This window comes from Comamonas sp. CMM02 (assembly GCF_014851485.1).
Classification (GTDB): Bacteria; Pseudomonadota; Gammaproteobacteria; order Burkholderiales; family Burkholderiaceae_C; genus Comamonas; species Comamonas avium.
On sequence record NZ_JACUZW010000001.1, the window covers coordinates 457,044 to 514,714 of the forward strand.

At 53.1% G+C, this 57,671-nt stretch carries 53 protein-coding genes (1 of these 53 only partly in view); 48 read left to right on the plus strand and 5 right to left on the minus strand.

What is annotated here, in order from left to right:
• Positions 1-48 precede the first annotated feature (48 nt).
• From IB213_RS02060 to IB213_RS02075, 4 genes are all read left to right on the plus strand, one after another.
• On the plus strand, positions 49-624 hold the full coding sequence (locus tag IB213_RS02060) for an HAD-IIIA family hydrolase (protein ID WP_192405238.1): 576 nt from the start codon (positions 49-51) through the stop codon (positions 622-624).
• A 55-nt stretch (positions 625-679) separates the two neighbouring features.
• Positions 680-1,453 (plus strand): 1-acyl-sn-glycerol-3-phosphate acyltransferase, encoded by a 774-nt coding sequence (locus IB213_RS02065; protein ID WP_192405239.1) that lies wholly within the window; start codon positions 680-682, stop codon positions 1,451-1,453.
• The gene (locus tag IB213_RS02070) at positions 1,450-2,208 is read left to right on the plus strand and encodes a M48 family metallopeptidase (protein ID WP_192405240.1); all 759 of its coding nucleotides are present in this window, start codon (positions 1,450-1,452) and stop codon (positions 2,206-2,208) included. The genes IB213_RS02065 and IB213_RS02070 overlap by 4 nt, the downstream gene beginning before the upstream one ends.
• Positions 2,209-2,376: 168 nt before the next feature.
• Entirely contained in the window at positions 2,377-2,796 is a 420-nt protein-coding gene (locus IB213_RS02075; RefSeq protein WP_191722698.1) for a rhodanese-like domain-containing protein, read from the plus strand.
• 57 nt (positions 2,797-2,853) lie between these two features.
• Here the strand turns inward: IB213_RS02075 and galE are convergent, their stop codons facing one another.
• The gene (galE, locus tag IB213_RS02080; RefSeq protein ID WP_192405241.1) at positions 2,854-3,873 is read right to left on the minus strand and encodes a UDP-glucose 4-epimerase GalE; all 1,020 of its coding nucleotides are present in this window, start codon (positions 3,871-3,873) and stop codon (positions 2,854-2,856) included.
• A 92-nt stretch (positions 3,874-3,965) separates the two neighbouring features.
• The gene (lysM, locus tag IB213_RS02085; RefSeq protein WP_191722700.1) at positions 3,966-4,436 is read right to left on the minus strand and encodes a peptidoglycan-binding protein LysM; all 471 of its coding nucleotides are present in this window, start codon (positions 4,434-4,436) and stop codon (positions 3,966-3,968) included.
• Between the two features lie 179 nt (positions 4,437-4,615).
• Here lysM and IB213_RS02090 point away from each other — a divergent pair, with 179 nt between their 5' ends.
• The 5 genes from IB213_RS02090 to rfbC all read left to right on the plus strand — a co-directional run bounded on the left by IB213_RS02090 (position 4,616) and on the right by rfbC (position 8,927).
• Entirely contained in the window at positions 4,616-5,389 is a 774-nt protein-coding gene (locus IB213_RS02090) for a type III pantothenate kinase (RefSeq protein ID WP_191722701.1), read from the plus strand.
• A 70-nt stretch (positions 5,390-5,459) separates the two neighbouring features.
• Positions 5,460-6,530 carry a dTDP-glucose 4,6-dehydratase gene (gene rfbB, locus IB213_RS02095; RefSeq protein WP_192405242.1) on the plus strand — a complete coding sequence of 357 codons (1,071 nt, stop codon included), beginning with the start codon at positions 5,460-5,462 and terminating at the stop codon, positions 6,528-6,530.
• Complete coding sequence (gene rfbD, locus IB213_RS02100) at positions 6,527-7,423, plus strand: dTDP-4-dehydrorhamnose reductase (protein ID WP_192405243.1); 897 nt, start codon at positions 6,527-6,529, stop codon at positions 7,421-7,423. The genes rfbB and rfbD overlap by 4 nt, the downstream gene beginning before the upstream one ends.
• 65 nt (positions 7,424-7,488) lie before the next feature.
• Positions 7,489-8,376, plus strand: coding sequence for a glucose-1-phosphate thymidylyltransferase RfbA (gene rfbA, locus IB213_RS02105; RefSeq protein WP_191722704.1), 888 nt, complete (start codon positions 7,489-7,491; stop codon positions 8,374-8,376).
• On the plus strand, positions 8,373-8,927 hold the full coding sequence (rfbC, locus tag IB213_RS02110) for a dTDP-4-dehydrorhamnose 3,5-epimerase (RefSeq protein ID WP_192405244.1): 555 nt from the start codon (positions 8,373-8,375) through the stop codon (positions 8,925-8,927). Before rfbA ends, rfbC begins: the two co-directional genes overlap by 4 nt.
• Positions 8,928-9,002: 75 nt before the next feature.
• Here rfbC and IB213_RS02115 read toward each other — a convergent pair whose 3' ends face one another.
• Both IB213_RS02115 and IB213_RS02120 read right to left on the minus strand, forming a co-directional pair.
• Complete coding sequence (locus tag IB213_RS02115; RefSeq protein ID WP_192405610.1) at positions 9,003-10,097, minus strand: zinc ribbon domain-containing protein; 1,095 nt, start codon at positions 10,095-10,097, stop codon at positions 9,003-9,005.
• Between the two features lie 189 nt (positions 10,098-10,286).
• Positions 10,287-11,414 carry an SPFH and helix-turn-helix domain-containing protein gene (locus IB213_RS02120; RefSeq protein ID WP_191722706.1) on the minus strand — a complete coding sequence of 376 codons (1,128 nt, stop codon included), beginning with the start codon at positions 11,412-11,414 and terminating at the stop codon, positions 10,287-10,289.
• Between IB213_RS02120 and IB213_RS02125 the strand changes: the two genes are divergently transcribed.
• From IB213_RS02125 to IB213_RS02310, 38 genes are all read left to right on the plus strand, one after another.
• A complete protein-coding gene (locus IB213_RS02125) occupies positions 11,413-11,562 on the plus strand; it encodes a hypothetical protein (protein WP_191722707.1) in 150 nt (49 codons plus the stop codon). The genes IB213_RS02120 and IB213_RS02125 overlap by 2 nt on opposite strands.
• A 227-nt stretch (positions 11,563-11,789) precedes the next feature.
• A complete protein-coding gene (glyQ, locus tag IB213_RS02130) occupies positions 11,790-12,728 on the plus strand; it encodes a glycine--tRNA ligase subunit alpha (protein WP_191722708.1) in 939 nt (312 codons plus the stop codon).
• Positions 12,729-12,801: 73 nt separating this feature from the next.
• On the plus strand, positions 12,802-14,916 hold the full coding sequence (gene glyS / locus IB213_RS02135) for a glycine--tRNA ligase subunit beta (protein ID WP_192405245.1): 2,115 nt from the start codon (positions 12,802-12,804) through the stop codon (positions 14,914-14,916).
• Positions 14,917-14,982: 66 nt separating this feature from the next.
• Positions 14,983-16,278, plus strand: a complete 1,296-nt coding sequence (locus IB213_RS02140) for a nucleotide sugar dehydrogenase (RefSeq protein WP_192405246.1) — start codon at positions 14,983-14,985, stop codon at positions 16,276-16,278.
• Between the two features lie 11 nt (positions 16,279-16,289).
• Entirely contained in the window at positions 16,290-17,342 is a 1,053-nt protein-coding gene (locus tag IB213_RS02145) for a Gfo/Idh/MocA family protein (RefSeq protein ID WP_192405247.1), read from the plus strand.
• Positions 17,343-17,345: 3 nt separating this feature from the next.
• Positions 17,346-17,927, plus strand: coding sequence for a UDP-2-acetamido-3-amino-2,3-dideoxy-D-glucuronate N-acetyltransferase (gene wbpD, locus IB213_RS02150; protein ID WP_191722712.1), 582 nt, complete (start codon positions 17,346-17,348; stop codon positions 17,925-17,927).
• Between the two features lie 7 nt (positions 17,928-17,934).
• Positions 17,935-19,038, plus strand: a complete 1,104-nt coding sequence (locus tag IB213_RS02155; RefSeq protein WP_192405248.1) for a DegT/DnrJ/EryC1/StrS aminotransferase family protein — start codon at positions 17,935-17,937, stop codon at positions 19,036-19,038.
• A 24-nt stretch (positions 19,039-19,062) separates the two neighbouring features.
• Positions 19,063-20,913 carry an acyltransferase family protein gene (locus IB213_RS02160; RefSeq protein WP_192405249.1) on the plus strand — a complete coding sequence of 617 codons (1,851 nt, stop codon included), beginning with the start codon at positions 19,063-19,065 and terminating at the stop codon, positions 20,911-20,913.
• A 5-nt stretch (positions 20,914-20,918) separates the two neighbouring features.
• The gene (locus tag IB213_RS02165) at positions 20,919-22,175 is read left to right on the plus strand and encodes a lipopolysaccharide biosynthesis protein (RefSeq protein ID WP_192405250.1); all 1,257 of its coding nucleotides are present in this window, start codon (positions 20,919-20,921) and stop codon (positions 22,173-22,175) included.
• Position 22,176: 1 nt separating this feature from the next.
• Positions 22,177-23,136, plus strand: a complete 960-nt coding sequence (locus IB213_RS02170) for a methionyl-tRNA formyltransferase (RefSeq protein ID WP_192405251.1) — start codon at positions 22,177-22,179, stop codon at positions 23,134-23,136.
• Between the two features lie 17 nt (positions 23,137-23,153).
• Positions 23,154-24,119, plus strand: a complete 966-nt coding sequence (locus tag IB213_RS02175) for a GNAT family N-acetyltransferase (RefSeq protein WP_192405252.1) — start codon at positions 23,154-23,156, stop codon at positions 24,117-24,119.
• Between the two features lie 28 nt (positions 24,120-24,147).
• The gene (gene asnB / locus IB213_RS02180) at positions 24,148-26,055 is read left to right on the plus strand and encodes an asparagine synthase (glutamine-hydrolyzing) (RefSeq protein WP_192405253.1); all 1,908 of its coding nucleotides are present in this window, start codon (positions 24,148-24,150) and stop codon (positions 26,053-26,055) included.
• Between the two features lie 2 nt (positions 26,056-26,057).
• Complete coding sequence (locus IB213_RS02185) at positions 26,058-27,425, plus strand: polysaccharide deacetylase family protein (RefSeq protein WP_192405254.1); 1,368 nt, start codon at positions 26,058-26,060, stop codon at positions 27,423-27,425.
• Positions 27,422-28,786 carry a hypothetical protein gene (locus tag IB213_RS02190; protein WP_192405255.1) on the plus strand — a complete coding sequence of 455 codons (1,365 nt, stop codon included), beginning with the start codon at positions 27,422-27,424 and terminating at the stop codon, positions 28,784-28,786. Before IB213_RS02185 ends, IB213_RS02190 begins: the two co-directional genes overlap by 4 nt.
• The gene (locus IB213_RS02195) at positions 28,761-29,957 is read left to right on the plus strand and encodes a glycosyltransferase (RefSeq protein ID WP_225560923.1); all 1,197 of its coding nucleotides are present in this window, start codon (positions 28,761-28,763) and stop codon (positions 29,955-29,957) included. Before IB213_RS02190 ends, IB213_RS02195 begins: the two co-directional genes overlap by 26 nt.
• Positions 29,954-30,568, plus strand: coding sequence for an imidazole glycerol phosphate synthase subunit HisH (hisH, locus tag IB213_RS02200; RefSeq protein ID WP_192405256.1), 615 nt, complete (start codon positions 29,954-29,956; stop codon positions 30,566-30,568). Before IB213_RS02195 ends, hisH begins: the two co-directional genes overlap by 4 nt.
• Positions 30,565-31,326: an AglZ/HisF2 family acetamidino modification protein gene (locus IB213_RS02205; RefSeq protein ID WP_192405257.1), complete on the plus strand. Its 762-nt coding sequence runs from the start codon at positions 30,565-30,567 to the stop codon at positions 31,324-31,326. The genes hisH and IB213_RS02205 overlap by 4 nt, the downstream gene beginning before the upstream one ends.
• Before the next feature lie 8 nt (positions 31,327-31,334).
• Positions 31,335-32,471: an N-acetyl sugar amidotransferase gene (locus IB213_RS02210; RefSeq protein WP_192405258.1), complete on the plus strand. Its 1,137-nt coding sequence runs from the start codon at positions 31,335-31,337 to the stop codon at positions 32,469-32,471.
• Complete coding sequence (locus IB213_RS02215) at positions 32,468-33,580, plus strand: glycosyltransferase family 4 protein (RefSeq protein ID WP_370551138.1); 1,113 nt, start codon at positions 32,468-32,470, stop codon at positions 33,578-33,580. The genes IB213_RS02210 and IB213_RS02215 overlap by 4 nt, the downstream gene beginning before the upstream one ends.
• A 315-nt stretch (positions 33,581-33,895) precedes the next feature.
• Positions 33,896-35,143 (plus strand): glycosyltransferase family 4 protein, encoded by a 1,248-nt coding sequence (locus IB213_RS02220; protein WP_192405259.1) that lies wholly within the window; start codon positions 33,896-33,898, stop codon positions 35,141-35,143.
• Complete coding sequence (locus IB213_RS02225; protein ID WP_192405260.1) at positions 35,140-35,778, plus strand: sugar transferase; 639 nt, start codon at positions 35,140-35,142, stop codon at positions 35,776-35,778. The genes IB213_RS02220 and IB213_RS02225 overlap by 4 nt, the downstream gene beginning before the upstream one ends.
• A gap of 216 nt (positions 35,779-35,994) precedes the next feature.
• A complete protein-coding gene (locus IB213_RS02230; RefSeq protein WP_192405261.1) occupies positions 35,995-36,654 on the plus strand; it encodes an acetyltransferase in 660 nt (219 codons plus the stop codon).
• Between the two features lie 50 nt (positions 36,655-36,704).
• On the plus strand, positions 36,705-37,880 hold the full coding sequence (locus tag IB213_RS02235) for a DegT/DnrJ/EryC1/StrS aminotransferase family protein (RefSeq protein ID WP_192405262.1): 1,176 nt from the start codon (positions 36,705-36,707) through the stop codon (positions 37,878-37,880).
• Positions 37,871-39,832, plus strand: a complete 1,962-nt coding sequence (locus IB213_RS02240; RefSeq protein ID WP_192405263.1) for a nucleoside-diphosphate sugar epimerase/dehydratase — start codon at positions 37,871-37,873, stop codon at positions 39,830-39,832. Before IB213_RS02235 ends, IB213_RS02240 begins: the two co-directional genes overlap by 10 nt.
• Before the next feature lie 141 nt (positions 39,833-39,973).
• Positions 39,974-40,867 (plus strand): acetylglutamate kinase, encoded by an 894-nt coding sequence (gene argB, locus IB213_RS02245; protein ID WP_191722729.1) that lies wholly within the window; start codon positions 39,974-39,976, stop codon positions 40,865-40,867.
• A 201-nt stretch (positions 40,868-41,068) separates the two neighbouring features.
• Positions 41,069-41,791 (plus strand): response regulator transcription factor, encoded by a 723-nt coding sequence (locus IB213_RS02250; RefSeq protein WP_192405264.1) that lies wholly within the window; start codon positions 41,069-41,071, stop codon positions 41,789-41,791.
• A 98-nt stretch (positions 41,792-41,889) separates the two neighbouring features.
• Positions 41,890-42,963: an ATP-binding protein gene (locus IB213_RS02255; protein WP_191722731.1), complete on the plus strand. Its 1,074-nt coding sequence runs from the start codon at positions 41,890-41,892 to the stop codon at positions 42,961-42,963.
• Between the two features lie 90 nt (positions 42,964-43,053).
• Positions 43,054-43,743, plus strand: a complete 690-nt coding sequence (gene slmA / locus IB213_RS02260; RefSeq protein WP_191722732.1) for a nucleoid occlusion factor SlmA — start codon at positions 43,054-43,056, stop codon at positions 43,741-43,743.
• Between the two features lie 187 nt (positions 43,744-43,930).
• The gene (locus IB213_RS02265; protein ID WP_192405265.1) at positions 43,931-44,623 is read left to right on the plus strand and encodes a TetR/AcrR family transcriptional regulator; all 693 of its coding nucleotides are present in this window, start codon (positions 43,931-43,933) and stop codon (positions 44,621-44,623) included.
• A gap of 47 nt (positions 44,624-44,670) precedes the next feature.
• Positions 44,671-46,467: an acyl-CoA dehydrogenase C-terminal domain-containing protein gene (locus IB213_RS02270; protein WP_191722734.1), complete on the plus strand. Its 1,797-nt coding sequence runs from the start codon at positions 44,671-44,673 to the stop codon at positions 46,465-46,467.
• A gap of 57 nt (positions 46,468-46,524) precedes the next feature.
• A complete protein-coding gene (locus tag IB213_RS02275) occupies positions 46,525-46,959 on the plus strand; it encodes a DUF2147 domain-containing protein (protein WP_191722735.1) in 435 nt (144 codons plus the stop codon).
• Positions 46,960-47,046: 87 nt separating this feature from the next.
• Entirely contained in the window at positions 47,047-49,449 is a 2,403-nt protein-coding gene (locus tag IB213_RS02280) for a 3-hydroxyacyl-CoA dehydrogenase/enoyl-CoA hydratase family protein (RefSeq protein ID WP_192405266.1), read from the plus strand.
• Positions 49,450-49,621: 172 nt separating this feature from the next.
• Positions 49,622-50,815: an acetyl-CoA C-acyltransferase gene (locus IB213_RS02285; RefSeq protein WP_192405267.1), complete on the plus strand. Its 1,194-nt coding sequence runs from the start codon at positions 49,622-49,624 to the stop codon at positions 50,813-50,815.
• A gap of 3 nt (positions 50,816-50,818) precedes the next feature.
• Positions 50,819-51,847, plus strand: coding sequence for a serine aminopeptidase domain-containing protein (locus tag IB213_RS02290; protein ID WP_192405268.1), 1,029 nt, complete (start codon positions 50,819-50,821; stop codon positions 51,845-51,847).
• A gap of 1 nt (position 51,848) precedes the next feature.
• Positions 51,849-52,709, plus strand: a complete 861-nt coding sequence (locus IB213_RS02295; protein ID WP_225560924.1) for an acyl-CoA thioesterase II — start codon at positions 51,849-51,851, stop codon at positions 52,707-52,709.
• Positions 52,710-52,798: 89 nt separating this feature from the next.
• Positions 52,799-53,590, plus strand: a complete 792-nt coding sequence (locus IB213_RS02300; RefSeq protein WP_191722739.1) for an enoyl-CoA hydratase — start codon at positions 52,799-52,801, stop codon at positions 53,588-53,590.
• Between the two features lie 467 nt (positions 53,591-54,057).
• Positions 54,058-54,546, plus strand: a complete 489-nt coding sequence (locus IB213_RS02305) for a thioesterase family protein (protein WP_370551139.1) — start codon at positions 54,058-54,060, stop codon at positions 54,544-54,546.
• A gap of 171 nt (positions 54,547-54,717) precedes the next feature.
• A complete protein-coding gene (locus tag IB213_RS02310) occupies positions 54,718-55,311 on the plus strand; it encodes a polymer-forming cytoskeletal protein (protein ID WP_192405269.1) in 594 nt (197 codons plus the stop codon).
• 76 nt (positions 55,312-55,387) lie between these two features.
• Here the strand turns inward: IB213_RS02310 and IB213_RS02315 are convergent, their stop codons facing one another.
• Positions 55,388-55,822, minus strand: a complete 435-nt coding sequence (locus IB213_RS02315; protein ID WP_191722742.1) for an acyl-CoA thioesterase — start codon at positions 55,820-55,822, stop codon at positions 55,388-55,390.
• A 42-nt stretch (positions 55,823-55,864) separates the two neighbouring features.
• On the opposite strand from IB213_RS02315, the gene IB213_RS02320 reads away from it, so the two are divergent.
• On the plus strand, positions 55,865-57,671 hold the 5' portion of the coding sequence (locus tag IB213_RS02320; RefSeq protein ID WP_192405270.1) for an ABC transporter ATP-binding protein/permease. It continues 8 nt past the right edge of the window; only the first 1,807 of its 1,815 coding nucleotides appear in the window; its start codon is at positions 55,865-55,867; its stop codon lies off the right edge, out of view.

Sequence of the window (57,671 nt, forward strand, 5' to 3'; positions counted from 1 at the left end):
CGCCGCTCTTATCATTTGCACTTTGCTTACGCTGACTGCCTGACGTTTATGAAACTTGCCATTTTGGACTGCATCGGAACCCTCAACGTGGAGGGAGAAGACTCCATCGTGGCGTTCAAAGACTGGCGGCCTCAAGAGGGGGCGCTTGAGGCGGTTGCACAGCTCAATCGCGGTGGCTGGTATGTCACGCTGGCCACCAACCAGCCGGGTCTGGGGCGTGGCAGCTTTGATGTGACCGAACTGAATGTGCTGCACCAGCGCATGCTGCGTGAGCTAGCGGCCGTTGGTGCCCGGATTGAGGCGGTTTTTTTCTGCCCGCATACGCCTGACGAACATTGTGCGTGCCGCAAGCCAGCCCCAGGGTTGCTGCAGCAGATTGCCACCCGCTATGGCGCAGAGCCGCATGAGGTGTGGGTGATCGGGCAAGAAAGCAAGCACCTGCAAGCCGGCGAGGCAATGGGGGCCAACTTGGTATGGCTGCAATTGGGTGAGCAGGCACCTGCCACGCCGCTCAAGCAGGACGTACCCCAGTTTGCCAGCTGGAAGCTGCTGGCCGATGCCCTGGCCCCAGATGTGCAAACTACGGTACTTTCTTCACCACCTTCACCCTTGACCGGCAACTGATTGCCCAAGGCGGCTTTCATTGTGTGGACACCGTTCCATTTTTAGGATTGCCTTCATGTCGCTTCTTCGCTCTGTGATCCACATGCTGTGGATGGGCATTACTGTTATCCCGTACACCTTGCTGATTTTATTGGTCCGTGTGTGCGGTGGTTCACCCGCACTGCGCTGGACCATTGCGCGCGCCTGGCTCACGCTGAGTGTGGACAGTGCTGGCTGGTTCTGCGGTATCAAGTACCGCGTGCAAGGCATGGAAAATCTGCCAACTGGCGCTGAGCAGGGGGTGGTGCTGCTGTGCAAGCACCAGTCCACGTACGAGACATTTTTGATGCCTGCCATCATGCCCCGCTCTCTGGCCTATGTGTTCAAGAAAGAGCTGCTCAACATTCCATTCTTCGGCTGGTCGATCGGCAGTCTGGACATGATTCACATCGACCGCAAGCAAGGCTCGCGTGCCTTTCACAAGATGGTCGAGCAGGGCAAGCGTTTGCTGGCCCAAGGCATCTGGGTCATCATGTTTCCCGAAGGAACCCGCGTAGAGCGGGGGCAAGTGGGCGAATACAAAACGGGCGCCACCCGTCTGGCCATCATGACGGGCGCACCAGTGGTGCCGATTGCGGTGACGTCTGCCAAATGCTGGCCACGCAAATCGTTCATCAAAAAGCCCGGTGTGGTCGATGTCTCTGTAGGCCCGATGATTCAAAGTGCGGGACGCAAGCACGATGAGCTCATGCAAGAAGTGCAGGACTGGATTGAGGCTGAAATGCGCCGTCTGGATCCTGAGGCATACCCCGCTGTGCCTGCTATCAGTACTGGCAGCACACAAGCTTGAACGCTCCTGTCCTGGCTTATGCCCATCCCCAAGCCACGCACACCGCCCCTTTGGGCCATGCCAGCGTGGCTTATTTGTTGGTACGCAGCAGCCGCCGCAGTATTGGCCTGGAAGTCGGTGACAGTGGGCTGACGGTGCGTGCGCCCTTGCGCGTCAGCATGGCCAATATTGAATCGGTGCTACAAGGCAAGGCGCAGTGGGTGCTCAGCAAGCTGGGCGAGCGGCACACCAGAACCCAGCTAACACCGCGCATTGAGTGGCAGCACGGGGCATTGTTGCCGTACCTTGGCGGCACTTTGCAGTTGAACCTGCATCCTGCCGCCCCGCGCGGCGGCGAGTTGCTGGCCGTGGGGGAGTACCGCTGGGTGCTGCATTTGGCGCTGCCTGTGGATGCACCTGCTGCCAGCATTCGCGCTTTGGTCAATGCATGGTGGCTGCGCCATGCCCGTACGCTGTTTACTGAGCGATTGCAGCGCTTTGCACCCGCAGTGGGTGTGCAGTGGCAAAGCCTGCGGCTGTCCAATGCCCGTACGCGCTGGGGCAGTGCCAAGGAAGATGGCAGCATTATGCTGAACTGGCGGCTGTTGCACTTTCGCATGCCTGTGCTGGATTACGTGGTGGTTCATGAGCTGGCGCATTTGCGTGTAATGGACCACAGCCCCCGGTTTTGGACGGTAGTGGGTGCCACGTGCCCTGACTATGCGCGCTTGCGTGCCGAGTTGCGCCAGCATCCAGCGCCAGATTGGGTTCTGTAAAAAATAAGAGCTCCCTTCGTTTGGTACACAAGGTTTTCAATGCTGAAAGTATCTGAAATGCTTGCTTTTAAAGCGCTAATAGCTATATTTTTAATAACGGCATTGGATATTGCCTAAGGTCTGTGAGAAACTTTCTGCCAGTTTTTTGAATGCAAGGAAGCGCGTGCCATGACAACACAGCCAACTCTACAAGTGACGCCTGCCACAGCGTATGCCGGTGACATTCCCGCTCCGCTGGCTTGGCAGTGGGTGCAAAGCGGCCTGGCCGTACTGGTTGACGTGCGCACCAATGCAGAGCGTGCCTGGGTCGGTCAGGTACCCGGTGCTGTTCCCATCGAGTGGAAACAATGGCCAGGAATGGCCAGCAACCCAGACTTTGACGAGCAACTTCAAGCGGCTGTGCCTGAGGGTGGCAAAGTGGTGCTGCTTTGTCGCAGCGGCGTGCGATCGGTGGCCGCGGCTACACGCGCTGCGCAGTTGGGTATTGAGGCATACAACATCCTTGAAGGCTTTGAAGGCGATGTCGACGCCAATGGCCACCGAGGAAATATCGGCGGGTGGCGCAGACAGGGGCTGCCTTGGCGCTAGGGGCTGGCTTGGAGCTATGAAAAAGCGCCTTGGTGTTCATACACCAAGGCGCTTTTTTTAGCTCAGGTAGCCATTGGGGTTTTGACTCTGCCAGCGCCAAGCATCTGCGCACATGGTGGCCAGATCGTATTGGGCTTGCCAGCCCAGTGTTTGCTGCGCCGCATGGGGCGCGGCATAGTAACTGGCAAGATCGCCAGGGCGTCGGTCTGCCAGAACGTAAGGGATGGTTTTTTTGCACGCAGCTTCAAACGCATGAATGACATCCAGCACGCTGTGGCCCTGGCCGGTTCCCAGATTCAGGGTCAGTAACTCCGGACTTTGCTGGGACTGCAGCTTCTCTAACGCTTTTACATGGCCGCGTGCCAAGTCCATGACGTGAATGTAGTCGCGCACACCCGTGCCATCAGGCGTTGGGTAATCGCTGCCAAAGACCTGTACCGCATCGCGGCGGCCTACTGCCACCTGGGCAATGTAGGGCAGTAGATTGTTCGGAATACCTGCTGGATCTTCACCAATCCATCCGCTGCTATGGGCACCGATAGGGTTGAAATAACGCAAGACAGCCAGACTCCAGCTTGAATCTGAATGGTAGAGGTCAGACAGAATTTCTTCCACCATCAGCTTGCTGCGTCCATAAGGGTTCATGGCCGAAGTGGGGTGCGCCTCGTCATACGGTAAATACTGAGGAACACCGTAAACGGTAGCTGATGAGCTGAAAACCAGTTTGCGCAGGCCGGTGGCCTGCATGGCACGCAGCAGTACCAGCGTGCCGTTGACGTTGTTGTCGAAGTAGTCCACGGGGTGGGCAACAGACTCGCCCACCGCTTTTTTCCCTGCGAGATGCACAACACTGTCGATACTGTGCTCTCTGATAGCGGCTTCCAAAGTGCTCTGCTCTCGAACATCACCTTGGACAGTTTTGATTTTTTGACCTGTGATTTTCTCGACGCGCCGGACTGCTTCGGGGTGGCTGTTGCTGAAATTGTCGTAAATCACTACTTCATGACCATTTTGAAGAAGTTCTACGGCTGTGTGTGTACCAATGTAGCCAGCGCCGCCAGTGAGCAGAGTTTTCATGAGTGTGTGCTTGCGAGGAAATGGCGTGAATTTTAATGAATGCCTAAAGAAAAAGCGCCCTCAAGGAGCGCTTTGACGATGGAGCATTTAACTTACAGTGCCGGAATACGCAGTTTCTGGCCAGGGTAAATTTTGTCAGGATGGCTCAGCATGGGCTTGTTGGCCTCAAAGATCGTTGGGTACTTGTTGGCATCGCCATAGTATTTCTTGGCGATCGCCGACAGCGTGTCACCGCGTACAACGTCGTGGTACTGCGCCTCTGGCTCAGGGTTGGTGACGGTCATTTGGTTGTCCACTGACGTGACATTGGCCACATTCCCGCAGCACAGCGTAATTTTTTCTTTGACCGCTTGTGTGGGGGCCTCGCCCGCGACCGTGACCTTGCCCTGATTGCCGTCGTAGCTGACCTTCAGATTGCTCACTCCCAGCTTTTGCACATTGATATAAGTCTCAATGGCAGCAGCAGCTTTGCTGTTGAGGTCCTCTGGAGCGGTGGCCGCTTGTGCGTCCTTGCCGCCAAACAGTTTTTCGCCAGCTTCTTTGATAAAACTAAACAGGCCCATACGTTCACTCCTGAAAAAGTTGAAAGGCAGCAAACAATGTAACGGCAAACCCGTTTACACAAGGACAGACACATCCTACGTCTGAATTCTTGACAATTTGCGCTGAAATGCTGCATTCGTCAGTGAATCGTTTCACAAAGCACACGAGCGCCGTCTGAAAATTCTTGATAATGCCGCCCATGACTTTTCTGGCCATCGATATCGGCAACACGCGCCTGAAGTGGGCGATGTATGACGCACCACGTCCTGGAGCAGCTTTGCTGGCCCATGGCGCTGAGTTCCTGGAGCACATTGAGCGTTTAGCGGAAGGCCCCTGGAGCAAGTTGCCCGCGCCTACGCACATGCTGGGCTGCGTTGTGGCAGGTGAAACAGCACGGCGGCGCGTGCACGATCAGATGGAGTTGATGCTGGGCTGGGAGCTGGAGCCCAAATGGGTGGTGCCATCGGTGCAGGAAGCGGGGGTGACGAATGGTTATGAGCACCCGCTGCGTCTGGGCGCTGACCGCTGGGTTGCCATGATTGGTGCGCGCAACCATATCCTTGAGCGCGGTATTGAACGCCCATTGATTGTGGTGATGGTGGGCACAGCAGTGACGGTCGATGCGCTGGACGCACGAGGCAACTTTCTGGGGGGCTTGATTTTGCCGGGCCACGGCATCATGCTGCGGGCCCTGGAAAGTGGAACGGCGGGGCTGCATGTTCCAACGGGGTCGGTCACGCCGTTCCCCCAAAATACCAGCGATGCCTTGACCAGTGGCGGCACCTACGCCATCGCAGGGGCTGTAGAGCGCACATACCAGCACCTGTACCTGCATTGCAGCATGGAGCCAGCTTGTGTGATGGCCGGTGGTGCGGGCTGGAAGATGGTGCCCAGCATGACGCGCCCCTTCGAACTGGTCGACAACCTGATCTTTGAAGGCTTGCTGGTGATGGCACAACAGCGCTGGGGGTGATAGTCAGCCTGCGGGCATAAGGGCTGGTGTCACGATAATGCGTGCTCACTCCTGAATTACTCCAAGTACCATGATTCTTGTCACCGGTGGCGCAGGCTTCATTGGCGCAAACTTTGTTCTCGACTGGCTGGCTGTCACGAATGAGCCAGTACTCAATGTCGACAAGCTGACCTATGCGGGCAATCTGCAAAGCTTGGCCAGCCTGCATGGCGATGCGCGTCACATCTTTGTGCAGGCTGATATTGCCGATGGCAAGACAATGGCGCAGTTGCTGGCCCAGCACCAACCGCGTGCCATCATCAACTTCGCGGCAGAAAGCCATGTGGACCGCTCCATTCATGGGCCAGAAGACTTTATTCAGACCAACGTGGTGGGTACTTTTCGCTTGCTGGAAGCGGCGCGTGCCTACTGGAGTGATTTAGAGGGTGCCGCCAAAAGCAGTTTCCGGTTTCTGCACGTCTCCACCGATGAGGTCTTTGGAACACTGGCACCCCACGATCCGGCTTTTACCGAAACACACAGCTACGCGCCCAACAGCCCGTACTCCGCGTCAAAAGCGGCATCTGACCATTTGGTGCGTGCCTGGCACCATACCTATGGTTTGCCGGTGTTGACCACCAATTGCAGCAATAACTACGGTCCGCTGCACTTTCCTGAAAAGCTGATCCCGCTGATGATTGTGAATGCCTTGGCGGGCAAGCCACTGCCTATTTATGGCGATGGAATGCAGGTGCGCGACTGGCTGTATGTGCGTGACCATTGCAGCGCGATCCGCCATGTGCTGGATGCGGGCAAGCTTGGTGAAACCTACAACGTGGGTGGCTGGAATGAAAAAACCAATCTAGACATCGTCACAGCCGTGTGTGCACTGCTCGATGAGTTGCGCCCTCGTGCATATCGCAAGTCGTATGCAGAGCAAATGACCTTTGTGACAGACCGCCCTGGCCATGACCGGCGTTACGCCATGGATGCTCGCAAGCTTGAACGTGAGCTGGGCTGGAAGCCTGCTGAGACGTTTGAAACCGGTATTCGCAAAACTGTCCAGTGGTATCTGGACAACCCACAGTGGGTCGCCAGCGTGCAGTCTGGTAGCTACCGCGACTGGGTGCAAAAGCACTACAGCCTAGAGGGCAGCGCATGAAGATTTTGCTGTTCGGAAGTACCGGGCAGGTTGGCTGGGAGCTTCAACGCAGCCTGGCCCCTTTGGGCGAAGTGATCGCATTGCAGCACCGAACGCCCTCTGACGGCCTGTGCGGTGATGTGAGTGACTTGCTAGGGCTGGCGCAGACCATCCGTACCGTACGCCCGGATGTGATTGTGAATGCTGCGGCGCACACAGCAGTGGACAAGGCAGAGGGAGAGCAGGCGCTGGCATTGCGCCTGAATGCTCAGGCCCCTGAGGTCATGGCTCTGCAGGCGCATTCTCTGGGTGCCTTACTGGTGCACTACAGCACCGACTATGTGTTTGATGGCAGTGGCTGCAATGCACACAAAGAGGGCGATACCACAGGGCCGCTGTCGGTCTATGGCCGAACCAAGCTTGAAGGCGAGCAGCGCATTGAGGCGACAGGGTGCCGCCACCTGATTTTTCGTACCAGCTGGGTGTATGGCTCGCGTGGAAGAAACTTTGCCAAGACAATGCTTCGTCTGGCGCAAGAAAATGACGAGTTCAGCGTCATCAGCGATCAGTGGGGAGCGCCAACAGGTGCTGATCTGATTGCGGATGTCACTGCCCATGCCCTACGCCATGTCCAAGCGCACGACCACGATCTGGGCCTGTACCACCTGGTTGCAGGTGGTACAACCACATGGCATGCCTATGCCAGCCACGTCATTGCACAGGCGAGAATTTTGCGCCCCGATCTGCCCTGGAAGGTGCAACATGTAGCTGCGGTGCCCACCACTGCCTTTCCTGCGGCTGCCCAGCGGCCATTGAATTCACGCCTTAGCACTGTCAAGTTGCAGGCTGCCATGCGGCTGCATCTGCCTGTCTGGCAGCAAGGTGTAGACCGCATGTTGCGCGAGATCTTGTGAGTTCAAGTAAAAGCAGGCTAAATTATTGACTGGCAAGCACTCGATGCTATTAATTTGTGAACATTATGACTGCACAGCGCAAAGGCATTATTTTGGCGGGTGGCTCCGGCACACGTCTGCACCCGGCCACGCTAGCCATCAGCAAGCAGCTACTGCCCGTCTATGACAAGCCCATGATCTACTACCCGCTGAGTACTTTGATGCTGGCGGGTATCCGAGACATTTTGATTATCAGTACGCCGCAAGATACGCCGCGTTTTGCGCAACTGCTGGGTGATGGCAGTGAATGGGGATTGAGCCTTCATTACGAGGTACAGCACAGCCCTGATGGATTGGCACAGGCATTTTTGATTGGCGAGAAGTTTCTCAACGGTGCACCCAGTGCCCTGGTGTTGGGCGACAACATCTTCTATGGCCATGATTTCCAGCGCTTACTCAAAGAAGCCAGTGACCAGACATCCGGTGCGACGGTGTTTGCCTATCATGTTCAAGATCCTTCTCGCTATGGCGTTGCTCAATTCGATGATCACGGCAAAGTGCTGTCTGTAGAAGAAAAACCGGAAAATCCAAAATCCAATTTTGCGATTACAGGGCTGTATTTCTACGATGCACAAGTCGTAGAAATGGCCAAGGGCCTCCAGCCATCGCTGCGTGGTGAATTGGAGATCACCGACCTGAACAGGTTGTACCTCGAAAAAAATCAGTTGAATGTGCAGCTCATGCGTCGTGGGTATGCGTGGCTGGATACCGGAACACACGAGAGTTTGCTTGAGGCCGGGCAGTTCATCGCCACGCTGGAGCAAAGGCAGGGGCTGAAAGTGTCTTGCCCAGAGGAAATTGCATTTCGCTCAGGGTGGATTGACGCAGCACAAATAGAAAAACTGGCCCAGCCGCTGCTTAAAAATGGCTATGGAAAATATTTAATGCAATTTATTAAAGGGCCTAAGTTTTGAGAAAAATACCCACAGTTTTTTCTGAACTGATGTTGCTCGAGCCCAAAGTCTGGATGGACGCTCGTGGGTCTTTTCAAGAAGCCTTTAATCAGCGTGTTTATGCTGATTTTTTAGGCGATGATGTCCTTTTCTTGCAAGACAATTTAAGTCACAGTCAGCGAGGTGTTTTAAGAGGCTTGCATTACCAGGTGGCTCCTTGTGCACAGGGAAAATTGATCTATGTGATTCAAGGTGAGATTTGGGATGTCGTGGTGGATATTCGAAAGAGTTCTCCAAATTTTGGAAAATGGACGAGCCATCAACTCTCGGCAAAAAATGCCCAACAGCTTTGGATACCTCCTGGATTTGCCCATGGGTTTCTTGTGCTGAGTGCGACTGCAGATGTCATGTACAAAACCACGGCGTACTACGCGCCCCAGTCTGACCGGGGCATAGCGTGGAACGATGCGGACATCGGTATCCAGTGGCCTGATTTGGGCGTGGATTTTCTGTTGTCTGACAAAGACCAGAAACAGCCTGCTTTCAAAGATGCGCAAGTCTTTGCGGCCTGAACGCAAAACCACGCGGCATTCAATTAAGAACGGCAGCCATGGGCTGCCGTTTTGCCGGCTGCATTGGGTGCGTGTTCAATCAACTGTTTGTACCCAGGTCATCACCGTGAGCAATACCAGCACCGCACATAGCACAGCAAAGAAAATCTTCACCCAGCTGTACGGCCGCTCACCGGCAATCTGTGCGGTATAGCCATTGGCGATGATCTGGTAGTTTTTGCTGCCATAGGTGTAGCCCACCACCCAGATGGGCACCAGCACGTGTTTGAAGGTGCGGCCTGCATACTGCCGCTGCACGCGAAGATTGCGGTGGGTATCGCCGGGCACCTGGTGTGCGCACATGGCTTGCACCTGGTGGCCCATGTCCTGTTCATTGAGTGTGGCGGCTTTGTGCAAATCCACCTGGTAGCGCTCAACCGTCCAGCCCCGGACAAACTCCGGGGTGTAGGGCTGAAGGTCGGTGGTGGTGGGAAATGGTTCCACCGCACGCAGCAGCTTGGCATGCACCCCCACAGTGCCGGGTACTAATTCGTCATCAAAAAAATGCTTGAGCTGCCCAGATGCCGACTCCCACCGGGTGTGGCGCACCTGTCGTGTCTGGGTATTGCCGCTGGCATCGCGGTAGCTTTCGGTGGTGTAGTAGTAAAAGCCTGCCTCAGCCTGCCATGTGGCGCTGACGTAGGCATCAAACGTCCAGTACGGCAGATAGACGCCATGCAGCGTGTCCGTCAGTGCGGCGTGCTTGAGCTTATTCGGTGCAAACCAGCGTGAGCCGTACCACTGGCGAATCTTGTCGCGGATCTGCCCATCACTGATCTTGAACGGGAGGATGCTTTGCGGGGTGATGACATCGCTGCCATCTTCATGCGCCACGATGGCGGGAGAGCCACAAAAGTCACAGCGCTGCGCGACACGCCCGTCCACAAACACTGAAATTGCGCGGCAGTTTTGGCACTGCACTTCATTGCGCTGCTGGCCCCAGCCGCGGCCACTGGGCGGCTGGCTGAGTGCTTCGGCCAAGTCTTGCTCAACGATGGCCTGGCCAAGTTCTTCGCGGACTTCCTCGCTCCACGGCACTATGGTGCCGCAGTACGGGCACTTGAGCGATTGCGCCTTGGCATTCCACTCCAGATTGGCACCGCACTCCGGGCATGGGTGCTTGCGCACCATGGAGGGCTTGGGTACATCAGGGGCTGGTGTGTATGAAGAAGTGTCAGTCACAGCTAAAAGGAAAACAGGGCGCTGAGAAAAGCGTAGAGCAGCCAGCGCAGCCAGCGCAGCGAGCAAGGGCCGCCCCGCAGCAAGGCTAAGGCTGCCGCCCCCCAGTGGGGGAGGCCGCTAGCGGCTCAGGTGGCGTTCTTATGCACCGCGCAAGAACTCATCCAAAGCAGTTTGCGCAATACGCCAGTTCGTACCAATCTTGCGGCCTTTGAGATTGCCTGCTTCCAGCTCGGCCAGCACATCGGCTGTTTCCACGCCCAGCACCTGTGCGGCTTGCTCTGGTGTGTAGACCAGCAGACCTGCGGCAACGGGCGATGGCGATGTGGAGAGCACTTGTGCCGCCTGTGCTGCAGCTGGTGAGAACGCATCGCTGGATACCTGCGCACCAAAAGCGGGTGCTTGCGGGGCAGGCTGCTGCATTTGTTTCATCATTTCCTGCGCCATACCAAAACCCATGGCCATGGTCGCGGGAATGGTGGCTGCTGCAGCGCCTTCGCCGCCGTTGGCCATGGCATGGCCCATCTGGTACTTCACATAGTCGTTGAGGTTGCCAATCGCGCTCATGCTGGAGCGCTTGTCGATGGCCTCTTCCACTTCCGGCGGGACGGAGACGTTTTCCAGCACGAAGGTTGCCACCTCGATACCGTATTTTTCGACCATCACCGGGTTGATGATCTGCACCAGTGCATCACCCAGGTCGCTGTAGCGCGTGGCTACGTCCAGCACCGGCACTTGTGCTTTGGCCAGAGCCTCAGTAAACACGCTGACGATGCGCGAGCGCATGGTGTCGGCAAACTCATCAATGCGAAAGTTCTGGTCAGTGCCCGCCACTTCCTTCAAAAACTTGGCTGGCTCAACGATACGAAAGTCGTACGAGCCAAAGGCGCGAATGCGCACCACGCCAAAATCCTTATCGCGCATCAGCACCGGGTTCGAGGTGCCCCATTTATTGCCTGTAAACAGGCGCGTGTTGATGTAGTAAACATCGCACTTGAAAGGCGACTGAAAACCGTATTTCCAGCCCAGTATGGTGGACAGCACCGGCACGTTCTCGGTGGTCAAGGTGTGCTTGCCGGGGCCAAACAAATCGGCGTACTGGCCGGCGGCCACAAACTGCACCTGCTGCGACTCGCGCACGATCAGTTGTGCGCCGTTCTTGATTTCCTTGTCGTCATCCGGCCAGCGGTAAGACAGGGTGTCGCGCGAATCATCGGTCCACTCGATGACTTCAATCAGCTGATTTTTGATGATGTTGAACAGGTTCATGCCAATCCTCGCAAGCGGTAAGCAATGGTCAAAGCAAACAGTGGCAAGCATTGTAGAGCTGCGTTTTTCTTTGCATACATTACAAAATGTCAAAAAAGAGAGCTTCAATCGCAAGTCAGAGAAGCTAATGGAAGATGAAAATATCTGAAGTTATTGTTTTGAAAGCGTTTGAAGCTCTCTTTTTTAAAGCTTAAGTCGACATGGCAAGCACGGTCACACAAACAGGCACAGAAAAGCTGGGCCTACGGGCCTAGAATCGCTGCTTTACACGCGCCTGTGCGTGGCACTTGTTGTGCCCGTTTGCTGTGAGCGTTTCACCACCAACATCACGCGCCAGCGCAGCACGTTTGCGCAGCCAAGACATTTTCTGAAGTCATGCTGACCTTTCAACAAATTATTCTGAAACTGCAGTCCTACTGGGCCGACCACGGCTGCGCACTGCTTCAACCGTATGACATGGAAGTGGGCGCCGGCACCTCGCACACCGGCACATTCCTGCGCGCCATCGGCCCTGAGCCATGGAAGGCAGCATATGTGCAGCCCAGCCGCCGCCCCAAAGATGGCCGCTATGGCGAGAACCCCAACCGCCTGCAGCACTACTACCAGTTTCAGGTGGTTTTAAAGCCAGCGCCAGACAACATTCTGGAGCTGTACCTGGGGTCGCTGGAAGCGCTGGGCTTTGACCTGAAGAAAAACGACATCCGCTTTGTGGAAGACGACTGGGAAAACCCAACGCTGGGCGCATGGGGTCTGGGCTGGGAAGTCTGGCTCAATGGCATGGAAGTGACGCAGTTCACCTACTTTCAGCAAGTAGCCGGCATTGACTGCAAGCCTGCGACAGGCGAGATCACCTACGGCCTGGAGCGTCTGGCCATGTACCTGCAAGGGGTGGACAACGTCTACAACCTCACCTGGACTGACGGTCTGAGTTACGGCGACGTGTACCACCAAAACGAGGTGGAGCAGTCAACCTATAACTTCGACCACTCCAATATTGACTTCTTGTTCAGCGCCTTCACCGCGCACGAAGAAACAGCGGGCAAATTGATTGAGGCGCAACTGGCGCTGCCCGCCTATGAGCAGGTGCTCAAGGCCGGCCACACCTTCAACTTGCTGGATGCACGTGGCGCCATCTCGGTAACTGAGCGTGCAGCGTATATCGGCCGCATTCGCAATCTGGCCCGCGCAGTGGGCAAGAGCTACCTGGACAGCCGCGCGCGCCTGGGCTTTCCCATGGCCTCCAAAGCACATGCCGACGAAGTGCTGGCCGAGCTGGCCAAAGCCGCAGAGCAACAAAGCAAGAAGGCCGCTTAAGCGGTCGCTGTTAAATACTAAACAAATCAGCCTCTAGCCCCTATCTGTTAAGCGCTGGAAGCTATCAAATACTATGAACGCATCGAATCTTCTTGTTGAACTGTTTGTTGAAGAGTTGCCACCCAAAGCGTTGCAAAAGCTGGGAGATGCTTTTGCAGGCGTGCTGTTTGAGCAGCTCAAGGCGCAAGGCCTGCTGGCCTCCAGTGAATCGCGACTGACGGCTTACGCTTCGCCCCGCCGTCTGGCGGCGCACATTACTGAAGTGCTGTCTCAGGCCGAAGACAAGGCTGTGTCGCAAAAACTGATGCCGGTTGCCGTGGCGCTGGATGCCGATGGCAAGCCCACGCCCGCACTGCTCAAGAAGCTGGCTGCGCTCGGGGCCGATGCCACTGCCGTGGCCAGTCTGCAGCGCCAGGGAGAGGGCAAGGCTGAAACCCTGTTCTTTGCCTCCACCGCCAAAGGTGTGTCGCTGGCAGATGGCGTACAAAAAGCGCTGGACGAGGCACTCACCAAGCTGCCCATCCCCAAGGTCATGCGCTACCAGTTGCAAGATGGCTGGACCAGTGTGAACTTCGTGCGTCCTGCGCATGGGCTGGTGGTGATGCACGGAACGCAAGTGCTGATCAGCGTGAAGGCTTTGGGTCTGACAGCAGGCTCCGCCACGCACGGTCACCGCTTTGAAGCCAAAGTGAACCCCGTGGTCATCCGCAACGCTGACAGCTACGCCGAGCAATTGCGTGAAGAGGGCGCAGTGATTGCCAGCTTTACCGAGCGTCGCGCAGACATTACTCGCCAGTTGCAGGCGGCGGCTGCACGTGTGGGTGGCGGTGTGCGCCCCATTGAAGACGCGGCACTGCTGGATGAAGTCACTGCGTTGGTCGAGCGGCCCAATGTGCTGGTCTGCGAGTTCGAAAAAGAGTTCTTGAACGTGCCGCAGGAATGCCTGATTCTGACCATGAAGGCCAATCAGAAGTACTTCCCCTTGCTGGATACGCAAGGCAAGCTGACGCACCAGTTTTTGATTGTCAGCAACATCACGCCGCAAGACGCGTCGGCTGTCATCGAAGGCAATGAACGCGTCGTGCGCCCCCGTCTGGCTGATGCCAAGTTCTTCTTCGACCAAGATCGCAAGAAAACACTGGCTTCGCGTGTTGAAGGCCTGGGTAAGGTGGTCTACCACAACAAGCTGGGCACCCAAGGCGAACGCGTAGAACGTGTGCGCGCCATTGCCAAAGCCATCGCCCAGCAAATGGGTGACGCGCAATTGGTGCAGCAAGCCGACCAGGCTGCCATGCTGGCCAAGACCGATTTGGTGACCGATATGGTGGGCGAGTTCCCAGAGCTGCAAGGCACCATGGGCCGTTACTACGCATTGAACGACGGCCTGGATGTGGCGGTGGCCGACGCCATTGAAGACCATTACAAACCCCGGTTTGCGGGCGACGAACTGCCACGTGGTAATGCTGGCGTGGTGGTGGCCCTGGCTGACAAGCTGGAAACGCTGGTGGGCATGTTCGGTATCGGCAACCTGCCCACGGGCGACCGTGACCCCTTCGCCCTGCGCCGTCATGCGCTGGGTGTGATTCGCATGCTGGTCGAAAAAGACCTGCCCTTGGATCTGCAAACGCTACTCGTCAGCGCTGTGCCAGCTTTTGGCGACAAGATCACCGACGCAACGGCGCAGCTGGTGGAGTTCTTCTACGACCGCTTGTCAGTCAATCTGCGTGAACAAGGCTTTAGTGCTCAGGAAGTTGAAGCTGTGCTGGCTTTGCGCCCACAGCGCCTGGCTGATGTGCAAAAACGTCTCGAAGCCGTACGTGCCTTTGCAGCATTGCCTGAAGCGCAAGCACTGGCTGCTGCCAACAAGCGCGTGGGCAATATCCTGAAGAAAGCCGAAACAGAAGTGCAACCTCAGGTGAACGAGGCGTTGCTGGCAGAGCAGGCTGAAAAAGACCTGTTTGCAGCATTGCAATCCGTTGCACCCAAGGCGCAGCAGCAGTTTGAAGCAGGTGACTACACCGCAAGTTTGCAAACCTTGGCAGCATTGCGTGCTCCGGTGGATGCGTTCTTTGAGCACGTCATGGTGAATGCCGAAGATGCTGCCTTGAAGGCCAACCGCTTAGGTCTGCTGGCAGCATTGCAGGTAGCCATGAACCGGGTGGCAGATCTGGCAAAACTGGCTGTATAAAAAGTGCTATTTCCATGCTGCTCCTCAGCTTGGGGTGGGTAAACACATTAAAAAGAAGTTAACACGATGAACTTTTCTGATGCCAGCATTGCCATTATTGGTCTTGGCTACGTAGGTCTGCCCCTTGCAGTCGAATTCGGCACCAAGCGAAAGACTTTAGGGTTTGATATCAACGCACGGCGCATTGATGAGCTGCGCGGCGGGCAAGACCACACCTTGGAATGCAGTCCTGAGCAGCTGCGCAGCGCAGTTCACCTTCAGTACAGCCACGAGATTGAAGATCTGCGTGCCTGCAAGGTGTTTATCGTGACGGTACCAACGCCTGTTGATCAGGCAAATCGTCCAGATATGACGCCGTTGATCAAAGCCAGCCAAACCGTGGGTGCTGCTTTGAAAGCTGGCGATGTGGTGATTTATGAGTCCACGGTGTATCCGGGTGCGACCGAAGAGGTTTGTGTTCCAGAGCTTGAGCGCATGAGTGGCCTGAAATTCAATCAGGATTTTTTCTGTGGCTATAGCCCTGAGCGCATCAACCCAGGCGACAAGGTCAACACACTGACCACGATTAAAAAAATCACCAGTGGCAGCACCCCAGAAGTGGCTGCAGCGGTCGATGGCCTGTACCGTGAAATCATCACTGCAGGCACGCACCTGGCAAGCAGCATCAAGGTGGCAGAAGCTGCCAAGGTGATTGAGAACACGCAGCGTGACTTGAATATTGCGCTGGTCAACGAGCTTTCAGTGATTTTTGCTCGTCTGGGAATTGACACTCTGGATGTACTGGAGGCCGCCGGCAGCAAGTGGAACTTCTTGCCTTTCCGTCCTGGAATGGTGGGCGGTCACTGCATTGGCGTGGACCCCTACTACCTGACGCACAAAGCTGAGCAGGTGGGATATCACCCGCAAGTGATTTTGGCGGGACGCAGAATTAACGACAACATGGCGCGTTATGTCGCTCGCAATACTGTCAAGCTGATGCTGCAAAACGGCATGGACGTGCCGCGCTGCCGTATTGGTGTGATGGGCCTCACTTTCAAGGAAAACTGCCCGGACATCCGCAACAGCAAGGTTGTGGACATGGTGCATGAATTTGAAGCCTGGGGCGCGCAGGTTGTTGTTGCTGACGCATGGGCTGATGCACAAGAGGTGAGCCACGAATATGGCATTACCTTGGGGCAAATTGATGAAGCACATCCAGTGGACGCTCTGGTGGTAGCCGTGGGGCACAACCAATATCGCAGCTTGTCTGGGGCGCAACTCAAGGCTTTGACTCGGGGCAATCAGCCAGTTTTGGTCGATGTGAAGTCTTTATACGACCGCCATGCGCTGGCTGACCAAGGTTTTTCCATCTTCCGCTTGTAATCGAGACGTTTATGCTGACCCCTGTTCAAGACCGAAAAGTTCGCTTTGCACTCGTTGGTGCTGGCCGTATTTCAGCCAACCACTTTGGTGCTTTGGATCAGCACAAGGATCGGTGCGAGGTGGTGGATGTCTGTGACATTGACCCTGCAGCGCTGGCACAAGCTGTCGAGAAAACCGGAGCCCAAGGCCATGCATCTTTGCAGGCGCTGTTAGCCAAGACAACGGCTGATGCCGTGATACTGACCACACCCAGTGGCCTTCATCCCAGGCAAGCGATTGAAGTTGCGCAGTCGGGGCGACATGTAGTCAGCGAAAAGCCGATGGCCACACAATGGCACGAAGCTTTGGGCATGGTACGAGCCTGCGACGACGCAGGGGTCAAGCTCTTTGTTGTGAAACAAAACCGCCGCAATGCAACTTTGCAACTGCTAAAGCAAGCAGTAGAGCAGGGTCGTTTTGGCCGCATATATAGCGTTGCCCTGAATGTGTTCTGGACGCGTCCCCAAGAGTATTACGACGCTGCCAAGTGGCGTGGTACGTGGGAATGGGACGGCGGGGCCTTTATGAACCAGGCCAGCCACTATATTGACTTGCTCAACTGGCTGATTGGCCCAGTCGAAAGCGTAATGAGCTATACCGGAACGCTGGCACGCAATATTCAGGCTGAAGACACAGGCGTTTCTGCCATACGTTGGCGCAATGGTGCCATGGGTACCTTAAATGTCACCATGCTCACGTATCCCAAAAATCTGGAAGGCAGCATCACCATCTTGGGTGAAAAGGGTACGGTCCGTGTAGGGGGCGTAGCTGTCAATGAAATTCAGCAATGGCAGTTTGCAGATCAGCGTCCGGAAGATGAAGAGATCAAGCAGGCCAGCTATGCCACAACCAGCGTTTATGGTTTTGGCCACCCGCTGTACTACGACAACGTCATCAAAACCCTGCAAGGCCAAGCAGAGGCGGAAACTGATGGCCGTGAAGGACTCAAGAGCCTGGAGTTACTGACCGCCATGTACCGCTCAGCACGCGATGGCGTTCGCGTTGCATTGCCACTGGAGCGCTGATTCATGAATTATTCAGTGCATTCCAGCGCCATCGTCGACGAGGGCGCGCAGATTGGAGAAGGTAGCCGTATCTGGCACTTTGTTCATGTCTGTGCGCAGGCAAAAATTGGCCGCGGTGTTTCGCTGGGACAAAACGTCTTTGTTGGTAACAAAGTCGTGATTGGCGATCATTGCAAAGTACAGAACAACGTGAGCGTTTATGACAACGTAACACTGGAAGACGGCGTGTTCTGCGGCCCAAGTATGGTTTTCACCAACGTTTATAACCCCCGCTCTTTGATTGAGCGAAAAAATGAATATCGCGATACTTTGGTTAAGAAAGGCGCCACTTTGGGCGCCAACTGCACCATTGTCTGCGGTGTTACGGTGGGTGCCTATGCATTTGTAGGCGCCGGCGCGGTGGTGAATAAAGATGTGCCAGATTACGCACTGATGGTGGGTGTACCCGCAAAGCAAATTGGCTGGATGAGCGAATTTGGCGAACAACTAAATCTGCCGCTTAAAGGAGAAGGGCAAGTAGTCTGCGCGCACTCCGGAAAACTTTATGTATTAAGTGGCACTACCGTCATACAACAACCAGCCTGAGTAAGCCATGCAATTTATTGATCTTAAAACGCAGTATCAGAATTTAAAAAAAGAAATTGATGCTGGTATTCAGCGTGTATTGGATCATGGCCAATACATTTTGGGACCAGAAGTTGCTGAACTAGAAGAAAAATTAGCAGCTTATACCGGTGCAAAATATTGCATTTCAGTGGCTAACGGCACAGATGCTTTGCAAATCGCCCAAATGGCATTGGGTATTGGACCCGGTGATGAAGTCATTACTCCTGGTTTTACCTACATCGCAACGGCTGAAACCGTAGCTCTGCTGGGTGCCAAGCCTGTATACGTAGATATTGATCCACGTACCTGCAATCTTGACCCACAGTTGTTAGAAGCAGCCATCACCCCGCGGACCAAAGCGATCATCCCCGTGAGCCTTTACGGGCAATGTGCCGATTACGACGCCATCAATGTGATTGCCGCGAAACACGGCTTGACTGTCATTGAAGATGCTGCCCAAAGTTTTGGGGCAACATACAAGGGGCGAAAAAGCTGCAATCTCACCACTATTGCCTGTACCAGTTTCTTTCCAAGCAAACCCTTGGGCTGCTACGGCGATGGTGGGGCTATTTTTACCAATGATGATGAACTGGCGAAAGTGATGCGCCAGATTGCTCGCCATGGGCAAGATCGCCGCTACCACCATGTTCGCGTAGGTGTGAACAGCCGTTTGGACACGCTCCAGGCTGCAATTTTGCTGCCGAAACTGGCTGTACTGGACCAAGAAGTTGCCCAGCGCCAGCAAGTCGCCCAGCAATACGCTGATGCATTGCGAAAGTTCGTACAAGAAGGTGACGAAGCGTCTGGCATTCAGCTTCCACATGTTGAGTCCTGCAACACCAGCGCATGGGCCCAATACACGCTGCAGGTGCCCAACCGCCAGCAAGTGCAAGACAAGCTTAAGGCGCAAGGCATTCCTACAGCAGTGCATTACCCAATACCGTTGAATCTGCAGCCTGCTGTGGCGGATGCGGGTGCATATTTACCTGTGGGTGATGCAGTTGCGCAGAAGGTGGTCAGTTTGCCCATGCACCCTTATTTGGGCGAAGAAAGCATTACCCAAATTGCAACATTAGTTGCCCAGCAGTAGCAAGCGACATAAATCGGCTGGTTAATGAGCACCATTAATTACCGCCCCGACATCCAAGGTCTGCGTGCCATTGCGGTGTCGGTCGTGATGTTGTTTCATTTCAACCCTGCCTGGATGCCTGGTGGGTTTGTCGGGGTCGACATATTCCTGGTTATCTCTGGTTTTTTGATTGTCAGCATATTGCTGCACAAAAAAAATCAATCAGATTACCGGCTCTTTGATACGCTGCAGTACTTCTACGTCAGTCGCTTGAAACGTATTGCACCTGCGTATTTTGCAATGCTGACGGTAGTCTCTTTGCTCGTCGCAGTCCTGTTTTTGCCGCAAGATCTTGCCATCTATAAAAAAGGCCTGAATCAAGCAGCATGGTTCAACAGTAACAATTACTTTGCTGGCTTTGGTGATTATTTCGCTCCTGCTAGTCATGAACAACCCCTGCTGCACACTTGGTCGCTGGCAGTAGAAATCCAGTTCTACCTGCTGGCCCCACTGCTGGTTTTGCTACTGCCCGTCAAGGCGCTCAAATGGTTGTTTGCAACGTTGCTGCTCGGCTTCACCTGCTTAGCGGAATATCGTCTGCGTGTACTGGGTATCGAGCAGGCAACTTACTACAGCTTATATGCGCGTCTGCCGGAATTCTTTGCTGGAGCGCTCGTAGCACTCCATTTGAATGCTGGCAAAGCATCAAAGGAAAGCAAGCCTTGGCTCAACAAGTTAGGAATGGTCTTGATCATCGCGGCTGCCACTTTGCAGCCTCAACTTGGACCTTTCCCCGGTTTGCTGGCCTTGTTGCCTGTGGCTGGAGCTGCACTCGCTCTGCTGCACCCTGCTCAAGGTGGGGTAGGGCGAGTGCTGGCAAGCAAGCCTATGGTCTTTCTGGGCGAACTGTCGTATTCACTCTATCTGTGGCATTGGCCGGTATTGGCCTTGCTGCGCTACTACACAGGCACGCAAGTACTGGATGTACCGTTTAGTCTGCTGTTTATTGCCTTGACCTGGCTCTTAGCATGCTTGTCGTTTTATTGGGTAGAAATACCACTACGTTCGAGCAACCTGCCCCGTCTGAGAAAAATGCTGGGTTACGGTTTACTGGCTGGTTCGGTCTTGGGAGTGGGGGGCGGGATGGCCAAAATCAATCAAACGCTATCACCTCCACCGCTGCCCGTCGAATATCAGCGCTACGCTGATCCCGCAACAATTTGCCATGGACAGATCGTTGACGATTGCCTCAAAGGTGATCTGAACAGCGACAAGGAAGTGCTGGTTCTGGGCGATTCTCATGCAGCCATGCTCAATCTCTTTTTTGACCAGTTGGGAAAGGATTTGGGGTTCAAGGCGCGCATCATCACTGCCAGCAGTTGCGTGACCATTCCAGGGTTTGATTATCAACGTATTGCCGAGTGGGCACATCGACCTTGTTTGGAACAAATTGAGCAGGCCAAGAAATATTTGCCGCACACAAAGGTGCTATTTCTGGCTGCAAGCTGGAACTGGCAATTGGCATCTGAGGACTTTAAAAAGGCTTTGAATGTTTTTTTGTCAGAGCAAAGTCAGGCGGGTAAGGAAATTTATCTTCTTGAACAAGAGCCTTTATTAAGAAAGAACCCGCTGCGGGCCATACGATTCAGAGCACTGGGTCTTGATTCAATAATTGATATTGACCCCGCTTATGCGCAAACCAACTTGATTCTGCGGCAGTACGCAGAACTCTATTCGAGTACGGTCAGTTTAAATTTCGAATCTTCTGGCTTGTTTACCCAAGCGCCTTTTGCTGATGGCGTACCGATCTACCTAGATGAGCACCACTTGAATGAAGAGGGTGCCAAGCGTTATGCCGCAACAGCACGCAGTGTATTCAAAAGCATCATGAATTAAAGCGCATGCGAAATTTACTTCCTAAAAGCGCTTACGCCCGCAATGTCCTCACTTTGATGACCGGTACCAGCCTAGCGCAGGCTATTCCAATTGCCGTCAGTCCTATCCTTACACGCTTGTACAGCCCTGAAGAGTTTGGTTTATTTGCACTTTACATAGCTGTGGTTTCAATCGCAGCAGTGCTGGTAACCGGGCGTTATGAGCAAGCCATCTTACTACCGCGTAAAGAACGAGATGCGTTGCACATTGCTGCACTTGTTATTTTGCTAAGCGCAGTAGTTAGCGTTTTTCTTCTATTAATGGTCTTGCTATTTAAGCAGCATATTGCAGATCTTCTCGGTAATCCAAAGCTGGCTCCTTTGCTGTACTGGGTGCCAATTTCAACTTGCCTCATGGGCGTCTACCAAGGAATGACCTATTGGAGCAACCGCAAAGCACAATACAAACGACTTGCTATAAGCCGCACTTTGCAAAGTTGTAGCAGTGCCGTTGCACAACTAAGTTATTCCCGTGCAGGAGAGGCGGGATTAATGGCGGGGCAAGTTACTGGACAATTTTTAGCAACCACTGCGCTTGCTCATATGATTTGGCGGGAAGATAAAGGACTAATATTCTCGTTACGCTTACCCCGCATGAAGGCATTGGCGAAAAAGTACATTAACTTTCCCAAGTATTTGATTGCAGCCCATGGCTTTAACACTGCATCGGGTCAAATGCCGGTTTTGTTATTAAGTACTTTATTTAATGCATCCACTGCCGGATTTTTCACATTGACTCAACGCGTTTTGGGTGCACCTATTTCACTGGTAGCGACGGCTTTGGGGGATGTGTTTCGGCAAGAGGCAAGTAAAGCATATGCACATCAGGGTAATTGCAAATTAATTTATATCAAAACACTTAAACGGCTTTTTTTAATTTCTTTTCTTCCGTTTTTTATATTTTTCTTTGCTGCGCCCAGTTTTTTTGGATGGGTATTCGGCGAGCATTGGCGTATTGCAGGTGAATATGCACAAATTCTAGTGCCGAAATTTTTCTTTGATTTTGTAGCTGGCCCGTTAAGTGGCATGTTCATGATTGCAGAAAAGCAACGCCTGGATTTGCTGTGGCAAGTCGGTTTAATTTCAGTTGCTGCATCTTCAATATTATTAGGTTTCTGGTTGTCTGATGTTAAATGGGCCTTAATTGCTTACTCTGCAGGGCACTGTTTCATGCAGGCAATTAATTTATTAATGACATATGGTTTTTCAATAAATAAAAAGTAAAATGAAAAAATTAAGAATTTTATTAATCACGCAAGGAATTTCAAGAGCGGTGCAGCCGATATTTTCGTCTGGCCATGAAGTTGTTGCTGTTCTGGAATCCATGCCCCGTAATTTTTCGAAAATTAATAAACAAAATTTACTTTTAAAGTTTTTAAAATCAATTCGTGGAATTTTTTCTCGAAATAATATATCTTTAAAGCAGTTCTGTGAGAAAAATAGTACGCCATATAATTTCATATGGAAAGGGAATTCGAAAGAGATAATTCCGTGGATTGAAGACAAAAAACCAGATTTAATCGTGGTTTTTAGTATGTCTCAATTATTGAAGGAAGATGTATTAAGTATTCCTTCTTTGGGCGCTATTAATTTGCATCCTTCTTATCTGCCAAGTTATCGTGGTCCTAATCCTGACTTCTGGCAATATTACGAGATGGAAATGAACCCTGGCGCCACCGTTCATTACATAGATGCTGGAGAGGATACTGGCGATATTATTTTTCAAGAAAAAACATATATTCCGTTAGGTACTAAATCACCAGAGCGTTTAGATAGATTGATTGGTGAAGTTGGTGTTCCTTTACTATTAAAGGCAATTGATGCAATTGCAGCGGGAAGCGTTCATCGAATTGTTCAGCCGGTACAAAGCCAGACGTTGCGAGCTCGAAATCTTAAGGATGAAGAGCACGAAAAAATTATTGATTGGGAAAATTGGTCAATTGAAAGAATCTGGCATGTGTTACGGGGTACTGAGCTTTGGTTAAACGCAATTCCTATGCCGGCTGGTTTTTTTTCAGGGCAACGGTGGTCAATTCAAGAGTATGAACGGACAGAATTGCCTCAAGGAAATTTTGGTGAATTAGGTAAATATAAAAAGAGGCAATGCGTTTTTACACGAGATGGAGTTATTTTTATAAAAGTTGATTTTAAAATTCAAAAATTAATATTAAGTATTTTGAAATAAAATAATGGTTTTTATAAATGACAGATAACAAAAAAAAATATCGTACACTTTGTGCCGTAGAAACATCGATTCCTCTATTTAGCCAAGCTTGGTGGCTGGATGCCACGGCGGGTGAAGGTGGCTGGGATGTGATATTGGTAGAAAAAAGTGATGCCATCGTCGCATCTATGCCTTATGTTGCACGTAAGCGTTATGGGTTGACCATTATTGGGCAACCTGCCTTGACGCAAACTTTGGGGCCATGGCTGCGTGAAAGTGGTGGGAAATATTCCACCCGCTTGGCACAAGAAAAAGAACGATTACAAGCGCTTATTGCCCATTTTCCCCCTTTTGCTAATTACAATCAAAACTGGCATTGGCAGATGGATAATTGGCTGCCATTTTATTGGAATGGATTTTCTCAAACTACGCGCTACACATATATCTTGCACGATTTGACGGATGAGAATACTCTGTGGCAAGGGTTGCGAGAGAATATTCGGACAGACATAAAAAAAGCGTCCAATCGTTTCAAATTGCGTGTTCGAGATGATTTGTCAATAGATGATTTTCTTGCATTAAATCGTATGACATTTGCTCGGCAAGATATGAACTTGCCCTACACGGAGGGGTTTGTGCGAAATCTGGATCAGGCCTGTGTAGAAAAGAAATCGCGTAAAATTTTCATTGCCGAAGACGAAAATGGCTGTCGCCATGCAGGTGTCTATATTGTTTGGGATAAAAACGCTGCCTACTATTTGATGGGTGGTAGTGATCCTGCCTTACGCAACAGCGGAGCCACCAGTCTTTGCATGTGGGAAGCCATAAAATTTGCAGCAACGGTATCACAGCGTTTTGATTTCGAAGGATCAATGCTTGAGCCAGTTGAGAAATTTTTCCGTGCTTTTGGTGCGCAGCAAACACCCTATTTCACTGTCAGCAAGACAACTTCACGTGCTTTAAAGTTAGTGCAATTTCTGCGAAAGCTGAAGGCTGCTGGGTAAGTTGAAAAATAACTGAAAGAATTGAATTATGTGTGGAATAGCCGGTATTTTCTCTCATTACCCGATTAATGCAAATGATATCTTGGTCATGGGTAATACCTTGGCACACCGTGGTCCAGATGGGCAAGGGTTCCTGATTTCCCAACAGGAGGGAGAAAGACCGAACTTGCCCGGATTAATTGATTTCTCCCCCAATTTACCCTGCCATGTAGCGCTAGCTCATCGTCGTCTGGCGATTGTGGATTTGAGTCCACAAGGGCATCAGCCAATGGTATTGCAGCAGCGTTACGTAATTACGTTTAACGGCGAAATTTATAATCACATTGAATTGCGAGAAGAGCTAGAAGCGCTCAATTACCAATTTACATCTCATTCAGACACTGAGGTCATTCTTGCAGCTTACGATGCTTGGGGTGCATCGTGTTTGAAAAAATTCAATGGAATGTGGGCATTTGTGCTGTTAGATACGGTGAAAAACCGTGTATTTATCGCACGAGATCGCTTTGGTATCAAGCCACTCTATTACGCGCAGCTCAATGGAACTTTTGTTTTTGCCTCAGAGATTAAAGCATTGCTGGCGCACCCTGCAGTGCAAGGCATGCCAGATAGGGAATTCGCAAAAAATTATTTAAAAAATGGGTCTACGGAAGCAGGCGTAAAAACTGCTTGGAAGGATATTTTGCGTTTTCCAGCGGCCAGTTTTCTTGAGTGTGAGTTAAAACTCCTAGACAGCGCCAGCTTGGAGCCTACTGAGTATTGGAATGTTCAACCCAATTTAAGTACTGAAGCATTTGATGAATCCAAGGCCCAGCAATTAGCAAATAAGTATTACCAACTCCTAGAAGATGCCGTACGTTTGCGCTTGCGCGCCGACGTTAAAGTTGGCTCGGCACTTTCGGGGGGGCTGGATAGCTCATCAATCGTGTACCTGATTAACAAGTTGTTAGAAGAACAGGGCGTGGTTGACCGTCAGGAAACTTTCTCTAGCGTTTATAAATCTCCGGGCACGGAAGATTGCGATGAATCGCAGTTTATTGATCAGCTAGCGCAAGCGCTCAATGTTCGCTCTAATCAGATTGAACCACATGTAAACGCAGTGCCCAGTGAGCATGAAAAGGTCATCTATGCAATGGATTATCCGCCTGAGAGCACCTGTATGTCTGGATGGCACACTTTTAAATGCGTAGCACAGACAGATGTGACTGTTACTTTGGATGGGCAGGGAGCTGACGAGCAGCTTGCAGGCTATCTGCCCTATCTGGCCTACTGGTTTGCACAAATGCCGTTGCGCCAAGTGGGATCAGAGTTGCCTAAGATGATGACGATTCCTGGCGCGTTGCGTCCTGCAATGCGTGGGCTAGCTGTAGGTATTGCGCGACGCTTGCTGGGAAAATCCATTGCGCTGAAACTGGTTCGCAAACTGGGCTACCAGATAGATCCTTTTATGCATTTGAATCAAAAATTAGCGCAAGATTTATCTTCTTCGCTGCGTGTATTGATTCACTATTCAGATCGGGTTTCAATGGCACATTCGATTGAGTCACGCATGCCTTTCATGGATTACCGCATGGTGGAGTTTCTTGCATCTGTTCCAGCTGTATACAAACTACACGGTGGCTGGACAAAATATTTAGCAAGACGCGCATTTTCAGGGAAACTGCCCGACGCTATCGTTTGGCGAAAAGATAAAATGGGGTGGCCCATTCCGGAAACTCATTGGTTTGAAGGGGAACTCAAAAGCTGGATGGCAGAGCGGGTAGAAAATCCAGCTTTTCTGCAATGGTTGGGAGTTGATTCGCGCGAGGTACCGCTGGATAACGCTAAGGTGCACATGACTCACAAAGTGCGTTGGCTCAACTTGGCGACATGGCACCGCATTTTTGTGGCCAAGGCTGAAGCACCGCAGCTGCTGTCTTCAAAACGTGATGAGGTGTAGGCATGAATCACTGGCACACGCAAGCAGGTCTGAGCTGGATGCAAACGCTGCTACTAGAGCGTTTTGGACAGCTTTTTGATTTACAGCTGCAACAAGATAACAGCCAGATTGCCCTCTCACTGCCCAACGATGCACGCTGCATTACTCTGGCACTGCATGGCAATACTTTTACGCGTGCAGATTCTGATCTGCCCTGCGCGCAATGGCACGTTAACGCAGAGGGGTGGCACAGTGCATTACCTGGCAATTTGCCTGCCCCAGGGCTTATGCAGCTACCTGTACCATTGATTGCTGCTACAGAGCGCGGTTGGCATGTTGGCTACGATATTCTAGGCCTTGCCTACTGGATGCTCACACGCCAAGAGGAAGTGGGGCGCACGGATCTGGACATCCATGGACGTTTTCCCGCGAGTGCATCTCACGCCTTTAAGCACGGCTACCTAGAGCGACCCATTATTGATGAGTGGCTGCATGTGCTGGGGCAGGTTATTGGAGAAACTTGGCCAGGTATTGCCCTGACACCGCACCAGTTCAGCATGAAGGTCAGCCACGATGTGGATAACCCCAGTCTCTATGCATTCAAACCATGGAAGACGATTGCACGAATGATGGCCGGGCACATTCTCAAGCGTCGAGACTTCTCTGCGTTCTGCTTAGCACCTTGGATCAAACTGACCACGAAAGGCAAGCTTCATCCAGCTGATCCATTCAACACCTTTGATTGGTTGATGGATGTATCCGAAAAAAATAACCTTTCCAGTGCGTTTTACTTTATTTGCGGACGCACGTCGAACATGGATGCCGATTACGAAATTGAGCATCCTGTGATGCAAGAGCTATTGCAACGTATTCATCGAAGGGGACATGAAATTGGCTTGCACCCAAGTTATGGAACTTATCAAAAATCAGAATTAATTAAAAAAGAAGCTGATCGTTTGCGAAACGTGTGTGAAAAAACAGGCATTTCGCAGACTAACTTTGGGGGGCGTATGCATTATCTGCGCTGGGAGCAGCCAACTACGCTGCAGGCTTGGAGCAATGCAGGCATGGCCTACGACACTACGCTTGGTTATGCCGATAGACCGGGGTTTCGCTGTGGAACCTGTTTTGAATATCCTGCATTTAATCCTGTCAGTCAAAAAAAATTATCAATTCGAATTCGACCATTGATTGCGATGGAAAGCACGGTCATTGATTCTATTTACTTGGGTCTCGGAATATCTGAGCACGCAGAGCAAAAGATTTTAGAACTTAAAAATATATGTCGTGCAGTAGGCGGTTGTTTTACCACTCTTTGGCATAATTCATATTTTGAGAATGGTAAACCGCTTAAATTAATGTATGAAAATATTGCTCGTGGTGAGACATGAGTTTATTTTCATTTGAAAAATCTAAATTTCTAAAATTACTTGGATTATTCCAGTTTTTTTTATTGTTTTTTTATCTGGTAATAAATATTATCAAAGTTGGTGAAGCAGGTTCTGCTTTAGCTTTACTGATTTGTTTTTTTACTATCTCTATTTTGCAGATTGGGTTTCAGGGTATTCGTCAGAAATTGAAACTCCGATTGCATTTTTTTGTATTTTTAATGTTTGTTTTTTGGGTGGCTTTTAGACTGACATTGGATTTTGGTGATTTATATTACCTTAAGCAAATTATTATTGCAACGACTGGTGGAATATTTTTATTTTTTCTGATGGGTACTTTCGTAAAAAGTGCATTAGAAACTATTTCTTTAACTGGTGAAAATAATAGTCCGCAAAAATTTATATTAGTGTTTTCTTTTTTTGCTTTCTCTGTCGTTTACTTTATTTTCTCAAATAAAATAGAAGGCTCTGATATTTTTCTTATGGAGAATATTGCTGGTGGCTATCAGCGTGCCGGTAATTATTTGATAATAATTTTTATTGTTATATCCTATGTTTATTTATCAATTGTTAGTAAGTTGAATATTGGGATGTTTTCTTTTTTCTTCTGGTTTTGCATATATGGTTTAAATATGACTCTCATGCTTGTTGAGAGTCAAATGATGGGATCTAATGCTGCAACGGCTAATATTTTTTGTATTTACTTGATCACTATAGTCATATCGTTCTTGAGGTTCTTTAAAAATTTACAAAAGAACTTCTCCATCAATATATATATGTTTTTTGCTTTAGTTAAAACTTCATTTTTTATGATTTTTATGCTTGCTTTTTTAGGTGTTTTTTTAATTAATTTGACGGATTTTGATGTTAATAGAACTAGAATTTTTGGATTTGGAAGTGGTGAAAATACTTCTGTAACTTCAAGGTTTGAAATTATTTTTAAAACTGGTATGGATCAAATGGGGTATTCCCCTGTATTCGGTAACTCTAATGTTGCTTACCTCACTACTGGCAATGCTGGAGCTACCTTGCATAATTTCACTCCGAATATTTTTGCAGAATTGGGATTGGTCGGTTTGTTGCTTTTGAATTTATTATTGCTGATTGTTTTTGTTATTTTAATTAAAAATATTAAAAAGCTCTCGATTGAAAATTCGCATCAAAGATTTAGTGAAATCATTCTTAATTTTTGGTTATTAATTGTCCTGATGTTTCTGTTTCTTTTTGCAAACGCTGCGGTTGGAAAAGAATGGCCTGTTATATGGTTTTATATTGGGTTTTCAATTAACATATTGATTTTTAAAAATAACTCAAGAAAACATTCGAGTTCAACGGAACTTGAGTATCGTAAAATTTTTAAATGATGGAAATCTTTTGAATAATCTCCATATTTCCCTGACGGAATTTAGAAATGAAAGCCGTCTTTTAAAGGAAGCGAGTAGCCTTGTTAAAGAGCAAGTCTTTGATAAAGTCTATGTGGCGGCTTTGCATTCTGATGATCTGGAATTGAATCAGTCTTGTGGAGATAATATTTATGTGCGTCGTTTCAAATTATTTACAAGAGGATATGGGAAAAATCTGATAGTGCAACTGGTTAAATATATTGAATACTGCATCAATATATGTTTTTTTTATAAAAATAAAAAAATTTCCTGTGTTAATGTACATTCTTTGGGTTTGTTACCTTTAGGAGTGTTGCTCAAGTATTTTTGGAATGTAAGCTTAGTTTACGATGCACACGAGTTAGAAACCGAAACTAACGGGGCTAAAGGGCTCCGGAAAAAACTTTCCAAATGGCTGGAGCGCAGACTGATCAAGCACACTGAAATGACTATCGTTGTCAGTGACAGTATTGCCGATTGGTATTCTAAAGAATACGCTATTCAACGTCCTCCTGTGGTTTTGAATGCTCCAAATCTACGAGATTTGAAAAGGAATAATCACTTTCGCGAACAATTGGGTATTCGTGAGGATCAGGTTATTTTGCTTTATCAAGGTGGTTTAATGCGTGGGCGTGGAGTGCATTTGATTTTAGAGGCTTTCAGTGCCCGGAGTGATGATAAAGTGGTTGCTGTTTTTATGGGGTACGGTGAGTTGCAGAAAGATATTCAGGCTGCAGCTGTAAATAACAATATATTTTTTTATCCTGCCGTAGCACCTCAAGTTGTGCTGGAATATACTGCTTCCGCAGATTTTGGCATTTCTTTAATTGAAAATACTTGTTTATCTTATTACTATTGTATGCCAAATAAATTGTTTGAATATGCGATGGCTGGCTTACCTGTGCTGGTGTCAAATATGAAAGATATGTCGGAGTTAGTTACAAAAAATCAAATGGGTGCCGTCATTAGTGACTTTTCCGCAGTTGGTATCAACAGGGCGATCGACAATTTTCTAGTGCAAAATTTGAGTGCTATGAAGATCAACGCCTACCGTGTAGCCTGCGAACATGCATGGGAAGTACAGGAGCAGAAAATGCTCGGGGCTTATCGCGCGATTGGGTTTTCCGCCGCACCGCAAAAGGTTGAAAAATGATTGCCATTATTGACTACGACATCGGTAACATTTCCGCCGTGCAGAATATGCTCCAGCGGCTCGGGATACCCTGTAAAGTCACAAGAGCGGCTGATGAGATTGAACAAGCCGAGCGCATCATCCTGCCTGGCAATGGGGCGTTTGATGCCTGTATGCAGAATTTGCGAGCGAGCGGCTTGATTCCTGTGCTTGAGCAGCAGGTACTGCAGCGTGGCGTACCGTTGCTGGGGATTTGTGTGGGAGCACAGATGCTGGGCCAGTCGAGTGCTGAGGGTGTGGAGGCTGGGCTGGGCTGGCTGGATATGCGGGTGGAGCGTTTCCCTGCATTGCCTGCATTGCGTATTCCGCATATGGGCTGGAATCAGGTCAATCCTGTGCAGGCCGATCACCCCTTGGTGCAAGAAATGACAGCAGATACACGGTTTTATTTTGTGCACAGCTATTTCATGGTTCCGAAAAATCCTGCTGATGTCCTACTGCAGGCGCATTACGGTTTGGATTTTTCTGCAGGAGTAGCGCGTGGCAATATTGTGGGTGTGCAATTTCATCCAGAAAAAAGCCATCGTTTTGGCAAGCAATTGCTGAGTTCTTTTGCTAGGTGGGCACTATGATTCAGGCGCGAGTGATTCCCTGCCTGCTACTTCGTGGCAATGGACTGGTGAAAACTAAAAAATTCAAAGATGCAGTCTATTTGGGTGACCCGGTTAACGCGGTCCGTATTTTTAGTGACAAAGAAGCGGACGAGATTGTCATTCTTGACATTGACGCCTCTCGCGAGGGGCGTGAACCCAACTATGAGCTGATTGCAGAGATGGCTGGAGAGGCCTTCATGCCTGTAGCCTATGGCGGCGGAGTGCGCAACCTGGAGCAGATACGGCGCTTGATTCGCTCTGGTGTTGAAAAGGTGGTTATTAACACTCTTGCTACGGAATCAACGGACACCATTAAAGCCGCTGTTGAAGTTTTTGGCAGCCAGGCTATTGTGGGTGCAGTCGATGTGCGAAAAAAACTGTTCGGTGGCTATAGCGTCATGGCCAAGTCCGCGACGGTGGATACGCGGCTGAATTTGCAGCAGCACATTCAGAGTCTCGTACAGGCTGGAGTGGGTGAGCTGTTCATCAACGATGTGGAGCGCGACGGCTGCATGGCCGGATTCGACCTGGCGCTGGTTCGCAGCGTATCGCAGGCTCCGGTGTCAGTAGTCGTTTGCGGAGGTTCTGGCACGCTGGAACATTTGCGCGAGGCAGTCCACGATGGGGGCGCATCGGCAGTAGCAGCGGGCAGTATGTTTGTATTTCATGGAAAACATCGTGCTGTGCTGATCAATTATCCTAAGGCAGCAGAACTGGAAAATATTTTTTCAAAATGACAAGAACGATGAATTACCAATGTTGCAGCCGGTGTGTGATGGATACCACCGATCCAGAAATTACTTTTGATGCGCAGGGTGTGTGTAACCATTGCCATCAATTTGACGCACGCGCACGCAAAGAGTGGTTCCCTAATGCTGAAGGGCGCAATCGTTGGGAAGCGCTGATCGAGCAAATCAAGGCCCACGGCAAAGGACAGGAGTACGACTGCATTATTGGTTTGAGCGGAGGGGTTGACAGCTCTTACCTAGCTCTTAAGGCGCATGAATGGGGTTTGCGCCCTTTAGTCATGCATGTGGATGCAGGCTGGAATAGTGAGTTGGCAGTTGCCAATATTGAGGCGATCGTCAAGCATTGCGGTTATGACCTGCATACTCATGTTGTGGATTGGGAAGATATGCGTGATTTGCATCTCGCATATCTACGTGCAGCCGTGGCTAACCAAGATGTACCTCAGGATCATATTTTCTTTGCGAGCCTCTACCATTTCGCAACCAAGAACAATATTCGTTATATCCTTTCCGGCGGAAATTTGGCAACGGAAGGTATTTTTCCCAGCGCATGGCATGGCAGTGCCATGGATGCTATTAATTTAAAAGCCATACACAAAAAATATGGGGAACGTCGGTTGGTTAATTACAAGACCATCAGTTTTTTGGATTGTTATATCTGGTACCCATTTGTAAAAAAAATGCGCACTCTACGGCCATTGAATTATATGCCGTATGAAAAAAATAATGCTTTAAAAGAACTGGAAAATACGGTGGGATATAAGCCATACCCACGTAAACATGGTGAATCACTTTTCACAAAATTATTTCAAAATTATTATTTACCTGAAAAATTTGGTCTGGATAAACGTCGACCACATTTTGCTAGCTTAATTGTCTCAGGGCAAATGTCACGCGATGAAGCACTGATTAAATTAAAAGAACCAATTTATGATCCCGCAGAGTTAGAAATAGATATAAATTATTTTTGCAAAAAATTAAGAATATCTCGTCAAGAACTTAATAACTTGATGGAAGCACCCGTACATCATTATTCAGATTTCCCAAATTGGGATGGCCGCTATAAAAAACTCAAACAGGTTCAGAAGTTGGTGACAAAGATTCTGGGGCGTGACATCAAGGTTTACTCGTGATCAAAGTTGTTCATCTCACTTCGGCCCATCCTCGCTACGACACCCGCATTTTTTTGAAAATGTGCACTTCACTGGCTAATCATGGGTATGCAGTGAGTTTGGTGGTGGCTGATGGTCTGGGCAATGAGGAAAAGCAGGGCGTGCGGATTGAAGATGCTGGTGCATCCAAAGGACGTCTGGATCGTATGCGCCACGCTCCGGCACGTGTTTTGACCAAGGCGCTGGAGCTGAATGCTGATGTGTACCACCTTCATGATCCGGAGTTGCTTCCCATTGGCCTCAAGCTTAAAAAGCTGGGCAAGCGGGTGATTTTTGATGCGCATGAGGACGTGCCCAAGCAGATTTTGGGCAAACCCTATTTAAACAAGCTGGCCAAGCTGCTGGTGTCCAAGACTTTTGCGGTGTACGAGCGATGGGTGTGCCGCCAGCTGGATGCGGTGATTGCCGCAACGCCATTTATCCGGGATAAGTTTCTGGGCATGGGTGTGCGCTGTGTGGATATCAACAACTTTCCCTTATTGGGTGAACTCGCCAGCGCAGAGATTGATTGGGCGAGCAAGCAGCAGCAGGTGTGCTATGTAGGGGGCATAACCAAGATTCGCGGAATCCTGGAAGTAGTGCAGGCCATGGCCCAGGTGCAGTCAGGAGCACGACTGCAATTGGGGGGGACTTTCTCTGAGGCAGAGGTGCAAGCAAGCGCACGGGCACTTGCTGGCTGGCAGCAGGTAGATGCGTTGGGCTGGCTTGATAGAGCGGGCGTGCAGGCAGTGCTACAGCGCTCTAAGGCGGGTTTGGTGACATTACATCCCGTCATTAATTACCTTGACGCGTTGCCGGTGAAAATGTTTGAGTACATGGCAGCTGGGTTGCCTGTTATCGCCTCAAATTTCCCGTTATGGCGCGGCATCGTGGAAGAAAACGGCTGCGGTTTGTGCGTTGATCCATTAAGTCCAGCGGCGATTGCGCAGGCTATCGACTATTTGCTCGCGAACCCGCAGGAGGCAGAGCAAATGGGCAGGAATGGGAAAAAAGCTGTATTCGAAAAGTACAACTGGACTATCGAAGAAGCCAAGCTTTTTATTTTGTACGCTTCGCTTGAGAAAAAATAATCAAATTGTGCTGAAGTCATCTATTTTTTCGAAGAAACCTTTAGACATTCCTGGTGCTGGCCAGAGGCTCATAAAGGCCTGCGTAGCTTCATATGCTAGCGCTCGAGCTTCTGGTTTAAGGAGCGGTCAGCGGAGAGGTTTGAGCTTCAATATCGCTTTTTATTGGCGGGATGAAGGGGGTTCACATCCATTCTTGAAACCTGATCAACAGGCAGCATTGCATGAGAGGTTCGATTTTCAAACTGCCTCCTGCACTGACGGTCTGCTGGCGCGTTCGCAATACGTGATACAGATGCCGATCAGAGGAGTACAGGCATGAAAAAGGTCTGGATTCTCAACCACTACGCGCAGGAACCCGGCGGTGCAGGTGGCACACGTCACTTTCACTTGGCAGAGTATTTGCAAAAGTTGGGCTGGCAGGCGACGGTGATTGCTGCCAGTGTGGAGCACCAAAGTGGACATCAGCGGCTACAAGCAGGGGAAGAGCAGCGCTGTGATGACTTCAATGGAGTGCCGTTTTTATGGGTTCGTACACCAGAGTACCGTGGTAACGGCGGAGGCCGCATGCGCAATATGCTGCACTACACATGGCGTGTGATGTTGCCTCGTACGACGCGTGCGCTCAGTGGCCCGGATGTGATCATTGGCTCTAGCGTTCACCCTTTTGCTGCGGTTGCAGGTGCCTTGCTGGCGCGGCGGTTCAAGGTACCGTTTGTTTTTGAAGTGCGTGACTTGTGGCCGCAAACGCTGGTGGATATGGGTCGGCTGCGGGACGATGCCTTCGTCACCAAGGTATTGCGCAAACTAGAAGTGTGGTTGTACCGGCGTGCGGCACGCACGATCGTGCTGCTGCCGCAGGCTTGGCAATACATCGTTCCACTGGGTATAGCCAGGGAGCGCGTGGTATGGATTCCAAACGGGGTGGACTTGTCGCTGTTTCCACGTTTGAATCCAAGCGTGGATCGCCCCGACAAGGGTTTTACCTTGATGTATTTTGGTGCACATGGGCAAGCCAATGGACTTGATAACGTGCTGCAGGCGATGCAGCTTGTGCAGCAAAGTGCTGCTGGATCAGGTATTGGGCTGCGCTTGATTGGTGATGGGCCTTTGAAGCCCGAATTGCAAGCCCGGGCGGCGGCTATGGGCCTGAGCAATGTGACGTTTGAACCCTCAGTTCCCAAGAGTCAGATTCCGGCTTTGGCCGCGCAGGCGGATGCATTTGTGATTGCAGTGCTTGATTTGCCGCAGTTATATCGCTTCGGTATCAGCATGAACAAGTTATTTGATTATCTGGCGGCGGAGCGCCCCATCTTGATTGCCTCGAACGCTGTGAACAACCCTGTTGCGGATGCCAAGGCTGGCATTTCAGTGCCAGCAGGCCAGGCTGATGCGCTTGCTGGCGCAATTTTGAAATTAGCGGCAACACCCCTGGAGGAGCGGGAGCGCATGGGGCGTGCAGGGCGTGAATACGTGGAGCAAAACCATGGCTTTGAGCAGCTTGCCGGGCGATTGGCCATGACGCTAGACGCTGTGCATGCAGAGCAGGCGGCGGGGCATTCATGAAACGTTTGTTTGACTTTGCGGCGGCATTGCTGGGCTTGATGGCTTTAGCGCTTCCACTGTGCGTCCTGGCATGGCTGGTGCGGCGCAAGCTGGGCAGCCCTGTGCTTTTTCGGCAAGTACGCCCTGGCTTGCATGGGCAGCCGTTTGAGATGGTGAAGTTTCGCACCATGACAGATGCACGTGGCCCAGATGGCGCACTCCTGCCTGACGCTGAACGCATTACGCTTTTTGGCCGTTTTCTGCGTGCCAGCAGCTTGGATGAATTGCCCGAATTGTGGAACGTCCTCAAAGGCGATATGAGTTTGGTGGGGCCGCGGCCATTGCTCATGGAGTATCTGCCTTTGTACACGCCAGAGCAGGCGCGTCGGCACACGGTGCGTCCAGGAGTGACAGGCTGGGCACAGGTCAATGGCCGCAATGCGATCAGTTGGGAAGAGAAGTTCGCGTTGGATACGTGGTATGTGGATCACCAGTCTTTGGTGCTGGATATCAAGATTTTGTGGCTCACGGTCAAAAAGGTGCTGGTGCGCGAAGGTATCAGTGCAGTAGGTGAGGCAACCATGGGTAAGTTCACTGGGAGTGCGAGGGCGGGAGATCAGGCGCAGCCTGGAGCGAGCACAGGGCCGTTGCCTTAGAGTCGTGCCTGTCCCCTGGTACGTCGTTGCTTCACCTTGCAGTACTTTGGTGCTGTATTTGCGCCTCGTTTCAAGCGCATATCTTCAATTGCCTGCTCGTGTTGAGCGCTCTTAGGCTCTGGCAATACTTTCTTCGTATGGCTGAGTACTTTGAATGAAAAATGACTTCTGTGATTATTCAGTCAGCGTAACTAGCTATTTTTAAAATATCTAACCATGCAACAAGAATTGTTTGCTGTTTACGGTGTCAGTGGTTGCGGTCGTGGGGTAATGCCATTGGCGCGCGCCCAACTGGCGTGCAAGGGCGTAGCACCGGAGCAGTTGGTGTTTGTGGACGACGCGCCGGGGCCAGCACTGGTCAATGGGCAGCGGCTACTGACCTATGCCCAGTTCCTGGCAGAGCCAGCCAGCAATCGTCACGCCGTTCTGGCGATTGCCAATAGCGCCGTGCGTGCAAAGTTGGCGCTGCGTCTGACACAGGATGGTGTGCAGCCCTGGACGGTGTCTGCTGCCAACGCTGTCACCATGGATGCCGTAGAACTTGGTGAAGGGGCAATTTTGAGTCCATTTGTTACATTGACCAGCAATATCCGAATTGGTCGATATTTCCATGCCAATCTCTACAGTTATGTGGAGCATGATTGCGTAATTGGTGATTTCGTCACCTTTGCACCGGGCGTACAGTGCAACGGCAATATCGTGATTGAAGACCATGCTTACATTGGCGCCGGTGCCGTCATCAAGCAAGGGCAGCCGGGGTGTCCGCTGGTCATCGGGCGCGGCGCGGTGGTGGGGATGGGGGCAGTCGTGACTAAAAGCGTAGCACCAGGAACGACAGTGGTTGGCAACCCGGCCAAACCTTGGATGAAGTCATAAAAAGCCCGGGCCTGTCGCTGAATGCGCGCCTATTTTTTAGAAGTACAAAGATGTTGAATACCCCTTTTTCACCTTGGCCCAGCTTTACTGAGCAAGAGGCCAACGCTGTGCGCGATGTGCTGCTGTCTAACAAAGTGAATTACTGGACGGGACAGGAATGCCGCATTTTTGAAAAAGAATTTGCAGCTTGGGTGAATGCCCGCTATGCGGTTGCACTGGCCAATGGCACGCTGGCACTGGATCTTGCCTTGAAGGCACTGGGTATTGGCCCGGGTGACGAAGTTGTAGTGACACCCCGGACTTTTATTGCCAGCATTTCCTGCGTAGTGAATGCCGGGGCCGTGCCTGTGTTTGCGGATGTGGAGCTGGATAGCGGCAACATTTCTGCAGAAACCATTGCCAAAGTGCTGTCACCACGAACGCGCGCTGTCATTTGTGTGCATCTGGCCGGATGGCCTTGCGATATGGATCCCATCATGGCGCTGGCTGCACAGCATGGGCTGAAGGTGATTGAAGACTGTGCCCAGGCGCATGGCGCCCAATACAAAGGGCGCAGCGTAGGGAGCATCGGGCATGTCGGGGCCTGGAGCTTTTGCCAGGACAAGATCATGACCACGGGAGGGGAAGGGGGCATGGTCACGACCAATGACGAAGCCTTGTGGCGTGCCATGTGGAGTTTCAAAGACCACGGCAAAAGCTACGCCGCCGTGTACGAGCGTGAGCATGCACCGGGCTTTCGCTGGCTGCATGAGAGCTTTGGCACGAACTGGCGCATGTTGGAAATGCAGGCGGTTATTGGTGCTATTCAACTCCAGCGCATGCCTGAATGGACCGCGCTGCGCACGCGCAATGCCGAGAGTGTGCTTGGCGCTTGCCGTCAATTTTCGGCACTGCGCGTGCCTGAAATTGATGAAAACAGTGTGCATGCGTACTACAAATGCTATGCCTATGTGAATCCAGAGCAACTTGCTGAAGGCTGGAGCAGGGATCGCATCGTCTCGGAGATATATGCATTGGGCGTGCCCTGCTACCAAGGTTCATGTTCAGAGGCGTACTTGGAAAAAGCATTTGATACCACCGCCTGGAGGCCTACCGAGCGCCTGCCACATGCCAAGGAGCTGGGCGAAACGAGTGTGATGTTCCTGGTGCACCCGACTTTGACGCAAGCCGAGGTGCAAAAGACTTGTGCCGCAATCAATGCCATCCTGGAAAAAGCATGTCGTTGAATGGGCTTGCAGAGCCTTTGCTGAGATTACCGCGCTTGGTCAAGCAGGCCGTAGTCTTTGTCGTTGACGTTTTGATGTCGATGCTAGCAGTCTGGCTGGCATTTTATTTGCGGATTGATCAAACAGGTTGGCCTGTTTTGCAGCAAATTAACGTCTATGGTTTGGCTGCGATACTTTTCGCCCCTGTTTTTGTCCGGATGGGACTGTATCGGGCAATTTTCCGTTATGCGGGAATACCGGCCATTGTCTCTACCTCAATCGCTGTAGCAATTTATGGCGTGGTATTTTTCTCACTTTTGCTATGGTTTGGTTGGAAGGGCGTTCCACGCAGTATTGGCTTAATACAACCGATTATTTTTCTCTTGTTAGCTGGCGGCTGGCGGATTGTGGCGCGTTACTGGCTTTCTGGGTCGAGCGATGCTAAAGGTGCTTCTGCGTCCAGGAAAAGCTTGTTGATTTATGGCGCTGGTGAAGCGGGCGTTCAAACAGCCTCTGCGCTGGACGTCATGCGTGATTTTTCGGTGCGCGGATTCGTGGATGATGATTCGGGCAAGGTGGGGCGAACCATTCATGGATTACCGATTATTTCGGCAAAGAATGCTGCGGAATTTATTCGTAAGCAAAAAATAACAGATATTTTGCTGGCCATACCCTCTTTGAATCGAGTACGCCGCAGAGAAATTATTGATCAGTTGCAGTTGCTGCCCGTCCATGTGCGTTCTTTGCCGGGAATGCTGGATTTGGCCTCAGGCAAAGTCTCAGTGAGTGATTTTCAAGAACTTGATATTGAAGATTTGCTGGGGCGTGAGTCCGTGGCCCCTGATCCACAGTTGTTAGCCAAAAACCTCACTGGCAAAGTAGTGCTGGTGACGGGTGCTGGGGGAAGTATTGGCAGTGAGCTTTGCCGCCAGATTGTGCAAGAACGTCCCACCAAGCTGATATTGGTAGAGCACAACGAGTATGGCTTGTACGCGATCCACAGCGAGTTGGTGTTGATGTGCAAGGAGCGTGGCCTGGAAGTGCAGCTTTTCCCGCAATTGGGAAGTATCCGGAATTTGCGCCGCCTGCGATCCATTTTTCAGTCCTGCCAGCCACATACTGTTTATCACGCAGCGGCTTATAAGCATGTGCCTCTGGTGCAAGATAATCCATCGGAAGGTATTTTGAATAATGTTTTCGGCACGCTCAATGTCGCACGTGCGGCCATGGAAAGTGGTGTCGAGCAATTTGTACTGATCTCTACGGACAAAGCGGTGCGCCCCACCAATGTGATGGGCGCCAGTAAGCGGATGGCAGAGCTGGCTTTACAAGCCTTGGCTGATGCGCATTTTGTAGATTTCGGCGCGATTGATGAAGAGGCGGGGCCTGTACTCATCGCAAACTCCACCTGCTTTTGTATGGTGCGATTTGGCAATGTGCTGGGCAGCAGTGGCAGTGTGGTCCCTTTGTTTCGCAGACAACTGCGTGCAGGCGGCCCTCTGACGGTCACGCATGCGCAAGTGACGCGATACTTCATGACGATTCCCGAGGCAGCACAATTAGTGCTGCAGGCTGGGGCCATGGGCGAAGGCGGAGATGTGTTTGTGCTGGATATGGGTAAACCGGTCAAGATCATTGACTTGGCACGGCGCATGATCCGCTTATCAGGTCTAACGATCCGGGACGAGAAGAATGCAACCGGAGACATTGCGATCCAAGTTGTGGGCTTGCGACCTGGAGAGAAGCTGTATGAAGAGTTGCTGATCGGCGATAACCCTGAGACGACCGCGCATGAGCGAATCATGAAAGCGCATGAAGGATTTGTGTCTTGGGAAAATTTATTGCCTCACTTGCTAACTTTGCGCAGCGCTGCCAAAGAAGGTGATGAAGCAGTAATTCACGATGTGCTATCACATCTTGTGAGTGGTTACGCAACACCAGACATTAAGTGGCTGAGCACAGCACAGCCATGATGTGTGAATCTGACTTGCTGTATCTCAGTGAGCGGTGTCAGTTGGGGCAGAATTCACAGCCACGGGCAAAGGCCGCTGGGTCAGCAGCCTTTGATTCTTTTCGAACTTAATTTGTCCTGTGACTGCAGGCACTACATCCCCATGACCGACTCCACCACCCACATTGCCCCTCGCGACAAAGCTGAAATCCTGGCTCAGGCCTTGCCCTATATCCGTAAGTTCCATGGCAAGACCATGGTCATCAAGTATGGCGGTAACGCCATGACCGATCCTGCGCTGCAGGCGGACTTTGCGGAAGACGTGGTGCTCTTGAAGTTGGTGGGGATCAACCCGGTGGTGGTGCATGGCGGGGGGCCGCAGATTGAAACCGCTTTGAACCGATTGGGCAAAAAGGGTCAGTTTATTCAAGGCATGCGTGTCACCGATGCCGAGACAATGGAAGTGGTGGAGTGGGTGCTGGCCGGTGAAGTGCAGCAGGACATCGTGGGCCTGATTCATCAGGCGGGTGGCAAGGCCGTGGGCCTGACAGGGCGCGATGGTGGTTTGATTCGTGCCAAGAAATTGAAGTTGCTGGATAACAAAGATCCATCGATTGAGCATGATGTGGGGCAAGTGGGTGACATTGTGGCAATTGACCCGAATGTGGTGCAGGCGCTACAGGATGATGCCTTCATTCCGGTGATTAGCCCCATCGGGTTTGGCGAAGAGAACGAGAGCTACAACATCAACGCTGATGTGGTGGCCAGCAAGCTGGCCACCGTGTTGCAGGCTGAAAAACTGGTGTTGCTGACCAACACTCCAGGGGTGCTGGATAAGGGGGGCAACCTGCTGACCGACCTGACCGCGCGCGAGATTGACGGCTTGTTTGCAGATGGCACTATCTCTGGTGGCATGCTGCCCAAGATTGCAGGGGCGCTGGATGCGGCCAAGGCTGGCGTGAATGCTGTGCACATCATTGACGGCCGCGTGCCGCATGCCATGCTGCTGGAGATTTTGACGGACCAAGCCTATGGCACGATGATTCGCAGCCACTAATCCACGAATACGCTGAGCACTGAAAAGTCTCAGCGTTTTTTTATGCAGTTGATGCAAGAGCGAGAATTGGCCACTGCCAAGCCAGTGAGAAAAGTCACTACTATCGCGTGAAGGTATACAAGGCAGTTCCGCTTGCGGATTGCACCATTCAACGCAGATGGAGCGCCAAGAGCATAAAAAGGCGCACCTAGGGGGCATGTGATGCGGCTTTTGCTGGTTGAAGACGATTTGATGGTGGCCAGCGGTATGAAGCTGGGTCTGGCCGATGCTGGTTATGCCGTTGACTGGGTCAGCAGTGCTGAGCGTGCGCTGGAAGTGCTGGCGCAGGAGTCTTTCGATATCGCTATTTTGGACATTGGCCTGTCAGGCATGGACGGGCTGGAATTGCTGTCTCGTATGCGTGGCAAAGGGATGAACTGCACGTGTATGCCAGTGCTGATGCTGACGGCACGTGATGGCTTGCATGACCGTGTACGTGGGCTTGATCTGGGGGCTGACGATTACATGGTCAAGCCCTATGAGCTGCCTGAACTCTTGGCGCGGCTGCGTGCATTGCTGCGCCGCTCACAAGCCGCTAACAGTGCGGTGTTGAGCTTTGGTCCGCTGGCTCTGGATACTGCAGCGCGCAGTGCCTGTGTATGGGCGGGTGGCCAGGAGGGCAGTGGCGAGCTGCAGACCATTGACCTGGGGCCTCGGGAGTGGACTGTTTTGGAGTACTTGCTGATTCATGCGCCCAAGCCCGCCAGCAAAGACAAGCTGCTTCAGGCCCTGACAGGCTGGGACAAAGAGATCACGCCGAACGCAGTGGAAGTTTATGTATCGCGCCTGCGCGCCAAATTGGAGCCGTATGGGGTGGCTTTGCGTTCAATCCGAGGCTTTGGATACCGCCTGGATTTACTTCAGCAAGAAACTGTGACTGTTTGAAATTAATAGCTGCAAGCGCTTTGTTTTCAATGATTTCAATGCTTATTTACATTGAAAGCTAATGTGCATAAGCGTTATAAGCTCATCTTTTAATATTTATGCAATTGCTCATTCGCAAGCGCTGGGTGGCTTTGTTCTTGCCAATGTTGCTGCCCATGCTGGGGTTGATGCTGTCGGCCGTTTGGCTGGGTTACAGCGTGGCCACGCAGATTGCCGAGCATCCGGGGCAGTCGCCTGCTGTGCAGGATCTGTTGCTCACCAGCTTGCCCGCTTTGCTGATGCTGCTGGTGCTGGCAGCCATGGCGCATATGGCTGCTCGCAGGGCGCTGACGCCTTGGCTCACTTTGGCGCAGGCCGTTCAATCCAGATTGCCCAAAGATGTCCGTCCGATTGACAACGTACCGGATGCACCTGCCGAGGTGCAGGCCATGGCCAATGCGCTAAATCGGCTTTTTGCAAAAGCCCATGCTGAAAATGAGACCCAGCAGCGGTTTATCGCTGATGCTGCACACCAGTTACGCACACCTTTGGCGGCTTTGCAGTCGCAAGTCGAGGCGTGGGCTTTGATGGCCCAGAGTGCTTCAGGCAAAAGCATTGTGCTGTCGGCTGAGCAAGTCGATCAGTTGCGCAAGGCATCGCGCAGAACCACACAATTGGCCAATCAGCTCTTGGCCTTGTCGCGTGTAGACAGTGGCCTGGAGCAGGGCGCAGCGGCGCAGCGGGTGGATTTGAAAAGCCTGTGCGAGGCGTTGCTGGAGTCATTTTTGGACAGCGCTTTGGTCAAAGGCCTGGATTTGGGGCTGGAGGCGGAGTCAGCCCACGTCACAGGTCACGAATGGTTGCTGCGTGAATTAATAAGCAACGTCTTGGACAACGCCATCAAATACACGCCGCAAGGCGGGCAAGTGACATTGCGGTGCGGCAGAAAAATTGCAGACGAGCGGGGTATGCGCGCCTATGTCGAAGTCGAAGATGATGGCCCGGGTGTTGCAGTGGGTGAGTACACACGTTTGACCCAGCGCTTTTACCGTGTGCCTGGTGTTGTCGCAGAGGGGACTGGATTAGGACTTGCGATTGCACAAGAAATAGCCCAAGGCCACGGTGCAGACCTGCGTTTTGGGCAAGGTGCGTATGACCAAGGAATGAAAGTACAACTCATATTCAGTGAGTAACAACTTCTGATTCTCTTGATCTGACAAACGGTTACTTCCGCTATGCTCTGTGAGAGAATGAATTGATTTACCTGTTGATTTGCCTGCCTTATGTCCGTATCTGAAGTTCTGAGCCCACTGACCGAAATAGCCGAGACTGTAGTTGCCAATCCTTCGCTGGAGGAGCAGCCCCGCACGCGCAAGCGCCCTAAACCCGGTGAGCGTCGTGAGCAGATTCTTCAGGCATTGGCGGCCATGCTGGAAAAGCCTGGCAGTGACCGCATCACTACGGCAGCCCTGGCAGCGAATCTATCTGTCAGTGAAGCGGCGCTGTACCGTCATTTCGCCAGCAAGGCGCAGATGTTCGAAGGATTGATTGACTTTATCGAGCAGTCAGTCTTCGCCTTGGTGCAGCAGGTCGCTGGCCGCGAGGGGGAAGCAGTTGAAATGACGCCAGAAGACGGTGCTCGCCGCGCAGCGCGCATTGTTGCGTTGCTGCTGCAATTTGCTGAGCGCAACCCCGGTATGGTGCGAGTGATGGTGGGCGATGCCTTGCAGCTGGAGCATGACCGCTTGCAAGCACGCATGAATCAGTTTTTTGACCGTATCGAGTCGACACTTCGCCAATGCCTGCGTCCTGCTGCGGGTGCTTTGGGCTCTGCGACGCCCACGGTGGAAGCGCAGGTTGCAGCCAGTGTGCTGATGTCTTTTGTTTTAGGACGCATGCAGCGCTTCGTGCGTACAGGCTTTCGCCGGCAGCCCACAGAAAACATGGATGCCAGCCTGGCGATGCTGATTTAAAAATACCAGGCACCCAACCCCAAAGGGCGACAGCGAAGGCTGCCGCCCTTTTTTGTTACCTGCTGGAATCACGGATGCCGGGGTGAGGATAAAAAATCCTTGAAGCCAAGGGTTTGCACCTATGCTCAAAGCAGAGGGATGTTTTTACGATTAAAAAAGAACGCACGTTCGTTTTTATTGGTAATGCATGTCTCTCACCCCACACATTTTCCCCACTGTCCCAACCAGCTCTGCCGCTGCACCTAAGCCGCGGGGGGCAGGGGCCAGCCATCGCGCTTCTCCCAAAGGGCTGCAGACCAAGGCCCACATTATTGATGCTGCCTTGCAGCTGGCCATGCACAACGGCCTGGAAAGCTTGTCGATTGGTGGCTTGGCCGAAGCAACGCAGATGAGCAAGTCAGGCGTTTTTGCCCACTTCGGTTCACGCGAAGAACTTCAGATTTCGGTGATTCGTGAATATCACCAGCGCTTTGAGCAAGAGGTTTTTTACCCGGCGCTGCAGGCTGAGCGCGGCTTGCTGCGACTGCGCGCACTGTTCGACAACTGGATGAAGCGCACTAGCGTAGAGCTGGACTCGGGCTGCATTTATATCAGTGGCGCGATTGAGTTCCACGACAACATTGGCCCTGTGCGCGATGCGCTGGTCAACTCCGTGGGCACGTGGCACGAGGCCATGCGCCGCTCCATCAGCCAGTGCAAAGAACTTGGTGACCTGGCCGCAGATGTCGATGAAAGCCAGGTTCTGTCAGAAATTCACGGCCTGATTCTGGTGCTGCATTACGAGGCGCGCTTCATGCGCAGCTCGGGTGCCATGCAGCGCGCTTTGGCAGGTTTTGAAAGCATTTTGCTGCGCTACGGCGCACAGCCCCTTCAGGCGTAAGCCACACCCTTCACAACTGTTATTGCTGATACACGAGGAGACAAACCATGCCCAGCTACAACCCGCCCCTGCGCGACATGCAATTCTTGATGCACGAAGTGTTCAAGATCGAAGAAGAATACAAAGCGCTGCCCAAGCATGCCGAGGTGGATGCCGACACCATCAATGCCGTGCTGCAGGAGGCAGGCAAATTTGCTGCCAACGTGGCATTTCCTTTGAACATCAGCGGTGATGAAGAGGGCTGCCATCTGGACAAGACCACGCATGAAGTGACCACCCCCAAGGGCTACAAAGAAGCCTATGCACAGTTTGTAGAAGGTGGCTGGCCTGCACTGTCGTGCGATCCGGCATACGGTGGACAAGGGCTGCCCTTTGCCGTCAACTCGGCGTTGTACGAAATGCTCAACAGCGCCAATCAGGCGTGGACCATGTACCCGGGTCTGTCGCATGGCGCTTACGAAGCATTGCACGCCCATGGCTCTGATGACCTCAAGACCAAGTACCTGCCCAAGCTGACCAGTGGTGAGTGGACTGGCACCATGTGCCTGACCGAACCCCATTGCGGCACCGATCTGGGACTGCTGCGCTCCAAGGCTGAGCCACAGGCGGATGGCACCTACAAGATCACGGGCAACAAGATTTTTATTTCGGCCGGTGAGCACGATTTCACCTCCAACATCATTCACCTGGTGCTGGCACGTTTGCCCGATGCGCCTGTGGGCTCCAAGGGCATCAGCCTGTTTGTGGTGCCTAAGTACAAAGTCAATGCCGATGGCTCGCTCGGTGAGCGTAACGGCATTTACTGCGGTGGTCTGGAGCACAAGATGGGCATCAAGTCCAACGCGACCGCTCAGATCGTGATGGAAGATGCAGTCGGCGAAATGGTGGGCCAGCCCAACAAGGGCCTGCAAGCCATGTTCGTGATGATGAATGCCGCACGTCTGGGCGTGGGCAACCAGTCGCTGGGTCTGACCGAAGTGGCTTACCAAAACGCGCTGGCCTACGCCAAGGATCGTCTGCAAATGCGCAGCCTCTCGGGCGTCAAAGCCAAAGACAAGCCTGCCGACCCCATCATCGTGCACCCCGACGTGCGCCGCATGTTGCTGACGGCCAAGGCGTATGCCGAAGGCGGCCGTGCGCTGTCAACTTTCTGCGCACTGCTGATCGACAAAGAGCTGAACCACCCTGACGAGAAGGTGCAAAAAGACAGCGCTGACTTGGTGGCACTGCTTACGCCCATCGTGAAAGCCTTCCTGACCGACAACGGCTGGATTGCCACCACCGCCAGCCAGCAGGTATTTGGCGGCCATGGCTTCATCAAAGAATGGGGCATGGAGCAGTACGTACGCGATAACCGTATCAACATGATCTATGAAGGCACCAACGGTGTGCAGGCACTGGATCTGCTGGGCCGCAAAGTGCTGGGCAATCAGGGCGCGACACTGAAGAAGTTTGGCAAGCTGGTGGCGCAGCTGGTGGAAGAAGAGGGCGTCAACGAGAAGATGGCCGAATTCATCAACCCCATCGCCATGCTGGGCGAGCAGATGACCAAGTTCACCACCGAAATCGGATTCAAGGGCATGCAAAACCCTGACGAAGTGGGTGCTGCATCGGTGGATTACCTGCGTGTAGCCGGCCACCTGGTGTTTGGCTACCTGTTTGCCCGCATGGCCCAGGTGTCATTGCGTGCCATTGCGGCCGGTAATACCGATCCGTTCTACGTCGGCAAACTGCAAACCGCACGCTTTTACTTTGCCAAGCTGTTCCCCGAAACCGTCACGCTGATGCGTACCGCACGTGCCGGTAGCAAGGTGCTGATGGATACCGACGCAGCTCTTAGTTAAGTAGCTGCCAGCGCACGTATTTCCTTCAATGTGAAAGTCTTTGATACGGAGGTTCTCATGAATAAAGTGTTAGCAGCTCTGGTTTTCGTAGCTTTCGGTGCGCCAGCCATGGCGCAGATGTCACCAGTCGGTTTGTGGAAGAGCCTGGATGAAAAAACCCAGGCCCCCAAATCGGAAGTGCGCATCACCGACCACGGTGGCGTACTGACCGGCAAGGTGGAGCGTGTGCTGCGTGAGGGTGCCAACCCCAACGCGGTCTGCGACAAGTGCGCGGATGACCGCAAAGACAAGCCTGTGGTGGGTCTGGAAATCATCCGTGGTGCCAAAAAGGCTGAGGGCAAAGACGTCTGGGAAGACGGCAAGATTCTTGACCCCGAAAACGGCAAAACCTACACGCTGCGCATGACCCCGATTGAAGGCGGTGCAAAGCTTGAAGTGCGCGGCTCTATCGGCCCCTTCGGGCGTACCCAGACCTGGGTGCGCGTGCAGTAAAGAAGAACAACGCTGACCCGGCCTGCATGGCGCTTACCTGGTGGGGCGTCATGCAGGCCTATGGGCAGCATTCAATGGAACATTCTCATGTCCCGATTCAATGTGAAGAAAGTCGCCGTGCTGGGCGCTGGCGTGATGGGTGCGCAAATTGCTGCGCATCTGGTGAACGTCAAAGTGCCGGTCATTTTGTTTGACCTGCCAGCCAAGGAAGGCGCTAAAAGTGCCATCGCTGAAAAGGCGATTGCCAATCTGAAAAAGCTCAAGCCATCGCCCATCGGCGTGGCGGAAGACGCGGACTTGATCCAGCCCGCGAACTACGAGGAACACCTCAAGCTGCTCAAGGGCTGTGACCTCATCATTGAGGCGATTGCCGAGCGCATGGACTGGAAGCTGGACCTGTACACCAAGATCGCGCCGTTTGTTGCCAAGCACGCGCTGGTGGCATCGAACACTTCGGGTCTGTCCATTACCAAGCTGTCTGAAGCGCTGCCTGAAGCCATCAAGCCGCGTTTCTGTGGCATTCACTTCTTCAACCCGCCACGCTATATGCCGCTGGTGGAGCTGATCAACACGCCCACTACCAACCCCGAAGTGCTGGACCAACTGGAGGCTTTTGTCACCAGCGGCCTGGGCAAGGGGGTGGTGCGCGCTAAAGACACGCCCAACTTCATCGCCAACCGCATCGGCATTGCCGGCATGCTGACGACAATGAAGGAGGTCGAAAACTTTGGCCTGACGTTCGACGTGGTGGACGACTTGACTGGTAAAAAGCTCGGTCGTGCATCGTCGGGCACCTTCCGTACCGCAGATGTGGTGGGTCTGGACACCATGGCCCACGTCATCAAGACGCTGCAAGACACCTTGAGCGCCGAGACCGATCCCTTCTACGACAGCTTTGGCACACCGCCCGTGTTGAAGAAGTTGCTGGAGCTGGGCAATCTGGGGCAAAAGACCAAGGCTGGTTTCTACAAAAAAGTAGGCCGTGACATTTTGCAGTTTGAGCTGCACAGCGAGGACTACATTCCCGGCGGCCAAAAGGCCGATGAGGTGTATGCGCGCATGCTCAAAAAGCCTGCTGCCGAGCGACTGAAGCTGCTGCGCAATGCAGAAGGCGCGCCCGGCCAGTTCCTGTGGGCCATTTTGCGCAACAGCTTTCACTATGCTGCTGTGCACCTGGAGAGCATTGCCGATTCCGCCCGCGATGTGGACCAGGCCATGCGCTGGGGCTTTGGCATGAAGCAAGGCCCGTTCGAGCTGTGGCAAGAAGCAGGCTGGCTGGATGTGGCGAAGATGATTCAGGAAGACATCGACGCAGGCAAGGCTCTGTCCAAAGCACCTTTGCCCAAGTGGGTGTTTGAAGGCCCGGTGGCCGCCGCCGGTGGCGTGCACACGGGCGAAGGTTCCTGGAGCCCCGCGCTGGGCAAGTTTGTGGCCCGCCGCGTGCTGCCCGTATATGAACGCCAGCTGTTCCCTGAAAAACTGCTGGGTGAAACCAGCTTGCCCGACTGGAAGACAGCAGGCACGACGCTGTTCGAATCCAAAGCTCTGCGCACCTGGACGCTGGACGGTGAAATCTTGATTGCCAGCATCAAAAACAAGATGCATGCCATCAGCCCGGAAGTCATGGAAGGCCTGGTTGAAGCGGTGGATACCGCCGAGCAAGACTTTCAGGGCATGGTGATCTGGTCGGGCGATGCGCCGTTCAGCGTGGGTGCTGACCTGGAAGCCACCATGCCCGCCTTCCTGGTCGGTGGTGCTGATGCGATCGATAGCATCGAGTCAGAGCTGCAGGCCATGATGATGCGCATCCGTTATGCGCAAGTACCGGTGGTTGCGGCCATTCATGGCATGGCACTGGGAGGTGGCTGTGAGCTGGCCGTGTATTCGGCTCGCCGCGTGGCACACATGGAAAGCTATATCGGGTTGGTTGAGGTGGGCGTAGGCCTGGTGCCTGGTGCCGGTGGCCTGACCTATATTGCGCGCCGCGCTGCAGAGAACATGGCCAGCTCCACCAGCAAAGATGTGCTGCCTTTCCTGACAGAAGGCTTCACCGCTGCGGCCATGGCCAAGGTGGGTACCAGTGCGATCGAGTCGCGCAAGCTGGGCTTTTTGCTGGACAGCGACATCATCGTGCCGCACAAGGACGAAGTGCTGTTTGTGGCCATCAACGAAGCCAAGGCCATGGCCACGGGCGGCTGGCGCGCCCCCATCAAGCGCGCTTTCCCTGTGGCGGGGCGCAGTGGTATTGCCACCATCAAGGCGCAGTTGGTGAATATGCGTGATGGCGGCTTCATCAGCGCCTATGACTTCAAGATCGCAGCCATGATTGCGGAGGTGGTCTGCGGTGGCGAGGTGGACGCAGGTTCCCTGGTCACCGAGGAGTACCTGCTGGCCATGGAGCGCAAAGTTTTCTGTCACCTGATTGGTCAGCCCAAAACGCATGAACGCATTTTGGGCATGCTTAACACGGGCAAACCTGTTCGAAATTGAAGCACCCCACTGAGTCGCTGCGCGCCTTCCCCCTTCTCTCGCTTCGCGGGACGGGGGGCGCCAGCAACGCTGCGGGGTGGCCCTTGTGCGCTGACTGCTGGCATGCGCTGCGCACAGTGTGAGAAGCCCCGTAACAGCTTAAAGAGCGAAGAGACAACCAAGGAATTTGGTCATGAAACAAGTACAAGACGCGTACATCGTTGCCGCAACACGCACCCCTATTGGTCGTTCTGGCCGCGGTTACTTTAAAAATACCCGTCCCGATGATTTGCTGGTGGCCGCCATGAAGTCGGCCATGCTGCAAGTGCCGACGCTGGACCCGAAGGCAATCGAAGATGCCATCATCGGTTGCTCTTTCCCAGAGGGAGAGCAGGGCATGAACATGGCGCGTATCGCTGTGGGGCTGGCGTTTGATCACCCCATTGGCGGTATCACGGTGAACCGCTTTTGCGCATCGGGTGTGTCTGCCATTCAGATGGCCGCTGACCGCATTCGTGTGGGTGAGGCCGACGTGCTGATCGCTGGTGGTGCTGAATCCATGAGCATGGTGCCCATGGGCGGCAACAAGCCATCGTTCAACCCCGAGGTGTTTGCACGTGATGAAAACGTGGGCATTGCCTATGGCATGGGGCTGACCGCAGAGAAGGTGGCGCAGCAGTGGAAGATCAGCCGCGAGCAGCAAGATGCGTTTGCGCTGGAGTCGCACCTGCGCGCCGTCAAGGCGCAGCAGGCGGGTGAGTTCACCAACGAAATCACACCGTTTGACATCATCGATCGCATGCCCAATCTGGCCACTGGTGAAGTGATGACCAAGTCGCGCACTGTGAGCCTGGACGAAGGCCCGCGCCCAGACACCACGCTGGAAGCCTTGGGCAAACTGCGCCCGGTGTTTGCGGCACGCGGATCGGTCACAGCCGGTAATTCGTCACAAACCAGCGATGGCGCAGGTGCATTGATTTTGGCCAGCGAAAAAGCTGTCAAGCAGTTTGGGCTGACCCCGCTGGCGCGTTTTGTAAGCTTTGCCGCACGCGGTGTGCCGCCAGAGATCATGGGCATTGGACCCATTGAAGCCATTCCTGCTGCGCTGCGTTATGCCGGCATTAACCACCAGGACATTGACTGGTTTGAACTGAACGAAGCCTTTGCCGCTCAGTCGCTGGCGGTGATGAACACCTTGGGTCTTGACCCCGCCAAAGTAAACCCCATGGGAGGCGCGATTGCGCTGGGCCACCCATTGGGTGCCACAGGTGCCATTCGTGCCGCTACGGTGGTGCACGCCCTGCGCCGCCACAACCTCAAATACGGCATGGTCACCATGTGCGTAGGCACAGGTCAGGGCGCTGCTGGTATTTTCGAACGGGTTTAAGCCATGCAAGACGCTACAGCGGGCCAAGGGGTAAAGGTGCGCTGGCAAGCGTCAACATTAGAGGTTGCAGGCACTGCCGCAGGGCCACTGGCTCTGCGGCAGTGCCTGCCTGTAGATATCCGGGTGCGGGGTCAGGTGGTGGTGGCCGCAGCCATTGGCGTACCGCAGCGGTTTTACACCGCTTTTTCTCAGTGGCTGGCGGCCCATGGCTATGCCGTCACTACGTTTGATTACCGGGGGCATGCCGAGTCTTTGCATGGCCCTTTGCGCCAGGCCAAAGTCAATCTTATGGATTGGGCTGCGGACTGCGCGGCCGTCGCAACGCATTTGCGCATCCAGTCGCCCAGCGTGCCTTTGTACTGGATTGGGCACAGCGTAGGGGCACAGCTGCCCGGCATGAATGCACCCCCCCTGCCCATTGATGGTTTGCTCTGTATTGCCAGTGGCAGCGGTTACTGGCGTGATAACGCACCACCCACGCGGCGCAAAGTCTTGCTGTGGTGGTGGGGGATTGCGCCGTTGATCACCAGTGTGTGCGGCTGTATGCCCGGCAAGAAATGGGGCCTGGTGGGCGATTTGCCCGCTGGCGTAATCTGGCAATGGCGCAAGTGGTGCATGCACCCCAATTACGGAATCGGGGTAGAAGGCGAGCCCTTGCGCAAGGTCTACGCAGCAGCGCGTTACCCCTTGCATGCATTTTCGATGGAGGATGACGAAATGATGTCGTGGCGCTCCACCGCTTCGCTGGTCAGCTGGTACCGCAATTGTCCGCAAAGTATTGAGCGCTTGCGCATGCTGGACACCCCGCAGCGGCGCATTGGTCATTTTGGATTTTTCCGTGCAGAGATGGAGCGCTCGCTGTGGCCCCGCGCCTTGTCGGTGCTGGAGCGCTGGCTGGATGGCACTACACAGATGACACCTAAGGGTCAGCCACCTGCGGGCCATGGCACTACATTCTCTAAGATAGAACGTAGCGCCTTGGCAGCCTCCAAGCAGCCAGGGCAAGGTGAGCTTTTCTCGGAGATTTCATGATATGAGCGCCCCGCAAGACTCCCACAAGGACATGACCGTCACGGATATACATCCTCTGGATGCTGCTTTGCGCATGACGCCCCAGCACGATGGCAGTGTGCACACCCAGGCACCTGCAGCCTACTGGAACATGGTAGGGCCGTACGGCGGCATCACCGCAGCGCAGATGCTGCAAGCGGTACTGCGCCACCCCCAGGTACTGGGCGATCCGTTATCCATCACCGTCAATTTCGCGGGGCCTGTTGAGGCGGGGGATGTGCGCATCGAAGCCACTCCTGTGCGAACCAATCGCTCAACCCAGCACTGGACGGTGCTGATGGGGCAACGCAATGCGCAAGGCGAGCTGGTGGCGTCCACCACGGCAACGGTGATTACCGCCGTGCGCCGAGAGACATTCAGCCTTGATGACATTGCGCATCCGGCCATGCCTGATCCACAAAGCTGCGAGCGCTTTGACACGCGCGGCGCCATGGAATGGCTGCAGCGTTACGACATGCGCGTGGTGCAGGGCGCAATCCCTAAAACCTGGGATGACAGCGGGCACGAAAGCATTTCCCAGCTGTGGGTGCGCGATGAGCCTGCGCGCGCGCTGGACTTTCCCGCACTGACCGCCTTGTCAGATGTGTTTTTCCCCCGTGTCTGGCTGCGCCGTGCCCGCCGGGTTCCTGCGGGCACCGTCGGGATGACCGTATATTTCCATGCCAGCAGTGAGCAGCTGACCAAGCAGGGCGACAAGCACCTGCTGGCCCAGGCCAGCGCGCAGGCCTTTCGCAATGGTTACTTTGACCAGACGGCTCAGCTGTGGGACAGCGAAGGCAGCTTGCTGGCAACCAGCCATCAAATCGTTTATTACAAAGAGTAAGGTGCCGCGGTTGCACGCCCAAGACGTGGTGTATTGACCTCGTCTCGGCGCAGCACGGCCTTTGTGTTGAATTTTTTGCAGGAAAACCCATGACAGATACCGCTACCCAAGACATCCTGGTACACACCGAAGCCGGTGTGCGCACCGTCACACTCAATCGTGTCGATAAGAAAAACTCCATCACCCAGGCCATGTATGGCGCAATGGCAGCCGCGTTGACCAGCGCTGCCACCGATGACGCTGTGCGCGTGGTGGTGCTGCAAGGCGATGCCACCGTGTTCAGCGCAGGCAATGACATTGGTGACTTTTTGTCGCGCCAAGGCGCTGGCGATGGCCTGCCCCAGCAAAGCCCGGTGTTTCAGTTCTTGCATGCACTGGCTGATTTTCCCAAGCCACTGATTGCCGCCGTTGCCGGCCCGGCAGTGGGCATTGGCACCACCATGCTGCTGCATTGCGACCTGGTTTATGCCGGTGACAACGCGGCTTTCTCTGTGCCTTTCGTAAATCTGGGGCTGTGTCCTGAAGCCGCATCCAGCCTGCTGCTGCCCCGCTTGATGGGCTACCAGCGTGCCGCAGAAGCCCTGTTGCTGGGCGAGCCTTTCATGGCCGAAGCCGCGCTGGAAGTAGGTCTGGTCAACCGCGTAGTGCCACCCACTGAAGTCAATGGCGTGGCCCAGGCACAGGCGGCCAAGCTGGCGGCCAAACCCTTGTCAGCCCTGGTGGAAACCAAGCGACTGATGAAGGGCGGCCAGCGCGATGCCATCAAGGCGCAAATGGCCGAAGAAGGCCAAAGTTTTGGTCGCATGCTGACCCAGCCCGCTGCCCGCGAAGCATTCACCGCTTTTATGGAAAAACGCAAGCCTGACTTCCGCAACTGCTGAAGTCAGAAGGCAGGCGCAGCCTGCCGCACTGCAAAGTGGGCGAGCGTTTTCGTTAGAAGAGAAAACCTGATTTCAGCAAGTGCTGAAATCTAGGCCGATCTTGTATCGGTCATAGAGCGAAGTGAAGGTGTGGTCTTCCACTAAAAACGCAAGCCTGACTTGCGCAACTGCTGAAGTCAGAAGGCAGGCGCAGCCTGCCGCACTGCAAAGTGGGCAGGAGCTTGCGTGCAACGAGGCTGGCTGACTGCAGCAGTCGCAGCTGACGTTGCGCGTGTGTCGAACGCTGTGTGGTGCGAAGGTTCTGCATAGAACCGCAGCTGCAGACGCAATCCTTTGGATGTGTGGGTTGCTCGCGGAGTTTCATAAATAATAGCTGTTAGCGCTTATGTACATTGATTTTCAGATAGAAAACTATCTGAAACTATTGAATTTAAAGCGAAGGTAGCTCTCTTTTTGTCTGAATGTCTATGCCATCTACCAAAACCGATGCGGCAGTGCTGCAATTTGAGCCTGAGTTCATGGCCGTGCTCCAGCATTTGACGGAAGAGTTTGTGAGCTTCAACAAAGTGCTGGGCCTCAAGCTGCAGAGCGCCAATGCCACCACGGTAACGGCCCGCATGGAGATGCAGCCGCACCTGGTAGGGCACGCCACGTACAACCGCATTCATGGCGGTGCTATCAGTGCGGCGCTGGATGCCATGGCCGGGGTGGCGGTGATGGCCGCCATTGGCGCCAAACACATGGACGAGCCCGTGATGAAGCGCACCGAGCGGTTTGCCAGACTGGGCACCATTGACTTGCGCGTGGACTACATGCGCCCGGGCATTGGAGAGCGCTTTTTGGTGCGAGCCGAAGTGCTGCGGCTGGGCTCGCGCGTGGCAACCACACGCATGGATTTTTTGAGTGAAGAGGGCGAGATGCTGGCAGTGGGCATGGCCGCTTACATCACGTCTTGAGGGCAAGCATCTGCCACTTGGGTGGCGCTGAGTACCTGTACGTCTTGTATGTGCAGGCAACACGCGTAAGCAGACGCCACAGCCGTAGTCTTTGCTTACGCTTGTTGCGAAACGAGGGAAAAAGTATCCGCAGACCATTCCTAAGCTCAAGACTTTCTATCAGGAGCAAGCATGGCCGTGAACAGTCCCTTTTTTACCAAGCGTGAACCACAGACATTTTCCACCCGCACCACGACTACGCCCGGCGGCCTGAGCGCAACCAGCAGTACCTTGCAATCAACCCCTGCAGCATCCAGCAGCAGTGACGCAGTGGGTACCCGCCCGGTGGATACCAGCAGCCATGTGCCAGAGCAGCAGGCGGCAACCACAGAACATGGCGGCAGCAAGCTGACCGTAGGGCCCAATATCAAGCTCAAGGGCGTCGAGATCACGGATTGCGATACCTTGGTGGTGGAAGGCACAGTGGAAGCCACCATGGACTCGCGCGTGATTCAGATTACGCAGCAAGGCGCTTTTCATGGTTCGGCAGAGATCGATATTGCCGAGATCCATGGTGAGTTCACAGGCTCGCTCACGGTGCGTCAGAAGCTGGTCATTCACAGCACAGGCAAGGTCAGCGGCAAAATCCGTTACGGAAAAATTGTGATTGAAGAAGGCGGCCAGCTTTCCGGTGAAATTGAGGTGGGTGTGCACAACCGTGCGGAAAAACCAGGCAGCAGCGCGCTCAAGCCGGTTGGAACACAAACGGTGGCTGCAGCAGCCTGATTTCAGCGGTGCGGCCATAAAAAAAGCCTGAGTGCAGAACGCGCTCAGGCTTTTTTATTGAAGGGCCAAGACGGCATCAGGCCGGGGTGCGCTCTTCTGCGGGCAGGTTCAAGGGGCGCGATTGGCCCTGCGCATCAATGGCCACATAGGTCAGGACGGCCTCGGTCACTTTGACGAACTCGCCCTGGTGTGTCATGCGCTCGGCAAACACCTCGACATCTACCGTGACGGAGGTGCGCCCCACGCGTGTCACGCAGGAGTAAAACGACAGCACATCGCCCACGCGCACGGGTTGCTTGAAGATAAATTCCTTCACAGCCACGGTGGCCATGCGGTTACCACCTGCCAGCCGCATGGCCAGCACACAACCTGCCAAGTCCACCTGCGACATCACCCAGCCACCAAAGATGTCACCGTTGGCGTTGCAGTCTCCAGGCATAGGCACAACCTTGAGCACCAACTCTTTGTCGGTGGGCAGGGCAACGCTGGGCAGTACGGGTGAACGGGGCATGGGTGACAATCTGAGTACAAAAACAGCTCGGAATTGTCCCCCATGCGACGTAGCGGCGAAATAGCTTCTCCACAACCCTCAGCTTCCAACGTGGCTAATGCCGCTGAGTGGTCGGCCTTGCGCCGACTTATGCCTTATTTGTGGGAGTACAAATGGCGTGTGCTTGCCGCACTGCTTTTCATGGTGGGTGCCAAGGTCGCCAATGTGGGAGTGCCGCTGCTGCTCAAGCAACTGGTAGATGCACTCAACGTTAAAGCCACTGACCCCGCTGCCCTGCTGGTGGTGCCGGTGGGGCTGCTGCTGGCGTATGGTGTTTTGCGGTTTTCTACTTCCATGTTTTCGGAGCTGCGTGACCTGGTCTTTTCCAAAGCCACGCAAGGGGCCACACGCTCGATTGCGCTGGAGACCTTTCGCCACCTGCATGCCTTGAGCCTGCGCTTTCACCTGGAGCGTCAGACCGGCGGCATGACACGCGATATTGAGCGTGGCGTGCGCAGCACCGAATCACTGGTGTCGTATTCGCTCTACAGCATCTTGCCCACGCTGATTGAAATGGCCTTGGTGCTGGGCATTTTGGCGTTCACCTTTGATGTGGGCTTTGCAGCGATTACGGCCGTGGCGCTGGTGTGCTACATCACGTTCACCGTGAAAGTGACGGAATGGCGCACGCAGTACCGCCGTGAGGCGAATGCACAGGACTCCGCTGCGCACACCAAGGCCGTCGATGCATTGCTGAACTACGAAACGGTCAAATACTTCAACAACGAAGATTTTGAGGCCCGTCGTTACGACGAGAACCTGCAGGCACTGCGCACGGTGCGTTTGAAAAGCCAGCGCACGCTCAGTTTGCTCAATGGCGGGCAGCAGCTGATCATTGCCACCGCTTTGGTGGCAATGCTGTGGCGCGCCACGCAAGGGGTGGTGGCCGGCGAGCTGACGCTGGGTGACTTTGTCATGGTGAACGCCTTCATGATTCAGCTGTACATTCCGCTGAATTTCCTGGGCACCCTGTACCGCGAGATCAAGCAGAGCATGGCGGATCTGTCGCGCATGTTCTCGCTGATGGATAAAGAGCGCGAAGTGGCCGATGCCCCTGGCGCGCAGCCGCTGCAGTTACATGGTCAGCCAGATGTGTGTTTTGACAACGTGTATTTCGCGTATGAGCCTGCACGTGCGATTTTGAGAGGACTGAGTTTTCGTATCCCGGCGGGCAAGACTGTGGCCGTGGTTGGCGCTTCGGGAGCGGGCAAGAGTACGCTGGCCCGTCTGCTGTACCGGTTTTATGACGTGCAGGGCGGTCACATCAGCATTGCCGGGCAGGACATCCGGCAGGTAACGCAAGACAGCGTGCGCAAAGCAATTGGCATCGTGCCGCAAGACACGGTGCTGTTCAATGACACCGTGGCCTACAACATTGCCTATGGGCGTGCAGGTGCAACGCAGGCCCAGGTGGAGGCTGCCGCCAAAGCAGCGCGCATTCACGATTTCATCATGTCCACGCCGCAAGGCTATGCCACCAAGGTGGGTGAGCGGGGGCTGAAGCTGTCAGGTGGCGAAAAGCAGCGTGTGGCCATTGCGCGCACGTTGCTCAAGAACCCTCCGATTATGATTTTTGATGAGGCCACCTCGGCACTCGACAGTGAAACCGAGCGCGCCATTCAGCAGGAGCTGGCCAGCGCAGCAGCGGGCAAAACGACACTGGTGATTGCGCACCGCTTGTCTACGGTGGTCGATGCCCATGAGATTTTGGTGATGGACGCAGGCCAGATCATTGAGCGAGGCACGCATGCGGCATTGCTGGGCCAAGGTGGGCGGTATGCCGAAATGTGGGCCCTGCAGCAAAGCTCTG

What these genes read in the sequence shown, in the direction of transcription:
- IB213_RS02060 (WP_192405238.1), top strand. Translation starts at nt 49, where the DNA reads ATGAAACTTGCCATTTTGGACTGCATCGGAACCCTCAACGTGGAGGGA.
- IB213_RS02065 (WP_192405239.1), top strand. Translation starts at nt 680, where the DNA reads ATGTCGCTTCTTCGCTCTGTGATCCACATGCTGTGGATGGGCATTACT.
- IB213_RS02075 (WP_191722698.1), top strand. Translation starts at nt 2,377, where the DNA reads ATGACAACACAGCCAACTCTACAAGTGACGCCTGCCACAGCGTATGCC.
- galE (WP_192405241.1), bottom strand. Translation starts at nt 3,873, where the DNA reads ATGAAAACTCTGCTCACTGGCGGCGCTGGCTACATTGGTACACACACA.
- lysM (WP_191722700.1), bottom strand. Translation starts at nt 4,436, where the DNA reads ATGGGCCTGTTTAGTTTTATCAAAGAAGCTGGCGAAAAACTGTTTGGC.
- IB213_RS02090 (WP_191722701.1), top strand. Translation starts at nt 4,616, where the DNA reads ATGACTTTTCTGGCCATCGATATCGGCAACACGCGCCTGAAGTGGGCG.
- rfbB (WP_192405242.1), top strand. Translation starts at nt 5,460, where the DNA reads ATGATTCTTGTCACCGGTGGCGCAGGCTTCATTGGCGCAAACTTTGTT.
- rfbD (WP_192405243.1), top strand. Translation starts at nt 6,527, where the DNA reads ATGAAGATTTTGCTGTTCGGAAGTACCGGGCAGGTTGGCTGGGAGCTT.
- rfbA (WP_191722704.1), top strand. Translation starts at nt 7,489, where the DNA reads ATGACTGCACAGCGCAAAGGCATTATTTTGGCGGGTGGCTCCGGCACA.
- IB213_RS02115 (WP_192405610.1), bottom strand. Translation starts at nt 10,097, where the DNA reads ATGGTGCGCAAGCACCCATGCCCGGAGTGCGGTGCCAATCTGGAGTGG.
- IB213_RS02125 (WP_191722707.1), top strand. Translation starts at nt 11,413, where the DNA reads ATGCCAATCCTCGCAAGCGGTAAGCAATGGTCAAAGCAAACAGTGGCA.
- IB213_RS02120 (WP_191722706.1), bottom strand. Translation starts at nt 11,414, where the DNA reads ATGAACCTGTTCAACATCATCAAAAATCAGCTGATTGAAGTCATCGAG.
- glyQ (WP_191722708.1), top strand. Translation starts at nt 11,790, where the DNA reads ATGCTGACCTTTCAACAAATTATTCTGAAACTGCAGTCCTACTGGGCC.
- glyS (WP_192405245.1), top strand. Translation starts at nt 12,802, where the DNA reads ATGAACGCATCGAATCTTCTTGTTGAACTGTTTGTTGAAGAGTTGCCA.
- IB213_RS02140 (WP_192405246.1), top strand. Translation starts at nt 14,983, where the DNA reads ATGAACTTTTCTGATGCCAGCATTGCCATTATTGGTCTTGGCTACGTA.
- IB213_RS02145 (WP_192405247.1), top strand. Translation starts at nt 16,290, where the DNA reads ATGCTGACCCCTGTTCAAGACCGAAAAGTTCGCTTTGCACTCGTTGGT.
- wbpD (WP_191722712.1), top strand. Translation starts at nt 17,346, where the DNA reads ATGAATTATTCAGTGCATTCCAGCGCCATCGTCGACGAGGGCGCGCAG.
- IB213_RS02155 (WP_192405248.1), top strand. Translation starts at nt 17,935, where the DNA reads ATGCAATTTATTGATCTTAAAACGCAGTATCAGAATTTAAAAAAAGAA.
- IB213_RS02160 (WP_192405249.1), top strand. Translation starts at nt 19,063, where the DNA reads ATGAGCACCATTAATTACCGCCCCGACATCCAAGGTCTGCGTGCCATT.
- IB213_RS02165 (WP_192405250.1), top strand. Translation starts at nt 20,919, where the DNA reads ATGCGAAATTTACTTCCTAAAAGCGCTTACGCCCGCAATGTCCTCACT.
- IB213_RS02170 (WP_192405251.1), top strand. Translation starts at nt 22,177, where the DNA reads ATGAAAAAATTAAGAATTTTATTAATCACGCAAGGAATTTCAAGAGCG.
- IB213_RS02175 (WP_192405252.1), top strand. Translation starts at nt 23,154, where the DNA reads ATGACAGATAACAAAAAAAAATATCGTACACTTTGTGCCGTAGAAACA.
- asnB (WP_192405253.1), top strand. Translation starts at nt 24,148, where the DNA reads ATGTGTGGAATAGCCGGTATTTTCTCTCATTACCCGATTAATGCAAAT.
- IB213_RS02185 (WP_192405254.1), top strand. Translation starts at nt 26,058, where the DNA reads ATGAATCACTGGCACACGCAAGCAGGTCTGAGCTGGATGCAAACGCTG.
- IB213_RS02190 (WP_192405255.1), top strand. Translation starts at nt 27,422, where the DNA reads ATGAGTTTATTTTCATTTGAAAAATCTAAATTTCTAAAATTACTTGGA.
- hisH (WP_192405256.1), top strand. Translation starts at nt 29,954, where the DNA reads ATGATTGCCATTATTGACTACGACATCGGTAACATTTCCGCCGTGCAG.
- IB213_RS02205 (WP_192405257.1), top strand. Translation starts at nt 30,565, where the DNA reads ATGATTCAGGCGCGAGTGATTCCCTGCCTGCTACTTCGTGGCAATGGA.
- IB213_RS02210 (WP_192405258.1), top strand. Translation starts at nt 31,335, where the DNA reads ATGAATTACCAATGTTGCAGCCGGTGTGTGATGGATACCACCGATCCA.
- IB213_RS02220 (WP_192405259.1), top strand. Translation starts at nt 33,896, where the DNA reads ATGAAAAAGGTCTGGATTCTCAACCACTACGCGCAGGAACCCGGCGGT.
- IB213_RS02225 (WP_192405260.1), top strand. Translation starts at nt 35,140, where the DNA reads ATGAAACGTTTGTTTGACTTTGCGGCGGCATTGCTGGGCTTGATGGCT.
- IB213_RS02230 (WP_192405261.1), top strand. Translation starts at nt 35,995, where the DNA reads ATGCAACAAGAATTGTTTGCTGTTTACGGTGTCAGTGGTTGCGGTCGT.
- IB213_RS02235 (WP_192405262.1), top strand. Translation starts at nt 36,705, where the DNA reads ATGTTGAATACCCCTTTTTCACCTTGGCCCAGCTTTACTGAGCAAGAG.
- IB213_RS02240 (WP_192405263.1), top strand. Translation starts at nt 37,871, where the DNA reads ATGTCGTTGAATGGGCTTGCAGAGCCTTTGCTGAGATTACCGCGCTTG.
- argB (WP_191722729.1), top strand. Translation starts at nt 39,974, where the DNA reads ATGACCGACTCCACCACCCACATTGCCCCTCGCGACAAAGCTGAAATC.
- IB213_RS02250 (WP_192405264.1), top strand. Translation starts at nt 41,069, where the DNA reads ATGCGGCTTTTGCTGGTTGAAGACGATTTGATGGTGGCCAGCGGTATG.
- IB213_RS02255 (WP_191722731.1), top strand. Translation starts at nt 41,890, where the DNA reads ATGCAATTGCTCATTCGCAAGCGCTGGGTGGCTTTGTTCTTGCCAATG.
- slmA (WP_191722732.1), top strand. Translation starts at nt 43,054, where the DNA reads ATGTCCGTATCTGAAGTTCTGAGCCCACTGACCGAAATAGCCGAGACT.
- IB213_RS02265 (WP_192405265.1), top strand. Translation starts at nt 43,931, where the DNA reads ATGTCTCTCACCCCACACATTTTCCCCACTGTCCCAACCAGCTCTGCC.
- IB213_RS02270 (WP_191722734.1), top strand. Translation starts at nt 44,671, where the DNA reads ATGCCCAGCTACAACCCGCCCCTGCGCGACATGCAATTCTTGATGCAC.
- IB213_RS02275 (WP_191722735.1), top strand. Translation starts at nt 46,525, where the DNA reads ATGAATAAAGTGTTAGCAGCTCTGGTTTTCGTAGCTTTCGGTGCGCCA.
- IB213_RS02280 (WP_192405266.1), top strand. Translation starts at nt 47,047, where the DNA reads ATGTCCCGATTCAATGTGAAGAAAGTCGCCGTGCTGGGCGCTGGCGTG.
- IB213_RS02285 (WP_192405267.1), top strand. Translation starts at nt 49,622, where the DNA reads ATGAAACAAGTACAAGACGCGTACATCGTTGCCGCAACACGCACCCCT.
- IB213_RS02290 (WP_192405268.1), top strand. Translation starts at nt 50,819, where the DNA reads ATGCAAGACGCTACAGCGGGCCAAGGGGTAAAGGTGCGCTGGCAAGCG.
- IB213_RS02295 (WP_225560924.1), top strand. Translation starts at nt 51,849, where the DNA reads ATGAGCGCCCCGCAAGACTCCCACAAGGACATGACCGTCACGGATATA.
- IB213_RS02300 (WP_191722739.1), top strand. Translation starts at nt 52,799, where the DNA reads ATGACAGATACCGCTACCCAAGACATCCTGGTACACACCGAAGCCGGT.
- IB213_RS02305 (WP_370551139.1), top strand. Translation starts at nt 54,058, where the DNA reads ATGCCATCTACCAAAACCGATGCGGCAGTGCTGCAATTTGAGCCTGAG.
- IB213_RS02310 (WP_192405269.1), top strand. Translation starts at nt 54,718, where the DNA reads ATGGCCGTGAACAGTCCCTTTTTTACCAAGCGTGAACCACAGACATTT.
- IB213_RS02315 (WP_191722742.1), bottom strand. Translation starts at nt 55,822, where the DNA reads ATGCCCCGTTCACCCGTACTGCCCAGCGTTGCCCTGCCCACCGACAAA.